Raw genomic sequence first — 57,490 nt, forward strand, 5'->3', positions numbered from 1 at the left:
ATCTGCGCCATGCCCTATCCCCAATGCGATTACCTAGACTGTAAAAAAATGCCAATACCGTTGTGTACACGAGCCGCAGTGTTAGGATAGCGGTCGAGTAGTTGTCCTCCTAGATAAAGACTGGTTGAACTACCACCGTCTAAGTTGAGGGCATTGACACAGCCTAAACGCTGCATTAATTGGGCGTGTTCTGCCAAAGTGGGGCCGGGGCCACCGGCGCGATTATGTACAGCAGCAAGCATTAAATTACCGTTGGCTGTGGTGCAGATAGCACTACGACTAGCTTTTTGAGCGATGAAGGCTTTACTAAATTTTTCAGCTTCACCATCCAGCACAATTTGATTATTTTGCAGTAGTAGAGGCCCAGCACCAACGATGTGGGGATAACGGTTAAACTCAGCAGGTGTAGTTTTACTGATGACACGGACAGTAGAACCTACAGATAATTGAGATGCTGTATTGGTGGCAGTACCACGTAAAGTTAATAAATATCCATCTTTGGGAATAGGAAGGTTAGTTTGACCGGCTTTACCACCTGCTAATTGATTGGTGATTTGGTTGTTTTGGACAAACAGAACAATTTCATTGTCTGTCAGGGGTGTATAGGTTTCCCCCCACACCGGGGTATAACGGGCAATACCGCTTTGGACATAGCCACTGTTGAGAAACAAAATTGGTAGTTGCTGGTTATTGGCAGTAATTAAAGTTTCTTGTAAACTGAGACGACCAAAGTAAAATTGTCCCGAATCATTCCAGGCGATCGCACCCCGGTTGAGAATGGGACTAGATAACCACTCACCATTCCGACGCACTGCACCCAAAGGTAATCGATTATTCCGGTTAAAATAACCGGCATTAATGGCTGCTACAGCTAAATATCTTTGAGCCGTTTGAATTATCGGGGCTGTCCCTACCATCGTTCCTGTATTCGCCACCATCGGTTTTAAGGTTAGCCCCACAGTCCGGGGATTGACTTCTAACCAAACCACAGGAAAACGGTCTTCACCTAAATTCACTAATTGTTGTCGCCAACGTAAACCTCTAGCCCAGGTAATATCTCTTGTATTCAAAGCATCAGGTTTTAGATCAATCACTAGGCGATGAGGATTAGCTGTAGTGCTAATTTGAGGAGATAAATTCAAAGGAACGCTGAGACTAATCAAAGTTTGATTATTCACCACCTCCACTTTTTGAATTAATGGCTCAGACTCTTGCGTTGGTACTTCTGTTTGTTTTAATAAGTTTGGTAATAATACAGGTGAGGGCGTATATCGCTGAATTAAACTGGCATCAGCAACAGCATCTAAGACAATTGTCCATTCTCTGTTAACTGGCGCAGATTTGTTAGGACTGGGGGTGTTTGGATCATCCAGTAAAGTTTTAATTGGTAATCCTTGTCTGACTTGCCAAGGTGTAGGACGGTCTAAATCCAAAACAATGCGATTTGTCGCTACCCCAGGTGCTTGACTCTGTGGAATAATATTTCTGACTTGCGCCGTTGGTGTGGTAATTACTAATGTGTTACCTTGGGCTTGCATCTGCCACCCCACGGTTTGGGCTAAGTTTGTCACGTCTAAATAGCGGTATCCTGCCAATAGAGCCGTAGTCAACACCAATGATTGAGTATGGGCAGAAAACCACTGTATTGGTTGTCTGGCTGGGTTATTGCTACTTAAAAGGTCTACTCCGATAACTTGTCTGAGAACACCATCACTAATGTAGGTTTTGGCTTGATTTGTTCCGGCAAATTGCTGTAACCACGTTCCTGGGAAAGTGCGACCATTCAGGGAAATTTGCCTACCAGAAGCTATGTTCTGCCTTGAGGTAGATGTGGCAGATTGTGCAATCAACTCTGAAGCTGCATGAGCCTGGGTTGGTGGTGTTTGGGCGGTAGTGGCACTAATGGCAGACAAACACAGTGATATTACCAAGATTGGCGATGCAGTGATTGGCAATAAGCGATCATTGAATTGTTGGGCAATTGCACTCAAGTATTGTTGCTGACAACTATTTAGTATGTTTACCATAGTTTATATAGGTAGTATTGCAATCTCTGACCTAAACTCACAGATTAACTAATTGTGGGGAAATCTTAAAAAATCACGATTCAATTTTTGCAAAAATGTGATATTGTGTATATTGGCTCTTTATCTCTTGATAGCCACAACCAATAGACCGGCGGCTAAAATCACTGTGACTAAATACTTTAACTAGCAATAGTAATCACCAAACTATTAACAGTAGTATTGGTTGTAGAATCTGAATTCAGATATTACATCGTGGATGTAAAGTATTTTCTGTCGCTACTGATAGTCATTAGCTAAACAGTAGTCACAACAGTGGCGTTAGTTGATTAGCGAAAATCTCAACCCTAACAAACAAGAATTAGGAAATGTCAAATGGGCATATAGTGTAATACGCTGATTTTGCGATGAAATCAGGATTAATGAGTTTGGAATACTGTGAAGCATTAATCTGGTTTTTTGTTCCTCGTCACCAGATAATGTAGCCTGAGCAAAAAATATATTTAATCTGTAACAAAGAAATTGAGAAGGTACACAGATTCACGATATAAATAAAAGGCTGTCAGGCAAAGGTATTTTGTCAAACAACAGGATAAATACATAAGCAATAACGTAAACATTTTAACGAGGGCGATTTTGAACGCCGAAGTTAAAATTTTTTTTCCCTAAATTTTGGCGATTTGTGTATCTACATAGGACGAAATTGCAAAAATTTGCTCACAAATTCAGTGGCGAAAGTGACTCAGGATCTCAGGAACAGGCTATGACTGATAAATCGATGAATCAAAACCCAGAAATCACAGCGAAAATGAACTCAAGAGATACCTACCAGGGGCAAAGGTGGTTAGTAGAGGAACGAGATGCCTGTGGTGTAGGTTTTATTGCTCATCGTCAAAATCATCCCAGCCATGAAATTGTGGCAAAAGCTTTAGCTGCTTTGACTTGTTTAGAACACCGAGGCGGTTGCAGTGCAGACCAAGACTCTGGTGATGGTGCGGGGATTTTGACTGCAATTCCTTGGGAGTTATTACAGCAAGAATCTACCTTTAGACAGATAGACTTTTCATCCACTAGCAATATAGCAGTCGGGATGCTCTTTTTGCCACAAGACCCTGAAGTTGCAAAAACAGCTAAAGCAATTGTTGAGCAAGTAGCCACTGAAGAAAAATTAACGGTACTGGGCTGGCGAGTAGTACCAGTAAAACCAGACACTCTGGGGGTACAAGCACGAGAAAATCAACCCCAAATCGAGCAGGTTTTATTAGCATCTGATAAAACTGGTGATGACTTAGAAAGGGAACTGTATATTACCCGTCGCCGCATAGTTAAAGCTGCGAAAAATATCTCTGAGGAATTTTACATCTGTTCCCTATCCAGCCGCACAATTGTCTATAAAGGCATGGTGCGTTCCGCAGTTTTGGGTGAATTTTATCAAGATTTACAAAATTCGGCGTATAAGAGTGCGTTTGCTGTCTATCATCGCCGCTTTAGTACGAATACCATGCCGAAATGGCCTTTAGCGCAACCAATGCGACTGTTAGGACATAACGGCGAAATTAACACCTTGTTGGGTAACATTAATTGGATGATGGCCAGAGAAGCGAGCCTTAATCATCCAATTTGGGAAAATCGCCTGGAAGAACTCAAGCCTGTTGTCAATATTAACAGTAGTGACTCTGCCAGCTTGGATAACGTGCTGGAGTTATTAGTGCGTTCTGGCAGAACCCCAGAAGAAGCATTGATGATGATGGTACCGGAGGCTTACCAAAATCAACCGTCATTGCGTCAATATCCCGAAATTGTCGATTTTTACGAATATTACAGTGGTCTACAAGAAGCATGGGACGGCCCAGCACTGTTAGTATTTAGTGATGGTAAAAAAGTCGGCGCAACCTTAGACCGCAACGGCTTAAGACCGGCTCGTTACCTGATTACCAAAGATGACTATATTGTGGTCGCTTCCGAGGCTGGTGTAGTGAATATCCCAGAAGCCGATATTATCGAGAAAGGTAGACTCGGCCCTGGGCAAATGATTGCTGTGGATTTAGTCAACCATGAGGTACTGAAGAACTGGGAGATTAAACAGCGTATTGCCAAGCAGCACCCTTACGGCGCATGGTTAAAACAGTATCGTCAAGATTTGCAACAATTGCTTGACAGCCCAGCAGCTAATATTAACGGTAATGGTAATGGTCATCGAGTAGCAGAGAACGAAACACAGCCAACCAATACCATTGACAAACAAAGCTTATTGCGTCAGCAACTAGCTTTTGGTTACACCACCGAAGATGTAGACATGGTGATTCAACCAATGGCTAGCAACGGTGCAGAACCAACGTTCTGCATGGGGGATGATATTCCTTTGGCGGTGCTGTCTGACAAACCCCACTTGTTGTATGACTATTTCAAACAACGGTTTGCTCAAGTCACTAACCCCGCAATTGACCCCCTGCGGGAAAAATTGGTGATGTCGTTAAAAGTGGAGTTGGGTGAGCGAGGTAACTTATTAGAACCCAAGGCAGAATACGCGAAAAGGCTAAAACTAGATTCGCCAGTATTGACAGAATCAGAATTAGATGCTATTAAGCTGTCAGGATTGGGTACGGCGGAATTATCAACGCTGTTTGCGATCGCCAACGGCCCAGAAGGGTTACAAAAAGCAGTTGCAGCCCTACAACAACAAGCGGCTGAGTCAGTCCGCGCAGGGGCAAAGATTTTAATTTTAAGCGATAGAACCAACGGCGGCATCAGCAGCGAATACAGCTATATTCCGCCTTTGTTAGCGGTGGGTGCGGTGCATCATTACCTGATTAGTCAGGGTTTGCGGATGAAAACATCCCTGGTTGTGGATACCGCCCAGTGCTGGAGTACCCATCACTTTGCTTGTTTGTTAGGCTATGGGGCGGGTGCTGTGTGTCCTTACATGGCTTTGGAAACCGTGCGCGATTGGTGGTTTGAGCCGAAAACCCAAAGCTTTATGGAACGGGGTAAAATTAAAACCCTCACCTTAGAGGAAGCTATAGCTAACTATCGCAAAGCTGTAAATTCGGGTCTGTTGAAAATTCTCTCCAAGATGGGAATTTCCCTGCTGCCTAGCTATCAAGCGGCGCAAATCTTTGAAGCAATTGGTATTGGTGGGGATTTATTACAACTGGGTTTCCGGGGGACAGCTTCCCGCATTGGTGGGTTGAGTGTCAGCGACTTAGCCCAAGAAATTTTAACCTTCCATAGTAAGGCATTCCCAGAACTGACGATTAAGAAGTTAGAAAACTTAGGGTTCTACAACTACCGTCCTGGTGGTGAGTACCACATGAACAGCCCAGAATTGGCGAAAGCACTACATAAAGCTGTTGATGGCAAGAAATACGACCACTACGAAGTTTACAAGCAGTATCTTCAAGGTAGACCCGCAACGGCGTTACGGGACTTGCTAGATTTACAAAGCGATCGCCCATCAATTCCCGTAGAAGAAGTAGAGTCAGTAAGTGATATTGTCAAACGCTTCTGTACTGGGGGGATGTCCTTGGGTGCATTGTCACGGGAAGCCCATGAAGTATTGGCGATCGCCATGAACCGTTTAGGTGGTAAATCTAACTCTGGGGAAGGTGGCGAAGATCCAGTTCGTTATAAAGTCCTCAATGATGTGGATGAGTCGGGACACTCCCCCACCCTTCCCCACCTGGGCGGTTTGCGGAATGGTGATACAGCTTCCAGTGCAATTAAACAAGTTGCATCAGGACGGTTTGGTGTCACACCTGGATATTTAGCCAGTGCCAAACAAATCGAAATCAAAATTGCCCAAGGTGCAAAACCAGGGGAAGGCGGACAACTACCAGGGGCGAAGGTAAGTCCTTACATTGCGATGTTAAGACGTTCCAAACCTGGTGTTACCTTGATTTCTCCCCCACCACACCATGACATCTACTCGATTGAAGACTTGGCACAGTTAATTTTTGACTTGCATCAAATTAACCCCAAAGCCCAAGTATCAGTCAAGTTAGTGGCAGAAGTGGGAATTGGCACAATTGCTGCTGGTGTAGCTAAAGCCAATGCGGATATTATCCAAATTTCTGGCCATGATGGTGGTACAGGTGCATCACCACTGTCATCAATTAAACACGCTGGTTCACCTTGGGAATTGGGTTTAACCGAAGTGCATCGTGTGCTGATGGAAAATGGCTTGCGCGATCGCGTGATTTTGCGTGTAGATGGCGGTCTCAAGAGTGGTTGGGATGTAGTCATCGGTGCATTGATGGGTGCAGAAGAATTCGGCTTCGGTTCTATCGCCATGATTGCTGAAGGTTGTATCATGGCGAGAATTTGCCACACTAACAACTGTCCCGTCGGTGTTGCTTCCCAAAAAGAAGAACTACGCAAGCGGTTTACAGGTATCCCCGAACACGTGGTTAACTTCTTCTACTTCATTGCGGAAGAAGTGCGGAGTCTGCTAGCAAAACTCGGCTATCGTTCTTTGTCGGAAATTGTTGGGCGTGGTGATATCCTGCAAGCCAGACAAGACGCACGCATCACCAAAACCCAAACAATTAACCTGGATTGCTTACTGCAACTACCAGATACAAAAACTAACCGTAGCTGGTTGTTGCATGAAGAAGTGCATAGCAACGGGCCAGTTGTAGATGATCAACTGCTGGCTGACGCAGAAATTCAAGCCGCTATTCGTAATCAATCAACTGTGGCTAAGAGTTTAGCTATAGTCAATACTGATAGAACAGTGGGCGCGAGATTAGCGGGTGCGATCGCATCTCAATACGGTGATAGTGGTTTTGAAGGACAAATTAACCTCAACTTTACAGGTAGTGTAGGTCAAAGCTTTGGAGCTTTTAACCTGCCTGGTATCATTCTCACCCTAGAAGGAGAAGCCAACGACTACGTAGGAAAAGGGATGCACGGTGGAGAAATTATTATTAAACCACCAGCAGATGCTAAATTTGACCCATCACAAAACGTTATAGTTGGTAACACTTGCCTTTACGGTGCTACAGGTGGGGTGTTATTTGTCAATGGTTTAGGCGGAGAACGCTTTGCGGTGCGAAACTCTAAAGGTGTCGCCGTGATTGAAGGTACTGGGGATCACTGCTGTGAGTACATGACTGGTGGCACAATTGTCGTACTGGGTAAAGTAGGACGCAACGTAGCGGCGGGGATGACTGGTGGACTAGCTTACTTCTTAGATGAAGATGGCTCTTTACCTGAGTTAGTGAACCGTGAAATTGTGAAAATCCAACGGGTAATTACACCAGCCGGAGAGAAACAGTTACACGATTTAATCACAGCCCATGCAGAACGTACTGGTTCAGCCAAAGCTAAACACATCTTGCAAAATTGGCAAGATTACTTACCTCAGTTCTGGCAATTAGTACCACCTTCTGAAGCTGAAAGTCCAGAGACAAATCCCCAAGCTGTACTAGAAAAACATCTGAGTTCAGTTTAGTGATTAGTCAATAGTCTTTTCAAGCCTCTCTCCTTTTAGGGGAGAGGTTTAGAGAGGAGTTTTTCAATTCGTTATAGATCCCCGACTTCTTTAAGAAGTCGGGGATCTGAGTATTATGTTTTTTAAGTTGAGCTACTTAATTGTTCAATCGGATGATTACTTTTTATTAGCAATTAACTTTTGGTGTTGCTCTTGCATTTCTAAAAGTTCTGGAACAGTGACAAAGCTATAACCTTGACTGCGAAATTTAGCAATGATTTCTGGTAATGCTTGTACAGTTTGGGAGCGATTACCACCACCATCATGTAAGAGTACGATCCCGCCAGATTTTGCTTGTCTGAAGACATTGTTGACTAACCTTGGTACACCTGGACGGGAATAGTCAATTGAGTCAGATGACCACATAATAATGCCGTATTTTTTATTTCTAGCATGAGCCACCAACCCATTGTGCATCATACCTCCGGGTGGCCGAAACAAATTTGTTTTCACACCAGCAACGCTGTAAATTATGTTGCTTGTATTCTCAATTTCGTAAGCAGCTACCTTGGGATTCATGAAATGATACCAATGATGCCATGTATGGTTGCCAATGACGTGACCTTCTGCAACTACTCGCTTAAGTATATCTGGAAAGTTTTTAACATTGCGTCCAACGACGAAAAAGGTAGCTTTAACATTATTTTCTTTAAGAATATCTAATACTTGTGCTGTAGTTTCAGGCCAAGGGCCATCATCAAAAGTCAGCGCAATCACTTTTTTATCTGCGCCCAGTTGTGCTGATTTAATGGTTGCACCTTGAAAGCGTGGCGGTAAAGCATAAGATAAACCTTTAACTTGTGCTTCTTGCTGCCAACTGTTGAGCATTGTGGTTTTTAATCCTTCAATGCGCTTCTGCGTACCTCCTTGCGCTGCATTAGCAACATTAGAAACATTTATACTTTGTCTACTCTGAGCATCTGAAGTATTTGGTTTGATTAACATCATTAAACCAACACTCAAACTAGCACTTAAAGCAAACAGCACAACTAATATTCCTTGAGGCCACACCCACGACTTATTATTTTCCACTTCATAGCTCCTTTGAGTTAAGTTTTATTAGTCACTGTTTGATGATGATATTCCCAAGATGGAACATTGGATAATTTATATACCTAGGCAATTTCGGTTAATCCTGAAATTAGGCCGACTGATTTACAGAAATTAATTAGAAAATTTGAGTTCATAGGTGTTATAGATTGAACTTTCAGCTAGAGGATAGTAATTGTGGATGCTTAACCACAGCAAAGCCACTAGGGTAGGCTAAAAGCCCTCTCCCACTTTCTTCAGAAAGTTAGTTTGGCGAAGCCTTTACAGTCAATTAATTAGCAGTAAAACCTGCTATGTATCTGGGTATGAGACTTAATTTTTGTGCTGAACTCACCAGTCAACTGCTTTATTTCTATAGCATTTATAGAAAACAACAGTATGGAATATTAACTATACTGATCCAAATCAGATAATATTCTAGTTTTTACCTTTGATATCTAGCTATCAGGACATCACAATAATGTGATTCACTGTAGCATTAAAACTAATATTTTGTGTAACTCTTGCTCAGATAAATTAACCTCATCTATGATGGGAGTTGCTACAAAAAATGTTCCATACAATTATTGATTGCGGTAGTTTGTCTACCAGAAGTGGCAGAAAACTGTCAATTTTCAACTTGAACATACATATTCTAATGCTGACTCCCATTGTTACCTTGGAAAGAAAAAATTAAATTTTGAGCCGCTAAATACCAGCCTTTGCCTAATATCCAGCACATAGACGACACTCTGCTCAGGATAGTTTCTCATGAACAAGTGTCTGTGATTAGTTAAGTCATATACTCTTTCAATCCTGAGCATAAAACTATGTTATGAAAGGCTGAATTTCGCTTGTCACCATAGTACCGCTACGTGGTAGTTAAAACTTACAATACTGATAGTATGTGATTGGGCGGTTTAACTATTGGCACTTTTAGCTTTATTCTCGCCGTGCTGTACTAGATATTTCCGAGATGAATTAACCACAGCTTAACACTTGATATTGATGAAGTCTCAAATCAATGTAGGCTATTATATTATTAATATGAAAATTTAATATATGTGTTTACAGTATTTTTACGGAAATTAACTATAAACTTAAATTTTTGGGTATGTGCATTGAATGATTCCACAATTAACAGATTCAATTTGAACTTTTGTATTATCTATTACTTTAAATTTATAAGTAATTACTGCTATCAGGTATGTAAGTATAAAAACATTTCAATAAAATTCGTATTTCTTCAATATCAGAATCAGTTCAGTGGTTGAGCGATCGCTCAAGTTGAGTCTCAAGTCTCAGTTAAGCAAATCACACGCAATATGTAAGAGATAATTTTAGCACCAGTTGGCACAGTTAAGTTTATTTTCGCCAAACGACTAATATCACTCCCACCACAATCAAACCTAAACCTATTAAACGGGTGGGATAAATAGGTTCTTTCAAAATGAAGTAACCTATTAACACAGAAAAAACATAACCTATTGAGATAGATGGCCCGGCAACGCTCAGATTAACTCTAGTTAACAGCAAAATATAGGCTATAGCACCTAAAGCATAACAGCTTAATCCGATTAATAATTCAGGGGTAGTTATAATACTCAGAATGTGAGTAATAGCATTTTCTATATGAACTTTGCCTAATTTCAACGCTCCTATTTTTAAAAAAAACTGTCCGGCTACACTAATCAGCACTGATATTAACAATAAACTAAATTCTTGTGGAGTCACAAAATTACCTTTTTGATTTAATAAAAAGACTAAGTTTTCAGGAAATTAAATTTTCAACCTCTGACGAAATATTATTTTGGCGATACTTCTGAAACTTTCATCAAACCGCCAGTTTCTTTTAAAGTGTAGATAGGGCGACCTTTGACTTCTTCATAAATCCGTCCAATATACTCACCTAAAATACCAATAGAAATTAGCTGTACCGAACCCATAAAAAACATTGCAACTGTAATTAAAGTAAAGCCTATCAATGGCGAAGATGGGTCAAGCAATCGCCAATATAAAACTAATATTATCATTAACAAGGCGATACCTGCTGATAGTAAACCTAGATAAGTTGAGATTTTTAAAGGTATCGTAGAAAAAGCAATTATGCCATCCACAGCTAAAGCCCAAGACTTGCCAAAAGTGTACTTAACTTTGCCAGCAAAGCGAGGTTCTCGTTCAAAAGTAATCGCAGTTTGACGGAAACCTACCCAAGCCCGTAAGCCACGAATATAACGATTCCGTTCCGGCATAGTGTTGAGGATATCTACTACTTGCCTATCCATTGCACAGAAGTCTCCTGTGTCAGCAGGTATATCCACATTAGCCATCAGCCGCAGAAATCGATAAAAAATATAGGCAGTTAAGCGTTTTAGCCAACTTTCCTTTTTGCGAGATAAACGTTGAGCATATACTACTTGATAGCCTTGTTGCCACTTAGCAATCATCTTTAAAATTAACTCTGGAGGATCTTGCAAATCAGCATCCATCACGATGACGCATTTACCTTGCACAAAATTCAAGCCGGCTGTGACGGCAATTTGATGTCCAAAATTGCGAGCCAAACTTAAATAACGTACCCGACTATCATGATGGTGTAGTTCGCGGATGGCATTTAAAGAGCGATCGCTACTACCATCATCAATCAAAATTAATTCTACTTCGCCATCTAACTGTGCCATAACATGAGTCAAACGGCGATACATTTCAGTAATATTTTCTGCTTCGTTATAAATGGGTATTACTAAAGAGTAAATTGGCTGCTCCACAGGGTTTGTCTATATAAATGTAAAATTGATATAAATTGTTATATTTTCAAATTAACTGCACAATTAAAAATAATTTCCTGATGTGCAAATGAATAAAAAAAATTATATAGCGTTTCTTGTGTTATTGAGTAAGTCTTGTTAATGCCAATTTATTTAAATTTTCACACTATGCGTCTAGTCAAAGACAGAGAATGGATACTGAGCTTATTAGGGTTGTCTTTACTACTATGGCTGATATGTTTGGGCAACTCTCCTTTAAGAGATTGGGACGAAGGTACTATTGCACAAGTGGCGCGTGATATTTGGCGTTCCCCACTTGGCTCAATGCGTTGGCTGTATCCTACTTTAGCTGGTGAACCTTATCATAACAAGCCACCTTTAATACACTTATTAATTGCTGGGACTTACTCACTTGCTGGTGTTAATGAATTGACAACACGTTTACCTAGTGCGATATTAACAGCTTTGGGTGTACCTTTACTGTTCTTGGTAGGAAGATTATCTTTTAACAGCAGTTTACCAGCCTTATTTGCGGCGTTAGTTTATTTAACCATGTTGCCTGTAGTGCGTCACGGCAGACTAGCAATGTTGGATGGTTCGCTGATGACTTTTTTCTTAGTGGTGCTTTGGTGTTTACTGAAAGCGCGTCATCACCAACCCTATGCTTTGGGTGTGGGGTTTGGCTTGGGTTTAATTGCTCTGACTAAGGGAATGATAGTTTTATTGTTGGGGGGAATTGCTGGTTTATTCGTCTTAGTAAATAGACAATTGAATTTATTGAGAAATCCCTATTTATGGGTGGGGATGTGTTTAGGAAATGCTCCGGCGATCGCTTGGTATGTGGCACAATGGTTACATTATGGCGACAGCTTTTTACAAATCAATTTACAATCACAAACTTTTAACCGTTTGATAGAACCTGTTGAGGGTAATAGCGGCGCACCTTGGTACTATTTAATCGAAATCTTGAAATATGGTTTTCCCTGGCTGTTATTTTTGCCAGGGGGGTTATATCTAGCGTGGAAAAAACGACAGACTACTTGGGGTTGCTTGGTGCTTGTCGGGACAATTATATATTTAGTGACTATTTCCGTGATGAAAACCAAGTTACCTTGGTATGTGATGCCTATATATCCATTTTTAGCCTTAGCCATTGGTGCTAAACTAGCGGATATTTGGCAGCATGGTTATTTTCAACCGAGAATTTTGACAGGATTCTTTATAGTTTTTGCGATTGCAGGTTTAGGAGGAGGCGTTTACTTTGCTACGAGTGATCCCCAGCCTGTGCTAATTGCCATGAGTATGGTTTTAGCTGTGAGTATGGGGATTGTAGCATGGTTAGTTAACAAGCGCGATCGCCGTTTTATTCCTGTGTTATTTTCTGGGATGTATGTAGTTTTAATTTTACTAATGAGTTCCCAATCTTGGATTTGGGAATTAAACGAAAACTTCCCAGTCAAACCCGTAGCGGAATTAATCCGCGCCCATGTTTCACCAGGAACTAAAGTTTATAGTTCTATTGCTTATAGTCGTCCTAGTTTAGATTTTTATGGCGATTGCCAAGTTATACCTGCTGATATCACAGCTTTAGAAACAATGTGGTTAAATAAATCTTATCTACTGTTAGATTCTACATCATTACAACAATTAAATCTTCCGATTAATCAATCTTTAGGAGAGGCAGAAGGCTTGATATTAATCCATCAATAAATAAGAATATATTGGTGATACCGTTTCTTCATATAGCTTGCGTGGCGTAGCCATAGATGCACTTTATTCTGTAATGTAGAGACTAGCCATGCTTAGTCTCTACATTATTTATTTTATGCAACTTCATAGATAATTGGTATTAGTTTTTGAGATTTATTTTCTCACAAATAGATATACATCATCACGCTGATATTGCAAATTAAAAGCTTGATGATTTTCCAACTTATTAACCAGGTTAGCTACAAACTCTTGATTATTTGATAAACCAGGGTTGCGAATACTCAGCAATATATAACTAAACTTGTCTAACTCCACGTTAGGAACAGCCGGATTTATTAACTCAATGATTTTTCTCTGGCTTAAATGAGTAGCAATTTCATCTGTAGTTAAAACGCTACCTGATGTTTGTACGAGATTGATAGCTGAGTGTGTAGCTTGCCAAGTATCTAACGATTGTAAATATTTACCTCCAAAATAGGTAAACTTTGCTAGACACAAAAATGTCACCAATGACCATAATATAATTGCTCTTTTAGTTTTGAGAAATACCCGATCTGCTGCTAAATTATTAATTACAGTTAACAATAAAAAAGGTAAAATTGGTAAAGAATATTGATGTAATAAGTCTTTTTGTAGTTGATAGTCTGAGAGTAAGTTGATGGCTAAACAGGGTATAGCACTTACTAAAGGAGTCATTCCTTGGGGTGAAATTCCCCAGGCTACAGGTGCAAATAGTAGCAATAAGTAGCCTATATTGTCTAATGAGAACAGATTTTTTAAAACAATTCCTGGTTGTAAAATTATATTTTTAGTTATTTCGGTGAGGGAGTTTCCTAAATAGCTGAATCGTGAAGCATAACGTTCTATAGTTGCGGCTTCACCACCGATTACAGGAATTATCCATTTATTAGCAATAATATACCAAGCAATACCACTAATAAGAGCGATCGCACCACATAAGCGTCGTTTTTCAAAAACAAGTAACCACACCCCCAAAGCAGCAACCGTCAGGGATAATATCGCCTTGCATCCCAACACGAGGAAGATACAGCCACAAAACCACCAAAGATTACCACTACGAGCCATCAACACTGCTGTTAAGAATGCAGGTAAAGCAATGACTTCTGGATGAAAATCAAACAAATTAACATTAAAGACTAAGGGATATAACAGATATACTACCGCCACAGCGATCGCTTGACTCTGTTTAAGTCCAGCTTGCATAGCTAAATACCATGTTGGCAAAGCACCTATAGCTAAAGCTATGGCTTGTATAGCTAATAGCCAATAAACACTAGGGTAGATTTTATATAAAATAGCTAGAGGATACCATATCCATGCTGCATGGTCTGCCAAAATATGGTAATTCGTAAAGGAAGAAATAGGCGGCTGTCCTTGACTAATTAAATAAGTTCCTTGATCAAATATTCCTAAATCAAAAGCAGTAGAATAAAACAGTATATGTCGTAAACTACTACAGACAAATAAAATCAAAGCACTCACCCCAATCATCCAATTGATCACATTGGGGTGATTAAGTTTTTTTGTCATATTATTTTTCACTAATTTGTTTATTCTGATTTTCTAATTGATTTTATACATACAATCGTGTATTTTCTCAATTATCTTTCATGACTTGGCAAAGTTTTTTGTGCCACCAATAAAATAGAGACACCAAACGGTAAACCAAAGCGACCCATCAAATAACGTTCACTGGCAAATAAAAATGTTAAAAATTGGTTTATAGGTTTAGTAGGTAATTTTAAGTCACTGCTAGCATCCTCAGAACTTTCCAGACGTAACCAATTCCGCAATAAACGCACAGTTGCCACAACAGGAAACAAAAAGATATTAAAGTAGCTACTGTAATGTACACTGTAGCCAGCTAACTTGACGATGTGTTTTAAACTCCTCAAAATATAGCGACGTTTATGATGATTTATTTCGTCGTGGCGACTCCATAAAAACTGATATGCGGGGACTGTAATTAATAACAAACCCCCTGGTTTTAACCTGGCATATAATGCTTTTAGTGTTGCTAAATCATCATCAATGTGTTCTAAAACATCGAGAATTACAATCAAATCATAATCATCGGTGAAAGGAATTTTATCAGGTAGGCTACCTAATTTTACTTGTGTGACTTGTCTCTGATTAGCAATTTGACAAGCCATTGTATCTAATTCCATAGCAGAAATTTGACCGTGACGGGATAGCATAACTAAATTGCCACCTGTGCCACAACCTGCTTCTAGAATATGAGAGTTTTGTGCTAAATTTAGTTGCCGAATAATTTTATCTACAATTAGACGACGACCGACAAACCACCAATGACTATCTTCTACTTTTGCAAACTGTAGGTATAACTCTTTGTCCATTTCTAACCTACCCATTGTTCTTGAGCAAATCCTACAGCTAGCCTAGTCATTAATATCACAAATACACCAAAGGTGAAATATCCTAAACGCGGATAGCGAGACAATAATACACCTATGGCTACATTCAAAGGTACGATACCATAGGCAAGGCGACTTAAAGATATTGTTCCGCCAGAAGCTAACAACAAACCAATCCCGCACAAGCCATAAAAGAAAGTTACTGGTGTGAGTTTTGCTCGAACATACCATAATACATAACCGCCAGCCAAGACCATAAAAGCATTGAGCAGGTGATTAATCAAGTGTTCTTCTATTAACAGCAACAACAATAAAACTAAAGTGTAAAATCCGTAGACTATCTTTGCTGAGTGCATATATTTACGGAAGTGCCATAAACAAAAGCCTCCGCCCACAATTATCGTAAATATTAAAGGATGCCAAGGGTCGTTAATCAAGTCAGATGAGTTACGCAACCAACCAAATTGCCAGTTTTTTGCACCTACAACAATTTGCATCAGCATATTTAACCAACCTTGCCAATCAAACCCCAAAGAAGGCCGCCAACCTCGCTGTGCAGCAATAAAAGCTAAAGGGTGATGAAAACGAATAAGACAATACAAACTAAATAGTAATACGCCAGTGGCAGTTGCTAAACTGGCAATGTAAGCAATTGGCGGTTTGCGTTCCTTCCAAGTTGCAATGATTAATGCTGGAATTAACGCCAAACCTGTGGGGCGTGTAGCTGTCGCCAACGCACCCCAAAGTGACATCCAGCCATACTGTTGTTGATCAAAAGCCCGTAATGTGGCTGTACTCAAAAATAAATATAATCCTTCGGTGTAAATTACTCCTGTAAACATTGAACTGGGATACCAACAAAGGACAGCAGTACCCCACTGCGCTACTCTCACGCCATAGCATTTTTTTAGCCATAAGTATAAACAGTAAAGTGCTGCTAAAAATGTCAAGTTGTTGATTAACAAACCTGCAACTTCAAAGGATAAACCCAACTTCATCAATACCCTGATACTGAAGGGAAACAGGGGAAAGAAGGCGAGATTGTGTTGTTTTCCATCATTGACGAATTGATAACCAGTGGTAGCGATCGCCCGATAATGGCTACCATCCCAAGCATCAAACATTCCCCAACCCCAACTAGATAAAATGTTTGTGGGTGATGATGGTAAATGGGGCGCAACTAACAAAATACTTATCCATATTAAAATCCGGCTCAAAGACCACATCATTACCGGAAAGAGAAAATCATTATTCCATACAGCTTTTGTCATCAATATTTGCACTTTGTCCATAGGCTCTAGTCGTTTGAAAAATTCCCTCATGTATTGTTTGTTATTGCCGATGCTGTTGGTATTTAACAGTGTTATTTTGTACTAATGTCTATCACATTTTTCAGAGCAAACTAAACATTAACATAACTATGTTTTTTTGGTAAAATTGACATCAAGCATTGAGTATTCAAATATTTTAACCAGTATCCTAAACATTTTTTGGGTACACACAAGTATTCAAATACACAAAAAATTACATAAAAATAGGAAATAACCCCAGCTAGATGATGAATAAGTATGAGTCAGAATTTCTAGGTATAAGCGATTTCTAGCTGATATTGGTATATTTATTGTGGCGATCGCTGTTCTGAATGAGTCCGAAGCAATTTATAGTGAGAGTTATCTGTCAATAATTAAGCAATTGTGAAAGCTATAACTCTTATTGGTTCGACCGGCTCAATCGGTACTCAGACTTTAGATATTGTCACTCAGTACCCAGATCAGTTTCGGATTGTGGGATTGGCGGCTGGTAGCAATGTAGAAATGTTAGCTGCTCAAATTCGCCAATTTCGACCCAGCATCGCCGCCATTTCTGCCGTAGAAAAACTGCCAGCACTCCAAGAAGCTATCAAAGACCTTGATCCCCAGCCTATTTTACTAGGTGGTGAAGCAGGAGTCATCGAAGTAGCTCGCTATGGTGATGCGGAAACAGTTGTTACAGGCATCGTAGGTTGTGCTGGGTTACTCCCAACCATCGCCGCCATTGAAGCAGGTAAAGATATTGCTTTAGCCAACAAAGAAACTCTGATTGCTGGTGGCCCCGTAGTTCTACCGTTAATCGAAAAACACGGCGTAAAATTATTACCTGCTGACTCTGAACATTCAGCAATTTTTCAATGTCTGCAAGGTGTCCCAAAAGGCGGTTTGAGGCGGATTCTACTGACTGCTTCTGGGGGTGCTTTTCGGGATTGGGATGTAGCTAGATTAGCAGAGGTGACAGTTGCCGATGCTCTCAAACATCCTAACTGGTCGATGGGGCGGAAAATCACCGTAGACTCTGCAACTTTGATGAATAAGGGTCTAGAAGTAATTGAAGCACATTTCTTGTTTGGGTTAGATTACCAAGATATCGATATTGTCATCCATCCCCAAAGCATTATCCACTCGCTGATTGAACTGCAAGATACTTCTGTACTGGCGCAACTAGGTTGGCCGGATATGCGCTTACCGTTATTGTATGCTTTATCTTGGCCAGAGCGCATCTACACCGACTGGGAACGCCTAGATTTAGTCAAAGCTGGTAATCTTACCTTCCGTGAACCAGATCATCAAAAGTATCCTTGTATGCGGTTGGCTTATGCTGCTGGTAAAGCTGGCGGTTCGATGCCGGCGGTGTTGAATGCGGCTAATGAGCAAGCGGTGGCTTTATTCCTCGATGAGAAAATCAAATTTTTAGATATTCCTCGGTGTATTGAATGGGTGTGCGATCGCCATCAAAATGATAACTGTGCCAATCCTTCCTTAGATGATATTTTGGCAGCAGATCAATGGGCAAGACAAGAAGCGATCGCCGCTACTAAAAAGTTAAATACTGACTCGCGTGTAATTTCTGCACGCAGTTAGTACCCACAGACAAAAAACAGAGGTTTTCATCCCCATAAAATCAGCTTTTTTGTCTATTTATCACCCCGTTGTATTAGAAAGAACAACTACATAATGAGGATGGTGAATTAAACACACCACCCTCAGCACTCTTACATATTTCTTTATTGATAATTTTTCTATATATCTACGGAGAAATAAAAAACTTTTTAGTAATTTTGTCTAAAAAAATTGTGTTTTATCAGGAATAAACAGCCGATTGATTGTATACTCTAAAAGCAATAATTACTTAAAATTGTCCACCAAGTCAATAACATTTATTGTTAATAATAACACAACTTGCGAGGATTTTTTAAGTAATTTTGCGAAAAATAAAATTACAATTTACACGTAAATGCCCTTAACAAAAGGGAAAATTTCAGGAATTTATCTTTATGATTCCTACCTTAATTTTAGCTTGGATAGTCTTCATCATAGTTTGGAAGATATTAAAAGCAACTGTCACCAATGCCTTAACGATTGCGGCAATACTCATTTTATTAAATATTGGTTTTGGTATTACACCGCAAGATATTTGGCAACAAATTATGCAATTGCTTCAAACTGCCTCGCAGATTACAACTGGCAAGTAAATATTAAGTAGCTGACATCTGGCATTACCCTCAATCACCGTGGGGCGATGCACAGCCCCCCTAACCATATCTTTGATTTAGTTATTGTGCAAATTAGAAACCTTTGCTAAAGCATCTTTCACACTAGGTGGTAACTGACGCATAATTTTACCTCTTTCCCGGTCTAATGCCACTAATGTCACTTTGGCAGTCACAAATAATTGCTGTCCATCGGTGGAGACAATAGCATAATCCCAATTGATGCGGACACCCGTAACCTCATTCATCCGGGTTTTCAGCACGGCGGACATACCCAACTGAAGGGAGCGATGATAGCGCACAGAAAGTTCTACAACAGGCAAGTCACAGCCTAAAGCCACCAAATCAGCAAACTCGATACCGATAGAGCGTAAACATTCTACCCGTGCTTCTTCCATCCAAGTCAGATAAGTACCATGCCAGACAATACCCGCATAGTCAGTGTGATGGGGATGTACTTTGATAGGATATGTAAACCAAGTATCAAATTCATTAATAGAGGGAAGTTCAATGGCATTAGTTGGAGGTAATTGTGCTTGGTTGGATTTTTCTTCAGACATATTCAAGTTTGTTAGTAAGTATCAGGCAATTGGTTTGTAGTAAGGACTTTAGTCCTGATTTTGAGGACTAAAGTCCTCACTACGAACTTAAAATAATATGCTAGTTGCGTCAGTCTTGACATTATAAAATAGTATAAACAAAAACCTGTAGAAACCTAAAATATCAAGTTTCTCCAGGTTTTAATAATTTGGTGACGACTATTTACTAAGACTCTGACTCTGGGGAAGATTCGGATTTTTCTGGCTTGAGTAAGGGGAAAGCAATCACATCACGGATACTGGCAGCATCAGTTAATAACATGACTAACCGATCAATACCAATACCTAAACCGCCAGTGGGCGGCATACCATATTCTAAAGCAGCCAGAAAATCTTCATCTACACCTTGAGCCTCTAAGTCACCCGCAGCTTTGCGGGCTGCTTGTGCTTCTAGGCGTTCTCGTTGGTCGATAGGATCAGTTAATTCTGAGAAACTGTTGGCAGTTTCCCGCCCAACGATAAATAACTCAAATCTTTCCACCAAGCTAGGCTGAGAACGGTGAGGTTTAGCTAGAGGCGAAATTTCTACAGGATAGTCAATCACAAAGGTAGGCTGAATTAAGTTAGCTTCTACCTTTTGTTCAAAGGCTTCATTTAACAGTTTGCCAATGGAAGGTACATCTTCTATACCTGTTAATCCGGCATTTTTACTAGCTGCCTTGGCTTCTTCCAAGGTTTGGAAAGAATTGAAATCTAAGCCAGTAGCTTCTTTAACTAAATCGTGCATTGTCACCCGTCGCCAAGGTGGTGTTAAATCTACAGTTTCGCCTTGGTAGGTAATTTGCAGCGTGCCGAGGACTTCTTGCGCCACAGTGGTAATAATACCTTCTGTGAGTGCCATCATATCGTTGTAGTCGGCGTAGGCTTGGTAAATTTCAATGGATGTAAATTCCGGGTTGTGTCGAGTCGAAATTCCCTCATTACGGAAAATTCGCCCCAATTCAAACACCTTTTCAAAACCACCGACAATTAACCGTTTGAGATGGAGTTCTGTAGCAATTCGCAAATACAACTCCATTTCCAGGGTGTTGTGGTAGGTGATGAACGGACGCGCATCAGCACCCCCAGCTTCACTTTGTAAAACTGGCGTTTCAATTTCTAAAAAATCACGTTGTTCCAAATAGCGACGAATTCCCGCCGTAATTTGGGCGCGACGGCGAAAAGTTTGCCGGACTTCAGGGTTAACAATCAAGTCCACGTAGCGTTGACGGTATCGCTTGGCAACATCCGTCAACCCATGCCACTTGTCGGGTAGGGGCAGAAGGGATTTAGTGAGGATGGTGTATTGTTTGACGTAAACCGATAACTCGCCCTTTTCAGTCCGTTTGACAGTACCTGTGACTCCCAGGATGTCCCCTACATCTGTGAGTTGTTTGAGATGATTAAAGGCATCGGCATCAACCTCTGCCATGTTTTCCTGAATGCGATTTTTCTCCAAATACAGTTGAATTGTGCCTGTTTCATCCTGCAAGGTGAAAAAAGCCAATTTACCGAAAACGCGACGCGCCATAATGCGCCCAGCAATGGCGACTTCTAAATCAACTTCTTCGCCACTGGGTAAATCGGCAAATTTTTCTTGCAATTGGGCTGCATGATGGGTAGATTCCCAACGATAGGCGTAGGGGTTAGTCCCTAGCTGCTTGAGTTGTTCTACTTTCTCCAGCCTAGCGGCACGGATATCTTCTTCCGACATGGTAACGAACTAAATAGGGCAAGATTAATTATAAATGTTGCTAAATGGGTATGGGGCATGGGGTATTAGTCATTAGTCATTGGTCATTGGTCATTAGTCATTAGTCATTAGTCATTAGTTTTTCTCCCCCTGCTCCCCCTGCTCCCCCTGCTCCCCCTGCTTCCTCATCTCCTCCCAGTCCCTTCCAGTCCCTAGTCCCCTATCCTCAGTCCCATAATAATTAAGTCTCTTTCCACACCGTCTAAGTTTGCGACTTGGGGTAAATGTCCCCATTTTTCAAACCCGAAGGATTGAAATAATTTTAAACTGGGTTGATTGTGAGCAAAAATAAAACCCAACAAGGTTTTTAAACCTAAGTTGGGGCTTTCGTGAACAGCTGTGGCTAATAGTTGTTTTCCTAAGCCTCGCTGATGGAAGGCTGGGGCGATATAAATACTAATTTCGGCGGTGGCGTGATAGGCTGGTCGTCCGTAAAATGATTGGAAACTCAGCCACCCTGCTATCACTCCCTGTTGTTCGATTACCCACAGGGGACGTTTATTAGCCACTCGTCCCTGAAACCAAGCACGGCGACTTTCTACAGACACAGGTTCTAAATCAGCAGTGGCGAGGCGGGTAGGAATTGCAGCATTATATATTGCTACTATTGCTGACAAATCAGTTTCATTCGCATGACGGATGGTCATTGCTGCCGTTTTGCAGAAAATTTGGTGGAAATATTCACAAATAATACATTGTTCACAGTCATAATTCTATGTCTCCTACAGTAATTATCACGGGTGCTTCTCAAGGTATTGGCAAGGCCACAGCATTGTTATTCGCTCAACAAGGTTATGATGTGGTTTTAGCCGCACGTCAGCCAGAACGTTTAGAGGTTGTGGCGGCTGAGGTGCGAAATTTGGGACGACAAGCTTTAGCTATCCCTACGGATGTTAGCCAAGTGGAACAGGTAAACCACCTGATAGAGAAAGCTTTAGATGTTTATAGTCATATCGATGTATTGGTAAATAATGCAGGGATTTGCATGACAGGGCCAATCGAAAATACTTCTTTGAGTGATTGGCAGCAGATAATGAATGTTAATTTTTGGGCTTATTTATACACAATTCAAGCAATACTACCCCACTTTTTGCAGCGAGGTACTGGGACAATTGTCAATGTGGGGTCTTTTGGTGGCAAAATGCCGTTACCTAATATGACTGCTTATTGTACAAGTAAGTATGCTGTTACAGGTTTAACTGAGACTTTACGCCTGGAATTACAACCAAAAGGTATTCATGTTTGTGCAGTACAACCGAGTGTTACTAACAGCGATTTTATGGAGCGATCGCAATTTCGCGGTAAGGATGAACAAGAAGCTCAAAAGTATCGCCAGCAGATGAATGATATCTTAAATACTGCTGTAGCTAGTCAACCTGAAGATGTAGCTCAAGCCATTTGGGATGTCGTCAAACATCACAAAGATGAAATAGTCGTTGGTTCTGGTGCAGTGACTACTACTGTCTATCGATTATTTCCTAGTCTCATGCAGTGGATAATGCAGAAGACCAGTTAAATTGCTTGGTGAATCCATGAGTCTATAGTCGCAACATATAACTATAGACTAATCAATAATTGCTCAGTTTCTCTGTCTAAAGTTTTAAGTTTTTGTCAGAGATTTTTGTTATTTAGCACAATATTTTCAACTCTGCTTTACAGCTAGAGGCAGAGTTGTCAAGCATTATCTCTTACTAACATAGAAGTTGTAATAAATCTTTATTTATGATAATTTTCTATGTCTATAGATAATGATAATATAAAAGCCAAGAATAACGACAATAATCCTGTACAATTTGAAATTTATCAGTTTATTAATAAATTCAGGACAGGTATTTGGTTTTTTGGGATACCGTCTTGGATTTTTGGCATCACTGACAGAAGTATGGCGGCGTTTGCTGATGGATATTTATCAGCAACAGAAATATTGCAGATTTTTACAACCTCTCTCTTTTTCCTGATTTGGCTATATTTAAAACCTGAAGATAATTTGGATGAAAATACTGATATAAGTCCATATCAAGGCTATTTCTGCTTTACTCAGACTAATAATTTTGAGCTAAAAAAAAGGCACATGATTAGCCAGGAGTATATTTTACCTTTTCCTTATCTCTGCCAAATTTATCATCTTTTAAACCTGAAACATTTAGAAACTGTTCATAGTTTTAGTTTAAATAATTTGAAAGTTTTGAATGTTAGTGAATTCCAACCTACCAATATAGGTGGAATCATCAAGTTTCAAACGTTGATAGATGAGCCGGCTAATCCTTTGCGAATGTGGAGACGACCTATAGTTGAGGTGGATTTAATCTTACATACTCCATATACTATTGAATTGAGTATTCCAGTCTACAATAATAAAAGAATAAGAGTAATATTTTGCGCTGTACCATTAACTGAGAAAGAACATCAATTCTTTATAGAAATTTATAGTGATTTGGAATGGCCTAAACCAATCTTGCAAATTTTATTACATCTTGCTTCTTGTTTAACTCTCTGGGAAGATTTACCTTATCTGAGAAATTTAGCGGAAATTGATATTGAACGTTTATTGAAAGGTAGTAGGTCTTCTAAGCAAGCAAATATGTTACTTTTTAATAGATTTGTGGAACTATATGGTTCAAATAGAGAGAAAATGAAATTAATTGCGGGGAGTAAATGATTTGGAACAGGCAAAGTCAAAAATCAAAAAATTCTTGAAATTGTATTCTCGCGCTTTTCAGCCAGGCGGTGAGAGGTCAACAAATCGGCTCAATCAGCCTTGAACCAACGATGACCAACAGCTAAATAAGCTTTTACCTCTAAAGGGCAACCGGGTTGATAAACTAGCTTAAGATGATTGATGGTGCGCCAGAACACACTAAAGCTACCAGGGCTGATCAATGAGTCTAAGTATTGTAAATTAACAGGCCAAAGTTCTGGCTGATCTTTTTTTTGAATTAACCCAGGCCATTGTAGAAGGGCATCTCGCTTTTGAGGCGTGCAGCATTTCATTGCTACGGCAAGGTTAAGGAATTCACTCCAGCGAGGTTCTTTTTTGGGCTGTTGGTTTAAATAACATTCCAGTCCGATTCTAGAGCCTATTTGCTCTTCAATATCAAAGCACAAAACTATGCGATCGCTTAGAGGTTGAATGAGGGTGATCATCTCCGTCAAATCAGCCGGCACTGGTTCACCTTGAATTTTAGCTAAATAAGTGGGAATCATCTGTGGGGATAAACCATCAACATTGATCCGCAATGGTTTTCCGGGACGCGATCGCATTGCCCCAATTTGACTTATTCCTACCCCATCAGGTAAGGCATTGACACACCGCCCAACTAAAGCCTTGCGCTGCTGATCAAGGGGACAATTTTGCAACAATGATATTAATTTTACTAACTTTAAGTTAGCCTCAATGTTCTTATCTTGAAACTCCTCTCCCCGCAAACTAAAAAACCAACAAGCTACCGTTAACCCATCTGTTAATCCATCAAGATCAAATTCGAGCCACATATCCTTAACTGTCTGATACACAAAAGAATTAACAGTTGTCCAATCTTGACAGAAACTTTCAAGCTGTTGCCAAAATGGATAAGATATCAGTGGTTCAGGAATAAGAAATTTCATAGGTTGTAAGCCTACTGATACATCTACTCTTGGTTGCTCTGCTGCCAGTCGGCATTCTAAAAGCATTGGCGACAGAGGTGGCAAAATTTCAGTCAGATGTTTTATGGCAGTTAATTGTTGTTGGGAAACGAGTACATCTGAGAGATAAGGAACCACTAAGCGTAAATAATTTTCCAATGAGTAATTCATCGTCTTCTTACCGAAATTTTAGTCATCAACCATCAAACTTCTACCCATTTTATAATTAGGGTTGCCTGAACAAGTCTTTTCGTGGAGATAGGTAAGAGGCAAGGTTTAACTGCTAAGAACAAATTTTTCGATAGTCATTTGATTGTTTGTCATTCCTGTAATGCCATTCAGTTTATTCCTGTTTGCCTAGCATAAAAATATTGGACAAAATCTCTCGCTGATGAATATTTTTGAGATAATCAACATGGTTTGGCAAACAGGTTTTCAAATGTTGAGCATAATTTTTTAATTGAGCGAATAACTGTAGAGATAAAGTTGGCTGATATGTGGCTATTGGCAAAGCTTTCTCAGGTAAATATCCCATCCCTGCCAAAATACATACATAAGAATAATCTCCAAACAATGGCTGAGAGACTGCGGAAAAATTGTGACTAGGCCAGATGTATCGCCATTGTTCCAATCGCTGCTGCAATGAATCGGGAATCTTCAGGTTATATTTATTAGCTTGCCAAAATGGAGTGTCTTCTCTTTGAGTTAAGCAATAATGAAGGACAATGAAATCGCGGATATCTTCATACAAATCCTGCATTGTCTGATTGTAATTGTCCCTAAGTATGGGATCAAATTTCCGGTCGGGAAAATTCTTGAGTAAATGATACAATCCCGCTTCAATCAAATATAACCCTGTCGATTCCAAGGGTTCGATAAATCCACTACTTAAGCCAATGCTGACACAATTTTTTACCCAGGTATTGCGAGTTTTACCTACCCTAATTTGTAGATGTCGGGCGGGAGTAGTGTATTCTTGTAAGTGCTGTCTTAACTCCATTTCGGCCTGTTCAGGAGAAATAAAAGCACTGGAATAAACATAACCGTTGCCGCTTCTCTCTACAAGTGGCGTATTCCATGCCCATCCTGAACTTAAAGCCGTTGAGGTGGTGTAAGGATTGATGCCGCCCCGCTTTTCGTTATACTTGTCTCCACTTTCATAGAATACTGGTATAGCCACGGCGCGATCGCACAATAAGCAATCATTATCAGAAATAAACGGTTCTTGCAGTGCTTGATTAATCAGTCTGCCGCTAAATCCCGAACAATCAATAAATAAATCTCCGGCAACTCCACCATGATTTTCTGTGACTAAATGCCGAATAAATCCATGTTCATCGAAAGCAACATCTAAGACGTTATCGACAATTTGTCTAATGCCTTCTGACTTTCCCTTCTCCTTCAAATAAGTAGCTAACAACCCAGCATCTAAATGATAACCATAGTCGCTGAGTTGGGTGTGAGGATTCTGATTGTTTACAGACTTAGGTGATTTTTGAGACTCAGACAACTCAACTGCTGCAAAGCAGCTAGCATCAAAAGCTGCTGAATTACCCTGGAATTTACTTTGCAGCCAATAGTGAAAAATAGGAATAGATAAACCTGTAGTGCGAATTATATCACTTAACGGATGCCAATACACATCTTTTCCCGGCAAACCCGACCAATTCACAAATTTAATCGCATTTTTAAAGGTGGCATTACATTTAACCATCCATTCACTTTCGTTAATTCCTAATAATTTTAACGTGCCAGGAAAGGTGTGAATTGTGGCTTCACCAACACCAATAATGCCAATATCACTAGACTCTATTAAGGTAATTTGACAAGGGCTGCCTTTACCACCGTTCAGGATTTGATTTAAATATGTGGCGGATAACCAACCGGCTGAACCGCCACCCAGAATAACTATGTTTGTAATTTGTTGAGGATTTTCTAATGTCATATTTGCTGAAATTTATGATTATTTTCTTATCTGCCGATATTAAAAGCCACGCAAATTCTGTCTTCTGAAGATTTATTTGGATGAACGTAATGATTGATGTAAGAAGGAAATAAAAGAAGTAGGTCTTTTCTCGGCGAATAGAAATAGCGATCGCTAGTATAAATACTGCTTTGGTGAATTAATTCATGTGGCATAGTCAAGCCCTGTTCTGATACTGGATTCAGAAAAGCAATTTCTCCTGAATCCTGATCGGCTTGCAAATAATAAACACCGCTAAAAAAAGCATTAGGATGATTGTGGACTACATTATAGCCTCCTGTAGGGTTAACATTAACCCAGGCTTTTTTGACAAAGAATTTCTGTCTATCTGCAACCTCAATTTGATAATCTTTGCAGACAACTTCACTAAATGCCTGCACAATCACATCAAAAAATTCTTTAAATAACGGATGATGATGAATATCATCTTTACTTTGAAACGCATCCCTAGTGCTGCGATATTCCTGATAAATCCCCTGTTCTCGATAAAGCTGATGACTTTCGTGAATGAGTTCGGCAATATAACTCTCTGATAAATTTAATTTAAATCCATATATCGGGGTAAAAAACAAACGATTTTGAAATTTATGTTCAAACACTATATTTATCGTCCCCTGTGATTGTGGAAAAAGCAGTCCAGGCCAATCAGCCTGGACGCAAACTTGTAATTTTCAACTCATTGCCAGCTAGCAACTACAGACTGGAATATTTCGCTTCACCAGGGGTTGAGCATCAGAAACATAATCTTGATACGCCTTAGCTACGTTGTCACGGAAACGATTGCCAAAACCATCACAATAGTTACTATGAAAATTACCAGTGTGATTCATCGCCAATACTGCACACCCACCACCACAGTAAAGGGCGTAACGACATTTACGACAAGTAGGGTTAGTGACAACTGTACGATTCCGCCAAGTTTGATTCAATTCCTCATTTAAAACTACTTCATTGTTTTCAGTGATATGACCAATGCGGATTTTTTTATCCCCAGTTTTCTCCCAACAAGCATAGATATCACCAAAGGGGTCAAAAACATACATTTTTTTATGTGCTTGACAAAAACTGGCTTTAAAAGGAGGCAAAGATTTTTTCTTTTGTGATGGATCTTTATATTGTTCAAATATTTGTCTAATTGTATCAGGCAAGGCATCATCAGGAGGCAAAATAACTTCCATCTTTGGATATTCACGACGCATTTCTTGTAAAGCTTTCTGCAAATGCCAGGAATTAAAAGTTGTTTTTACATCTGTGTTTTCATTAGAGGCATGGATGGGAGCCGTATAGGTAGCAAATTTTTCGTAGTGATGCCAACCACGCGCCATAATTTCATCAGCTAACTGAGGCAACTGTTGGATATTGTTGCGGTCAATATTCATCCGCACACTTACCTGCACCCCTAAGTCCAATGCCATTGTGATGTTATCAGCAATTTTGTTAAAAGAACCACTGCCATCAGCATAGATGCGGCGTTTATCGTGTTCCAGTGCTGGCCCATCCAGGGTAATCTGCACTGATGAAATTTTATCAGGGCCTAGCAAATCTTTATAAGCGTGTAACTCAGTTCCATTACTAATCACATCGAAATGTGCCTGACCCAGAGATAATGCCTTATTTATAATGTATTCAATAATCGAGTGATTTTCTGCTAGCAACGGTTCTCCACCAAAGAAGGTGATACCACGAGGAATATCTGCATCTACTGGTACACCATGACCTGCCTCAATTTGGGGCATGGCTGCAAAAATTCTATCGGCTATCTCCGGCTGCATAATTTGCAACAAGTGTTTGAATGCGGGGTTAGTCCGCATATGATCTTGAAAACAATAAGCACACCGCAGATTGCAGCTGTAGGTGGGCATAATAATGTAAACTGGCATCAACAGACTTTCAATCTGATGCAGTTTCGTCGCCATCTTGACGAAAAATGTTTCTTCTTCTTCCACCGTCATTTCCGTCAAGTAACCCCGCCGTTTGAGTGACTCTATCGTTGCTGGAGAAGGTGCAACAACATCTGACTCGATAGGAGGTTCAGAAACCCATTCTCCGTAGAGAGGTTTGGGACGTTCCTTAGCTTCAGTTGAACGTAAATAAGTAGCTATTGGTCGCTTAACTTTATCAAAAGCACCTGAGTAGCCGTGTACAAGCAGGACTTCCTCTGGGTTGTTAGGTAAATCTACGTAGATTGTATAACTACTTGTCCGCAGCATATTATCTTTTCCTCATTCAATAAAGCTATGGAACTCTGGTTTTATTTATGAGTTGCTGACTGGTGACTGGTGACTGTTGACTGTTGACTGTTAACTGTTAACAGCCAACAATGACAATCGAATATTTTTTTACTTAAAAGTCCCTTAGTCAATTTCTATCAGCAGGGAAAACAATGGGAGAGTCCGATTTTGCAAGGATATGTCGATGTCGAGAACCGACTCAACGATGTTCTTGCCATTTTGGGATGCTCCCCCCCTGCTAAAATGATATTGAAATGCCAAAGATGATGTACAGATGTGTTGGGTTAGTCCTCAAACAACACATTAACCTTCATCTTTTACCATTGAGAGCAACTTGAACCACGGCTATTGCCGTAATAAAATCCACCAGCAACGGCTTCGAGAGCTTCTTCGGAAATTTCACCCTCTTCTCCTACAGTTGTCGATAAGCTCTCTAGTTCGCCATCTGTATTGACACCTAATCCCCGCGCTTCTAATTCGCGCTGAAATTCTTCAGCAGTAAAATTTAGTCCTTGTTGTTTGCCTAACTCTACAGTTAGATTAAATGCTGCTTCAGCACTGGAACTACTACTTTCTATTTGATTTCTCAATGCTTCATTTTGCTGGAGAGCATTGATCATTTCTTTTGCATTTTCTGCGGACATATCTTTTAAATCTCCTGAATACAAATTCTCAATCGACTGTTTTTCAGTCTTGTTAAATCCTATCAAGATGATAATTATTTGTGTTTCTGGAAAATTCAGGTCTTAGTTATGAAAAGTTCAGGAGTTTATCCTATGCACACCTAAAACTGCAAATTCCGTAAATAGTTCATAAAAAGTAACACTAAAAAAATATGTTACTTTTTGTAAAAAAATTACGGAAACTCGTGATTATTTGATATGTCTCAGAACTTAGAGGATGTTTGAAAACTTTTTCGTGTGGTATCCAACACTTGTAGATCCCCTATTATCCACGCCACTGGCTTTATGCCGGGAAACCCGTCCACCCTACAAAAATTATCATTAACTTACATCTTGCACCAGTTGCTTTATTGCGATTACAGGGCGGCGATGCACTCCTAAAAATTCGCTCAAACCCTAATTTTTACGTTGTGTGCAGTGCATCGCCCTACGGTTATTGAGAATGATGCAAGATATCAGTTAAGGAACTCTTGCAAGATGTGTGTTTACTTGAGTTGACAAATTAGCTCTTAAAAATATCTTGATTGACAGCAATTAAGCAGTCTGACGCACCATACAAGACACATTTAATGTGACAGGTAAATTTAGTCCTATTTATTTAAAAAAATCATTTTATCTGTTGCCGAAAATAAATAGCAAAGTTTTAATGAATAGACCAAATTTTGCTTTAATCGAAAGTTGTTTATGATAATTGACTTTTAAAGTTACTCGATTAGAATACAGGATAAAGTCCATGAGTGAATCATTTAAATTATTTGCAATTAACTGCTCTACAATACTGGCTGGAATTGAGAGCTTGACAAAGTAGTTATTAGAGATATCTGCTAGTTGTGAGTTATTCAAAAAAATTTTTTGATGTGGGAAATCGATTATGTAGGTCATATTGTGTTCATTGCCAATTACTTCCAGAACAATAACTTGATTAATAAATAAATCTGGTACGGTCGAAGTCAAAAGTTGTTGGAGATAATTGGCAATTATTTCTTTGTTTTCTTCAGAGTCTCCAAAGTTAAATTTTGGGATATTTTCCTCTTGGACATATTTACTAATGTTGTGCAAATATTCCTGAAGGTTTTCTCCCCAAAAGTTTTTATTATGCGCTGATTTCACCTGTTCTAACTCTAAATCAATAATATCTCCTGGTTGTAATATGAAATATTTGGTTTGCGGTAAATGAGCTAAAATATTACTGATAAAAATAGTTGGGGTCATTCTCTGATAGCCATTGAAATGTAACTGATCTGGTTGACAATAGCTCAATGTCATGGAATAAGGAATGATTGTCTGTGGTTTGAGAATTCTGAGCAGTTCAACTTGGTATTTTAAAAATTCTTCTTCATCATCTGCTACTTGTTTGCTCATATCTTCTGGCAACCCATATAGTAAAGTTGGTTGATGATTGGCAAAAGTAGTATAAAGAAGAAACGCATAGTCAATGTGAAATCTATCTGCAATTTTAGATAATGTTCTTGGCGTTAATTTACAGTCATTCTGATGGAGAATGACTTGATCTTGTATTTTGACCAATAAAATAGTATCGACTGGATCATCCCAGTAACTGGTAACTTCTACTGTGTCATTGAGTTGGAGGGTTTCTCCATTCTGTAAAAGAATAATTTTGTTATAACCTATATCTCGGTATCTTTTTTCTAAATCAGGTCTTTTTGCAGGTAAAAGAACAGTGTCTATCTGATTTTTGAGTTGTTTAATAGTTTCAGGATGGCTATGATCTACATGAATATGTGAACTATAGACATAGTTTAAATTACCAAACATCTCCGGGGTAAGTTTTCGGGGTGGGAAGTGAAATAAATTTGTGGCGAAAAATGGTTCGAGGAAGTAACAAGGATCAGTCAGCAGGGAAAATTCCTCTGTTCTCAATAACAAAGAAGCATGAGTAATATATTCAATATTCATTGTGGTTACCTAGGTATGTTGATCAGGGAATAAATATTTTATAGCGGCGATCGCGCCAGGAAAGTTATGTAAAGTTCAGGTTTTCACTCGGAAAAGTTCAGGTAATTAATTTCGAGCTTGGTAATTTTGGCAATTTCAACTAATATTATTGGTAATAAATCAAACTAAATAGCAATGAGAAAGCATAACTTTTCGATTATTTAATTTGCCCATGAATAAATCTCCCTCAGTAGCAGTATTCTTAGGCCCATCTTTGCCCAGACAGCAAGCCCGTCAAATTCTTGATGCTGACTACTATCCTCCAGCGAGTAAGGGCGATATTTACCGTATTATGGCTTCAGGTGTCAAAACAATCATTCTGATTGATGGGATTTTTCACGGTAAACCTTCGATTTGGCATCGTGAACTGATTCATGCCATTGAAGAAGGGATTCAGGTATTTGGTGCATCTAGCATGGGAGCTTTGAGAGCAGCAGAGTTAGAACCGTTTGGTATGGTTGGTCACGGTCAAGTTTTTGCATGGTATCGTGATGGTCTACTGGAAAGTGATGACGAAGTAGCTCTGTTACACGGCACAGAAGAATCTGGGTTCGTTTCCATGTCAGAGCCTTTAGTTAATATTCGCTATACATTACTTCAAGCAGTAGAAGCCAACTATTTAACGGCTGAACAAGCACGCTATTTAATTGATGAGGTTAAACAGCTTTATTATCCACAGCGTTCTTACCAGCAGATGCTTCAGAGTCAAGTAATTCAAGACTTGCCATCAGAGAATGCAACCAGACTCAAGCATTACTTACTCCACCACAAGATTAACATCAAACAAATTGATGCTATGGGAGTCTTGAAACTATACGCCAGCCTCAGTCAAGAGCAAATACCAAAACCAAAGGGACGCTTTTGTTCTCCCTCTATAGATTTACAGTTCCAGCGATTAAAGATGACTGGATTTGTGACTGCTAGCGGACTGAGAGTAGGGAAAGATATATTACAACTTCTCAAACAAGATGTCGAACTGCAAGGGAGGATGCGATCGCAACTAGCAAAACGCTGCTTCTTGCTCAGATGGGCTAGACAAAATCAGATATCTTTTCCCATAGCACAGTGGCAAAGCTATCTCAGACAATGGCAACAAAAATATAACATTGTCAACGAGGCTGAATGGTTACAATCCAATGGTTTAACTTCTGTAACCTACCAAGAAATACTGGCAGAGTATTTTTTAGTTGATTGGATTGTTCAGCAAGGCCCAGACTATTTCGGTATTAAGTGGAACTATCAAACAGCCTTGTCAGCAGAATTACGCTTCACTGGTAATGTAGGATCACAAGTGAATATGTGGCCAGAGTTATCACAGCGTCGTTTGATTGTGGAATGGGCAGAACAAAATGGTGTAGTGTGTCCAGAGACAGAACTAAACAGTTATCTGGAAAAATGGCCACAACTGAATAACTTGATAGATCAAGAGCAACATCAAGCTTGGCTGGTAGAAAAAGCAATGGAAGCCTGGATTGTTGACAAAGAACCCCAATATTTTGGTATTTCTTGGTCTTTTCCACAAGCATTGTTTCAAGAATTGCAAATTACCGGAAAAGCTGCACAAATACTGGTAGTCAATAGTCATTAGTCAACCAACATGAATTTGTCTCCTCTGCTTTCTGCTTTGTGCCTAGAGAAATTTGTGAAAATTTGATATGAATAGCCTGAACAAAAATTATACTTATGGGACACATCGTTTAATTCCCCCAGCACAAACTTTAGCCAATATTCAACCTCACTTGCTAGCGATGGGAATTACCCGTTGTGCTGATGTCACAGGATTAGATCGGCTAGGTATTCCAGTCTACTGTGCCATTCGACCTACAAGACCTTGGTTACAAGTCAGTAATGGTAAAGGAATTTCCCATGAGGCGGCTAAGGTTTCGGCGTTGATGGAAGCGATTGAAGTTTTCCACGCCGAAACCCCAGATGAGCGGTTGCGGCGTGACAGTCTCAAATCATTGCAGTCGAGTGGAAAAGAGGTGATAGCACCTCATATTCTGCCAGGATACTATGATTGTGCCTATTTTCATCCTGATTTTATCCTCGATTGGGTACCAGGACAAAACCTCATGACTAACGCAGAGGTCTGGCTACCAGCGAGTGCAGTTTATGATTGTTCTTCTCGTTATTCTCCGCATCTGTATGCGATTGGAACTAATGGGCTAGCCAGTGGAAATCATATTTTAGAAGGGACAATTCATGGACTTTACGAAGTGATCGAACGAGATGCGATCGCTCACCTTGTGGTTCAAGGACGCTTAAATCTTCAAACCAGATGTAAATTTATTGCTCTCCAGACAATAGATGATCCTGGCTTACAAACTTTATTAGAACGCATCAATGCTGCTGAGTTCAAGCTTGTTCTCATCTGGGTAGAAAGCTGTATTGCTATTAACACATTTTGGGCTATTCTGCTTGACCAAAATCCTTATAACCCTGCGCTCATAGTCAATGTCGGCTATGGAACACATCTTAGTCCGAGTATTGCTGCCACACGAGCTATTACTGAAGCCGCCCAGTCACGACTCACATTTATCCACGGCGCAAGAGATGATCTCAACGCCGAGCAGATTTTTGAACGAACTAACACCCATCGTCAACTCTACAATTATTTTGATCGCATTACCAGTACCACACCCTGGCAAAAATTAACTAACTTGGCTCAACATGATTTATCGGCAGACTATAACTATGTTTTGCAGTCTCTCGGCAACAATGGCTACAAAAATGTTTATCGTGTCGATTTGACGCGAAAACCGTTTCATATTCCCGTTGTTAAAGTTTTTGTCCCTGGATTAATCATGAATCATTCCCTGTTTTAGCCGATACAAGCAACCTAACTAAGAGCCTGTTTCTTGAGAAAATCTCAAGGCAATTAGGAGCGATCGCATTAAAAAATATCATGGTGTAAAGATGTATCAAAGGAGATAAAATCAATAATAATTAGCGGCATAAAAGTTTTATTTAACCAGAAAAATTATTCCTTATTTACCAATAAAAATTAAAAGCAATAACTCATGAATTACGATTACGATCTGATAATTGTCGGTGGAGGGCCGGCTGGTTCAACAATGGCTTTGTCAGCAGCCAAGCAGGGACTTAAAGTGTTACTTGTAGACCAAGCAAAATTTCCTCGCGACAAAATCTGTGGTGATGCTTTGACCGTAATGTGTTTAAAAATTTTGCAGGAGTTTAATCTGATAGATAAATTACTACAAGAACCTCACGCTTGTGCCAATAATATGATTTTTTATTCAGAAAGCGAGCGATTAATTCCTCCAAGTATGAGTAAAACCAAAGACATTTCTACATCAAAACGCTGGATTTTTGATAATGTTTTATTCCAAGCAGCAAAAGCTTGTACTGAAACAAAAGAGGGGTTTAAAGTTGAAAACTTGCTGATGAAAGAAGATTATGTATTTGGCATTCAGGGAACATCTGAGGATGGGAGAAAACAGGAATATACGGCTAAAGTAGTGGCTGGTGCAGATGGCTGTAGCTCAGTAGTAGCGAGAAAATTAGGGTTACATCAATCTTTAAGACAGGATGGAGCAGTAGCGACTCGTGCCTACTATCGTCACCTTGATGTTTCTGGAAATGAATTAGAATTGTATTATCTTCCAGAATGTAGACCTGGTTATTTTTGGATTTTCCCTGTAGACCAAGAAACTGTCAATGTCGGAGTCATATTATTTGAACAAGACTTTAAAAATACAGGTGTTTTTCCATCAGAGATTCATCGGCATTTAATCCAATCTCCATTATTAAAAGCAAGATTTCTAGCAGCCGAACCAGTGGGAAATATTCAATGTTGGTATTTACCTTTAGCAAAGACAACAAGAACCATACATGGTAATGGTTTTATTCTAGCAGGTGATGCTGCTGGTCTAATTGATCCGTTAATAGGGCATGGAATTGATCGAGCCATGATGTCAGGGAAAATAGCAGGGGAACTGTTAGGTTCGATTTGCCGAGGCCAAGATTACAGTGCTACAGCATTACAGCCTTATGCTGATGCTGTCTGGAAATATTTTGGTTTCATATCGCAATTTGCTGTGAATTTTCGTCCTCGTCTTCAGCACGAACCATTACAGCCAATCAATTCCTTGTTATACAAAGGTATGGGAAAATTGATTTCACTTGACTGTTGAAAAAAAGGAACTGAGCCGCCTAAATTGATTTATTAACCCTTATGGGTAGCTAAGTAAACCTTAAATTGTAGTGGACTGACACAGCTAATTTAGTGCATTAGGAAACTCTTGTGGGATGGTAATCTTGACCGTCCCTTGCAGGCAAGATGCCTGCACCACAAGAAATCTTGAATTATATTTGTGCATCATTTTAGTCGTGTCACGCTAGTAGGGTGCGTTAGCTGAGAGTACGGCACCGGATTTATTGGTGCGTTACGGCTAATTCCTACTCTCTCAAACGCGAAAATCCTTTCATAGCCGTAACACACCCTACTTCATATTTACTTGATAAATAGCCTCTAAGTGCGTGCTAGTAAGGGTGCAGCAGCTAGGAGGGTTTGAGTGTATGGGTGTTGGGGATGGGCGAAAATTTGTTTAGTTGCGCCAAGTTCAACAATTTTACCACCGTGCATAACAGCAATGCGATCGCACAAAAATCTGGCTAACCACAAGTCATGAGTAATAAACAAGTAGGTTAACTCAAATTCTGCCTTTAATTGCAACATCAAATCCAATACTTGCGACTGTACACTCGCATCTAACATACTCACGGGTTCATCACAGATTACCAGTTTTGGACGAGTGATTAAAGCGCGGGCGATCGCAACTCTTTGTTGTTGTCCCCCAGACAAGTCGGATGGATAACGCTGATAATATAATTCTGCTGGTGTTAACCCGACTTTCTCCAACATCCACAACACCTGTTCTTTAGCTGTACCTGCATCAGCTAAATTGTGAATTAATAAAGGATCAGCTATACTTTGTCCCACTGTCATCGCTGGGTTGAGACAAGCATGGGGATCTTGAAACACCATCTGAATTTGTCGCCGACAAGCTCTAACTTCCTGACGGGACAACTTAGTTAAATCTTTGCCTAAGAACTCTACTTTACCAGATGTCGGACGAATTAATTGTAAAATTGTCCGCGACAGCGTACTTTTACCACATCCTGATTCACCAACTAAACCCAGAATTTCCCCTGGATATAATTCTAGGTTAATTCCATCTACAGCTTTGATGGTTTGACTTTCCGCCTTAAACAGTCGTTCTATAAAGTTAGGTTCGATGGTGTAATACTGCTTCAGTTCTGCCACACTGAGGATAGGGGACTGGGGACTGGGGACTGGGGACTGGGGACTGGGGAGTGAGGACGGAGAAACATCTTCATTTTCTACTTCATCGACAGCTTGAATATGTAACGCTGCTTGCAGTAGCGATCGCGTATATTCATGTTGAGGGTTTCTAAACACTGCGTCAGTAGAACCCATCTCTACCATTTTACCCTGATACATTACCCCAATGCGATCGCAATACTCCGCCACCATTGCCAAATCGTGAGAAATTAACAGCAACGCCATATTTTCCTCACTACACAGCCGCGTTAATTCTTGTAAAATTTGAGCAGAAACGGTAACATCTAAGCTAGTAGTCGGTTCATCAGCCACGATTAACTTCGGACTCAGAAGTAAAGCTAAAGCGATCGCCACCCGTTGACGCATGCCACCGCTAAACTCATGCGGGTACTGATTCCACCGACTCGCCGGAATCTTCACCTTATCTAAAGTAGCGAGTGCTTTTTCCTTAGCTTCCTTCGCTGATAACTCTGGTAAATGCGCTTGCAGAGTTTCAATGCAGTGATTACCAATCGTCATCAAAGGATCAAGGCGAGTCATCGGATCTTGGAAAATTAATGCTACAGCTTCCCCCCGAAACTTCCGCAATTGATTTGGTGTCAAATCAAATACAGCCTGTCCTTGAAACATCACCCGCCCCTCTACCCGACTAGAAGCGGGTAAAAGACGCATTGCCGCCCGTCCCAAAGTAGACTTACCACAACCGGACTCACCAACCAAACCCATTCTTTCACCAGGTTGTAAGGTAAAAGATACATCATCAACCGCCCACCGTGGTTCTTCCCCGCCACGCTGAGGATAGGCGACGCGCAAATTTTCGAGACAAAATAACTCATTACCCATAGTTTTGTTATCAACCCAGAGCCACCACCTGGGATAATTTTAAATTTAAGCTAGTCTATCAAATTCCTTAAACCTCCCGTTCAAAGATATTCAGCAAATGCTTTGCGTACCTCTTTACCTTCTCTGCGAGACGCTACGCGAATGCGCCCCTCTGCGTTTAAAAAAATCCGACTAAAAACAAGTCCCCAGTCCCCAGTACCCAGTCCCCAGTTTATTCCGGTGTCTGCTGTTGCAGTATAGCGTGACAATATTGAATTAAAATAGAGAGGCGATCGCTAATAGTTTTCAGCCTTGCTTGTGAAGTTGCACTTTGTCGCGCCCCTTGCAAAAACATCACATCAACTTCTAGCAGACGCAACTGTTTACTAATTTCCGTCTGGTAAGATTGCTCTCGTGAGTTTGCATCTGTCGCTAAAGGCAGAATTTCCTGACTAAACACTTGTTGCAAAGACATTACACCTTGTTTCAGTTCAGGCGTACTAACTTGAGAATTGCTGACATCTGTACGCAATTGTTCAAGTAAATTTACGAGTGCTTGATATTTATCAGAAATTAAAGACATTCACTGCTATTTAAGATACTATTAATCTCAAGAAAAATTCCTGACACACTAATCTATCTTAGGCTCTTATTGGCAATTTCAGCCTCAAACTTTGCTTTGAGGCTGTGTTTGCAATCTAGATTATTTACTAATTATGATTCTGAAAATCGATGATGGATGAGTACCATAGGCTTATGGGACATCATCCTAATCCTACCTTTACCCCCACACCCTACAGCATCACCGCCAACCGATGCTGTTAACTGCATCTATTTCTCACCTATCCACAGATCACCTACCGTATTGTATGAGTAGTCTAGCTATAACTTCCCCAACTGAGCTTTCCCTTCCAGATTGGTTGAATAAATGTTTACGCGACACATCAGCCAAGTCTCACGCAGCAGAAGATGACCGAAGGTATCGCGATAACGCTTTAATTTGTCGGGCTTTTGAATTTGCTTACCAACTGCATAAAGATCAATATCGCAAGTCAGGAGAACTATATATTAGTCATCCGATTGCAGTAGCGGAATTGCTACACGACTTAGGAGGTAGTCCCGCTATGATAGCAGCTGGATTTCTTCATGATGTAGTGGAAGATACAGAAGTCACAATTGAAGAGATAGAAGAAAGATTTGGCGCAGAAGTGCGTCAGTTAGTCGAAGGTGTCACGAAGCTTTCTAAAATCAATTTCAAAAGCAAAACGGAAAGCCAAGCGGAAAACTTCCGGCGGATGTTTTTAGCAATGGCGCAAGATATCCGGGTAATTGTGGTGAAGTTAGCAGACCGTTTGCATAATATGCGAACTCTGCAATATATGTCAGAAGCCAGTCGTCGCCGTTCCGCCCAGGAAACTAGAGATATATTTGCACCTTTAGCCAATCGTCTGGGGATTTGGCGGATTAAGTGGGAATTAGAAGATTTAGCATTTAAGTATTTAGAACCAGAGGCGTTTCGTCAAATTCAGCAGCACGTATCAGAAAAACGCACAGCTAGAGAAGAAAAGTTAGTGAAAGCGACAGCAATGTTGCGAGAACGTTTACAACAATCAGGAATTCGCTGTTTAGATATTAGCGGTCGTCCCAAGCATCTATATAGTATTTATCAAAAGATGCAGCGACAGCAAAAAGAATTTCATGAAATTTACGATTTAGCTGCACTCAGAATTATTGTGGAAACCAATGAGGAGTGTTATCGGGCTTTAGCAATTGTACATGATGCTTTTCGCCCTATTCCTGGCAGATTTAAAGATTATATCGGCTTGCCGAAACCTAACCGTTACCAGTCGTTGCATACTGGAGTTATTGGCTTAACTGGTCGTCCTTTAGAGGTGCAAATTCGGACGCTGGAAATGCACCGGGTTGCAGAGTACGGTATTGCAGCCCATTGGAAGTATAAAGAAACAGGTGGTTCTCATAGCCAACTAACAGCCAGCGATGAGAAGTTTACTTGGTTACGCCAGCTGTTAGAATGGCAAAGTGACATGAAGGATGCTCAAGAGTATCTTGATAATGTCAAAGATAATTTATTTGAAGATGATGTTTATGTCTTCACTCCCAAGGGGGATGTTGTACCGTTAAGTCCTGCTTCAACAACTATAGATTTTGCCTATCGCATCCATACAGAAGTCGGAAACCACTGTGCAGGGGCGCGGGTGAATGGTCGGATGGTTCCTTTATCCACACGTCTCCATAATGGTGATATTGTAGATATTATTACCCAAAAGAATAGTCATCCTAGCTTAGATTGGCTGAATTTCGCCAGGACTTCGACAGCGAAGTATCGGATTAAACAATGGTATAAGCGATCGCGGCGGGAAGAAAATGTAGCGCGGGGACGGGAGTTATTAGAAAAGGAACTAGGTAAAACCGGGTTTGACAATTTGCTGAAGTCAGATGCGATGCACACCGTCGCCGAAAAATGTAATTATCACAGTACAGAAGATTTACTGGCTGGTTTGGGTTACGGTGAGGTGACTTTAAATCTGGTGTTAAATCGTTGGCGAGAAGTGATCAAAGCGCAACAACCAGCCGCAGAAGTCATTCCCATCATTCCCAAAGAGTCATCCACAGCGAAAACTTCGATGATCAGTTCCCGTTCGACTGACTCGCCGATTGTCGGGGTAGAAGGTTTAATGTATTATCTTGCCGGATGTTGTACACCGATACCGGGGGAATCAATTATTGGTGTGGTGACAAGAGGACGGGGAATTTCGATTCATCGCCAAGGGTGTCATAATTTGGATGCAGTGGAATGCGATCGCCTAGTTCCTGTGAGTTGGAACCCAGCCGCAGAAAACAGTGGTCGTCCCCATACTTACCCTGTGAATATTCAGATTGAAGCTTTAGACAGAGTGGGGGTATTGAAAGATATTTTATCACGGTTAAGTGACCAAGGTATTAACGTCCGCCATGCTCAAGTCAAGACTACCAGTGGTCAACCGGCGTTAATGGACTTAGGAATTGAAATCCGCGATCGCTCCCAACTAGAACAATTATTCACCCAAATCAAAAAGATGAGCGACATCCTCAATATCCGCCGTGTTGGTCAAGCCGAGGAATAATTGACTAATTTTGTAGAAGTTGTTCTTAGGCTACAGCCTGAGAACAATTTAAATGGGGATTAATTACTCAATTGCTGCACTCTGCACAGTTGAAGATGTAGATTAAATTTAAGTTAGGCTAACAACTAAATTAGCAGAAATTAAACACAGTAAAAATTATGTTGAAATCAATATTTATTTTAATTTACGCAGGTAAGTAGCAAGTTATAGAATCCATATAATTAAGGAATTTAATGTTTATATTCAATGATTCTAGGGATACCTGCGGTAAGCTAGGCTAATATACTCCGTGTAGGTTAAATAGATAAAAGCAGTCTGTGTATATTAGATTTATAGGAAAAAATCAAAGTGAAAATCTTATGTCTAACTATCAAGAAATATTACAGCAAGTTCAAAGCTTAACTCCTGAAGAACAAATTCGTTTAATTGAAGACTTATCAAGTTTAATTAGACAACGGGTGACGATGACACCTAAACCCAAGCGTAGCATTTTAGAATTACGTGGACTGGGTAAAGAAATCTGGAATGGTGTTGATGCTCAAGAATATGTTAATCAGGAACGTGATTCATGGAATGGCTAGTTCAGTTACAGAATCAAGTTGTGGGATTGGATACTGCACCACTGATTTATTTTATTGAAGAAAATCCTAATTATTTGGATGTTATAGATGCTTTCTTTGAAGCAATGTTTCGGGGTGATTTTAGTGTTGTTACCTCAGTTTTGACTATTACGGAAGTGTTAGTCTATCCCTTGCGGCAAGGAAACACAAGATTAGCTCAACAATATCGTGATATTTTGTTTAACTCCCAAGGGTTGACGACTATCGAAGTTTTTCCAGATATCGCCGAAACTGCTGCACAATTAAGAGCAAATTACAATTTAAGAACCCCAGATGCTATTCAGATGGCTACTGCTATTCGTGGAGGTGCATCATTTTTTTTGACGAATGATGCGCGTTTACCATCATTACCGGGGTTATCAGTGTTAGTGTTAGAGCAATTGATAGTGTAATGGCTAGCAGTATTATCAAGGAAGAAAACTATGAAAGCAGAATATGATTTTTCACAAGCTGAACAAGGTAAGTTTTACCATCCTGATGCAACGTTTCATTATCCGATTTCCCTTGAACCAGATGTTGATAATTTTTTCAAGAAAGTTGCTCAAGAGAAAAATATTGATGTGTAAATTTTAGTGAATGAATGGTTGAGAAATAATATTAAATTAATTGAAAGTATTCAGGAAAAGCAATAAAAGCAATTACACTCTACAACACCCCCAACCAGCGATACCTACGGTAAGCTACGCGATCGCACTCCACAACACACCCAACAGCGATCGCTGATATTATGATTGCACAGTAGGCGATACCTTTGGTAAGCTACGCCAACGCCTGACCAAATAAATTACCAAATCTTTGCTAATTCCAATACAAAACCCTTTAAAATGTCTTCGCCTGATATGGTTGGAGGAGATTCCAAAACCTCAACCTCTTTTCCTTGTCGATAAATCTCAACTTGACGATATTTACGATTAATTAACAAACCTAAACTTACACCATTATCTAAATATTCCCTCATCTTTTCTTGTGCAGCCTTCAAACTATCACTAGGTGAAAGTAACTCAATTACAAAATCAGGACAAACAGGAGGGAACTTTTCCTTTTGTTCATCTGTTAAAGTATTCCATCTTTGTAACTTTATCCAAGCAGCATCAGGAGAACGGTCTGCACCATTAGGCAACTTAAAGCAAGTTGAAGAATCAAAAGCGATGCCAGTACCATCAGCATCAGTCCAATTCATTAATTGTTGAGTAATTCTCGCATTTTTATTCCCTGTTTCTCCCCCCGTAGGCGGCATAATAATTAATTCTCCAGTTGCGCTGCGTTCAAATTTTAAGTCCCGATTTGCTTGACATAGATTAAAAAATTGCTCATCTGTCAGTTCCAATACTGGTTTAAGATTGACTGTGAAAGTATTCATAGTGATATTCCAGATTGAATATTAAAGCAGCAATTTTAACTACCTTACATACTATTCTATATTCCATTACCCCGTGAGCAATGAGCGATCGCACTCCACACTCCCAAAAGCGATACCTACGGTAAGCTACCCCTAACGCACTTCCCCATTCTAAAATCCAAAAGCTAGAGCATCAAGCATATATTTACTTTTTTCCCGTCCTACTTCTAGATAAATTTCTAGCAGTTCCTCATAAGCAGTTTCTCCCCCTAAAATATTCCAAAAGTCATTTCCCATAACTACAGCCTCATCAAAAGGTAAATAATTTTTTGCATATGTCCATTTATAATGAGCTTTGGTTGCACCATAAGGATTATAGGGCATTGCATAATAGGCTTTTATTTGGGGACGGTTTGCACCGCACAGTACATGAAATCTAAGTAGACGTTGTAAAACTTCTAAACATTGCCCTTTGTTTGGTTTAGGAGCTTTAATCTCAAATAAGAATTCTGTGCGATCTTTCGCCAGAATATAAAGATCAGCGCGAACTATCTTTGTTTCTAAATCATCAGTACGTCTTGCATTAAGGACTGCTGTTATCATCTCCTCGAAAGTTGGCTTTTTTTGTTTTTTCTCAGCAGCAGATTCGTAATTTTGTTTTTGAAGTTCAGCTTCTGCAAAAGCAGCATTACTGACTTCCGCTTTAATATCATAACCTCGACGTACATCTTGATGATGTTCTAAAGCAATTAAGCGAGCGCATTCTTCAAGAGAATTTCCCAATCTGGTACTCAAGCCACGCTCAAATTGATTGATACGTATTAATTCTGGTGGTATAAGAGCGGCTTGAAATGGCTTTAGTTCTCCATTAGATGAATATCTTGATAGATACTCTAATGCGCTAGTAGGCTTTAAAATTGTACGTCCTTTATATTCATCTATTAGACCATGAATAAATCCTTCTAAATAACCTTTAATGGCTATACGAGTATTTAAACTAATAGCTACCATAGTTAAAATTAAACCTATATAATTATTTTTAACAAAGCTTTTGCTAAATGATAGACTACAGGAACTGAGACAGCATTACCAAATTGATGCTTGGCTGTAGTTTCATTATCTGCAATTTTAAAACTTTCGGGAAATCCTTGTAATCTTGCATAATCTTGTGCAGTTAAAAGTTTATATTTATTTTTTAGATAAATTTCTTGAATAAATTTTTGCTTATATATTTCTGGTTTTTCACATTCTATAGATATAGTAGCTACATAATCTTTTGTGCCAGTAGCGGTTAAAGTTCCAATAGCATCAGCATGAGGTAAATATATTTTAGAAATTCCGTTAATACCTGAAGAAATTTTAGAATTTACAAATTCATACCCCTTATCCTCAACAAGACGTAGAATATTTTTATCTACTAAGCTATTGACTTCTTCAAGTTTTAAACTAGGAATCAAAGGTTGTAATACTTCAAATTTTAAAGGATTACCATCTTTAGGTCCATAAACTTTTTTTCTTCTATTTCTCAAGATTGTTTGACAAATGAGCTTTTCTTTAGGACTTGTTTCTATTAATTCCCAAGAATGAATAGTAGTATGTCCATTTCTGATATCAGCAAAAGTAAAAAAATCATTCAATTCATCGATTTTTTGAAATCTCCCTCTAGAAGCCGGAATTTTACCATCAGGATATAAAATTTCTGGTGGAAATTTCTTTTTCGGATAATTACTACATTGAACCCCCGGAATTACATCACAAAGTTTTATCTTTTTATTTAGTGATTGAGGAAAAGTATAACCCCAGCAGTTATCAAGGTCATTTCTAATACCAACAATAAATATCCTATCTCTATCTTGGGGTAAACCAAAGTCATAGGAATTTATCACCTGATATTTAATTACATAGCCAGATGCTGTCAGATGATTAATTATATACTCTAGACTGGCTTTGTTTCTTGGTTCAGCTAAACCTTTAACATTCTCAAATATAAATGCTTTTGGTTGGCTATTTTTTACTAATCGAAAAACATCTAACCATAATTTACCCCTTGGATCTTCTAATCCTTGTAATTTTCCTGCTATAGACCAAGGTTGGCAGGGAACACCACCAACTATCACATCTATTTCAAAAGGCAAATGATTTAAATTAGTAATATCTCCTAAATATATTTCATGATTATTCGTATCTTTAATAAAATTTTTTTGATAAATTTTAATAGCTTCTTTATCAATTTCTGAATATCCTAAACAAATTCCTCCTAATTCTTCCAGAGGAATTCTAAACCCTCCTATACCAGAAAATAAGTCTACAAATGTAAATTTTGATTGGACAACTATGGTATTAACTGGTTCAAACAATTGAAACAATTCTAACTGTTGAGCATAAACACCTGTTTCTATTTTTTTGCTTTTGAGCATAACCGATTCAGAAATAAGACAGCAAATTAAGGCAGGCATAATACCTGCCCTAAAATAACTATTCTATACCCTCAATTCGGTCTTCAACTTCTTGGTACAACTCGCGGAGGCGGTCTAAATTCTCCTCGCTAGTTTCCCAATAACCGCGACCATTCACTTCCAACAAAGTGGAAACCATCTTGCGGAAAGAATGGGGGTTGAGGTTCATCAACCGTTTTTGCATTTCTTCATCTTTGATGAAGGTTTCGTTCGCATCCTCATAAATCCAGTTGTCCACAGCACCAGCTGTTGCACTCCAACCCATTGTATTCACCAACCGCTTGGAGAGTTCGCGCACACCTTCGTAACCGTGAGACAGCATCCCCTCATACCACTTGGGATTTAACAATTTGGTACGGGCATCTAAGCGCACTGTTTCTGATAATGTGCGGACTTGGGCGTTAGCTGTGGTGGTGTCGGCTATGTAAGATGCTGGTGTCTTACCATCTCCACGCAGAGTTGACACAAGCTTGGTGGGGTCTGAGTCGAAGTAGTGGGATACGTCGGTCAAGCTGATCTCGGAAGAATCCAGGTTTTGGAAAGTCGCATCAGCAGTTTTCAGGGTGCTTTCAAAAATCTGGCGGGATTGTTCCATCATACCGGGGTTATCGGCACTGAAAGCAAAGGACTTACGGGTGAGGTACATTTCTTGTAACTCAGCTTCGCTTTCCCAGGTGCTGTTTTCTACCGCCAAGTTGATGTTAGAGGAGTAAGAACCAGAAGCATTCGAGAAAACACGGGTGGCTGCTTGTCTGAGGTTAATTCCCAATTCCTCAGCTTGTTGCATGGCGTGTTTGCGGACAAAATTCATTTCTGTGGGTTCATCCGCTTCCGCAGCCATCTTCACAGCTTGGTCTAGTAGGTTCATCTGGTTGATGAACAAGTCGCGGAATACACCAGAACAGTTGATTACAACGTCAATTCTGGGTCTTCCTAATTCTTCTAAGGGAATTAACTCCAACTTGTTCACCCGTCCCAAAGCATCGGGAACCGGACGCACACCCACCATCCACATGATTTGTGCTAGTGATTCGCCGTAGGTTTTGATGTTATCTGTTCCCCAGAGAACACAGGCGATGGTTTCGGGCCAATTACCGTTGTTTTCGGCTTTGTTCCGTGCCAAAAGTCTATCTACAACGATTTTAGCTGATTGTACTGCCGCAGATGTAGGAATGGCTTGGGGGTCGAGGGCGTGAATGTTTTTACCTGTGGGCAGTACATCCGGGTTACGGATGGGGTCGCCACCAGGGCCGGGTAGAATGTATTCGCCTTCTAAACCTTTGAGTAATGCACCGAGTTCGTTGTCTGCACAAACTTGTTGTAAACAGAATTCTAAATACTCAAACAGAGGTTTCAACGCTGAAGCATCAACTTTGGGATAACCTGCTTGAAGCAGTGCTTCTACCCAAGGTTCTTTTTTGCCCATGTTGAAGAAATTCAACTTGGAAACTAAAGAAACCCGTCCTTCCGCGTCGGTTTGTTCTTGTACCAAGGCGCGAACAGCAGCGCGAGTTGCTAGGGTGATGTCTTGCAGCAGCTGGACATCTTCTAATACGCCTCGATCGCTGTTTTGGTAAATTTCGTCAATGTCGCGCCCTACGCTGTTGGCAATAATGCGGGGTAAGCTTTGAATTTCTTCTTCTTGACGGTCTAAGCTGGCAATGTTTACCAGAGTTGCGATCGCTTCCTCTGCACTTGGGGGTTTACCAATGACGTGCAAACCACAAGGCAATAACCGAGATTCAATTTCCATCAACTTGCGGTAGACGCTGCCGACAATATTATCCCGTTCTTCTGGGGTCATATCTTTGGCATCAATTTCTGGCAAGTCGATGTCTTTATCTAGGTTCACCATCCGGCATTTATCCATGATGGTGTTGACAATGGGGATACCGCGACCGCTATCTTTTAAGGTTTGGTAAGAACCGATTAACTCGCTGAGTTCTTTCAAACCTTTGTATAAACCTGCGTTTTCTGCGGGTGGTGTGAGGTAAGAAATTGTCTCGGCGTAACTGCGGCGTTTGGCAATTGTCGCTTCGCTGGGGTTGTTGGCGGCGTAGTAGTACAGGTTGGGAATTGTGCCGATTAAGTTATCGGGGTAACATTCGCCTGACATCCCCATTTGCTTACCGGGCATGAATTCCAAAGAGCCATGAGTACCAAAGTGTAGTACCGCATCAGCACCCCAAATTCTTTCTAGGTAGGTGTAGTAAGCTGCAAAGCCGTGATGAGGGCTGGCGGAACGGGAGAACAACAACCGCATGGGGTCGCCTTCATAACCAAAGGTGGGCTGAACACCAATGAAGACGTTACCGAATTGCTTACCGTAAACTAAGAGGTTTTGTCCGTCGCTGTTGAGGTGTCCTGGTGGTGGCCCCCAGTTTTCTTCTAGGCGTTGGGAATAAGGTGTGAGTGCTTCGTATTCTGGCACTGACATCTTATAAGCAATGTTGAGTTCGGGGCTAGCGTACTGTGCCTGTGCGTCGTGGATGACTTGTTCCATCAACTCTTTCGCGTTTTCTGGTAAGTCTTGCACGTCGTAGCCGTTGTTTCTCAATGCTTTCAAGACTTCGTAGATAGAACCGAAGACATCTAGGTAAGCGGCTGTACCTACGTTGCCTTTATCGGGGGGGAAGCTGAAAACGGTGATGGCAACTTTTTTGTTAAGTTTGGGTTTGCGGCGGAGGTTAGCCCATTTTAAGGCACGTTGCGCTACGGCTTCGATGCGGTCTTGTAGGGCGATCGCTTTCCCGGTTGCCCCATCTCTACCCGATAATATAATCGGTTCAATCGCTCCATCTAATTCGGGTATGGCAATTTGCAATGCTACCTGAATCGGATGTAAGCCTAAATCGCTATCTAACCACTCTTCGGTAGTCTGGAATACTAAAGGCAAGGCCACCATATAAGGACGGTTGAGGCGTTTGAGTGCATCAATTGCCTTGGGATGGTCTTGTCTAGCGGGGCCGCCTACTAGGGCAAAACCTGTTAAAGATATTACCGCATCAACTAAGGGTGCTTTGGTAGTTGGTTCGTAGAAGTAAGCATCCACAGGCTTGGAGAAATCCAAACCACCTGCAAATACTGGTACTACTCTCGCACCGAGGGCTTCCAATTCTTGCACCATCGCTACGTAATGGGCATCATCCCCGGTAACTAGGTGAGTGCGTTGTAAGACTAACCCAACACAGGGGGCTAAGGGGTCTTTTAAATCACTGGAGATGTCTTTGCGGGCTGTGTACCAGTTGAGATATTCTCTAACATCCTCAAACATGGTAGTTGACAAAGGATGCCAAATACCCATGTCGGGGTACACAACTGGTGCTTGATATGCCAGCGATGTAATATTTTGTTTTTCTACTTTATCTAATACGTATTTATCAGCGAGCATCAGCAAGAAGTTTTCCAGGTTTTCTGGTGAACCTCCCAGCCAATACTGGAAGCTCAACATAAAATTGCGAGCATCTTGGGCTTTTTCCACGGGTAAAAACTTCAGCACCTGCGGTAAAGTCCGCAACAGCTTCAGCATCCCATCTTGGAAACCAGCCCCGGATTTTTCCTTGCGTTTCCGCATGAATTGGGCGATCGCACTCTTCGATTGTCCCAACTGTGCCAAGGAAAAGCTGCCCATTTTGTTCAGGCGCATCACCTCTGGCATGGAGGGAAATACAACAGCCACATCCAGGCGATCGCGATATGGTTCAACTGCTGTAACTACTTTCTGTGCTAAGTCTTCGATGAAAATCAATGAGGCAATAAAAACATTGGCACTCTCCATATCCCGCTTAAACTCTTCATAGTTTTCCGGGTCTCTGAGTTCCTCAATTAAATACCCACTGATTTCAATTGCCAGATTAGGATTGTTTGAGTTAATCGCGCGAACCGCTTGCGACAGTGCGCTCTGGTACTGGGACTCAAGCACGACATAGACCACCTTAATTAAATTACGTCCGCCTAGGTTATCAGGCGCAATGTGTCTAATGGTGGACTTGACGTGGGTGAACATGCTTCCTCGGCTCCTTTGATGCGTGTTCTCTAGTGAATTTGCTTGGCGACTTTTTGCCGCAAAACATTAGTTCTTATGTTCGGCAATATGTGATTTTTATCAGAAAAACCCTACCAAATGGGCATTTTAACGGCTATCTGACACAAATCGATATAAAAATCGCAAAATTTATTAACAAACATTAACTAATAATAAGAGCAAATGCTCACTATTTGTAACAAAAAATTAACATTTATGAGTAGCGTTTGGGTAGTAGGCAGTAGAGTAGACAATGGATCAGAGGGGCAGGGGCGCAGGGGAGTAGGGGGAGAAAAACTAATGACCAATGACCAATGACTAAATTCGACATCCTGATTCTTTCCAATGGCCCTGGTGAGCTGACAACCTGGGTGCGTCCAGTAGTTAAGGCTTTGCGGCAAAAACTCGGTAATAACCGTGACGAGGTGAGGATTTCCGTAGTGTTATCACCTTGTCCTCATGCCAGTGGCAAAGAAGCAGCGATCGCCCTTTCTTTCCCAGAAGTAGACCGAGTACAATCAGCAGAGCATTTTTGGCAATTTTTGCTATGGGGCAGAACTGCGGAAAATTGGGAATGGAGTCATCAAGGTGTAGTTGTTTTCTTAGGTGGCGACCAAATTTTTCCGGTAATCATCGGCAAAAAGCTGGGATATCGCACAGTAGTTTACGCCGAGTGGGAAGCCCGATGGCATAATTTAATTGACCGCTTCGCAGTCATGAAACCAGCAGTTGCGGCTAAAGTCTCCCCCAAATACGCCGACAAATTTACCGTCGTGGGCGACTTAATGCTAGAAGCCCAATCCCCAATCCCCAATCCCCAATCCCCAATCCCCAATCCCCAATCCCCAATCATCGGCATTTTACCCGGTTCAAAACCAGCAAAATTAGCCCAAGGAGTGCCGCTAACTTTAGCCATTGCCGAACACATCCACGGAAAAATACCAGACACTAAGTTTGTGATTCCCGTCGCCCCAACTTTGGATTTACAAACTCTAGCCAGTTTTGCCGATTCCCAAAAAAACCCGTTTCTCGAAACATTTAAATTTTCTGGTGCTTCCTTAGTTGTCTCAGCACAAAGTCATCAATACCCGCTACTGAGAACAGCTAAAGGATTAAATGTAGAGCTACACCAAGAAAATCCTGCCTATAACTTATTATCGCATTGTTCTATCTGCTTAACTACCGTCGGAGCGAACACCGCCGAGTTAGGTGCTTTGGGTGTGCCAATGATTGTGTTGCTACCCACTCAACAACTTGATGCGATGCGTTCTTGGGATGGTTTACCAGGGTTACTCGCTAATTTACCAGGGGTAGGTTCTACCTTTGCCAAAATCATTAATTGGCTGTTTCTCAGACGCAAAGGTTTATTAGCATGGCCAAATATCTGGGCAAAAGCAGAGATAGTTCCAGAACTTGTCGGAAAACTCGAAGCTGAAACAGTCGGAGAAATGGTTTTAGACTTTTTGGCTCATCCAGAGAAATTAGAAGAAATACGAACTAACCTAAGAAACGCCAGAGGCGAAAGCGGCGCAGCCGAGAAAATGGCGCAAATTGTCACTGAGGAAATTGGTAAGTAGGGAGTAGGGGAGCAGGGGAGATTTTTCCCAAAAATTCTTTAATTTTGAATTTTGCGAAAAGTTCTGTAGGCGGGTTTCCCGCCGTAGGAAACTTTTCAAGACGAATTTTGAATTTTGAATTGGTATGACTAATGACTAATTAATCAGACTGCCCATCTCTACGCCCTAGTTCATAAATACCGCAACCCATACAGGCAAGTATACCTGTACTAATTGCCCAACTGCGTCCTAAACTGATTTCAACTCCCCAGTTACATAATGCCCCAATTACCAAAAACGGCACTATACTAAACAGTGAGGCGTAAAAGGCGTTTTGCGATTCTCTGGCTTTGCGCGTTTTTTCAAATTCTGACTGGCTAGTATACAGCGATCGCTCGGCAAAGTTAAACCATCGGTTGAGTTGTTCGATTACCCATTCACTCACCGGGAAGAAACCTAAGTATAACGCCAAAGACCACAAACTCGCTCCGGCGATCGCCACAGTATCTAATTCAAAACGGAAAGGTAATATTTCAGTCAGCATAGCTTGGTTGCGTCCTGCACAGGGTCAACTTGACTCATCATCGAGCTTCAATTAACCTATTCCGTCATTTTACGCCTAAAACATCACAAGATTTTAATTACTTAACAACTATCCCGTTAGGCAGCTTATCTTAATTCTATATAATTTATCTAAATATAATTATACATAATCATACGTGTCACTGCGGTATCATCAATCATCAACCCTGACCATCTTTTACAGCAGTTTCCTAAGTTATGAGGTACAAGGTTAACAGGCAGGATGCCTGTTCCACAAGGGTTTTATGATTTCAGTTTGTACCTCACTAAGATGAAATATGCTGTATATTATGTCTGCCAGTTTTTTTGTTATCTAAAATACATTTTTTCTCTAAATTAAGTATATACGTAAAACAGTATCTATCCTGAAAACTGATACATTGATGGAATAGCTTAGTAGTTAGAGGCAAAGTATACTATAAACACCTCTGCGAAACTCTACTTGAGAATGTAGAGACGTTGTATGCAACTTCTCTACAAGTTCCCAGCATTCCCTTATACGCAAGGTCTGGGGGTGATATTTTTTAAATGTTAATTATAGCAATAGATTTGATAGGTAATTCTAATGATACCAAGCATTTGAAATATGCTACTTTTACCAAGATTCGGCTAAAAAAAATCAATTTGACAGTGTAAACCCTTATGTCGTAAGCTAATTTCTTGAAAATCTCAATATTTCTACTGAAATCTTTGTAATGCCAAGATTGGCAAATAGTGATAAAACACAATTTTTCACTAATAAATTTGAATTTTGGTTATAGATTTACTTTGGTATTTGTGAAATTTTCAACAAGTAAGAATTGATTATATTTAATTGGCTTGAGGAATAAAAATAATGAATAAGCAGCAACAAAAAAAAGTTTTTTCTGGAGTCAAACTATTAATTTTATGTTTAAGTATTTTTAGTTGTATAACTGTATTACCGCAAATAGAAACTGTTAGAGCCAGAGAAACAAGGTCAAATAAAACAGCAACAAGTAGCGGTTGGTTAGCTGCTTCTTTTCCAGTAGAGAATTTTCAAGCTTATACATCAGCCTTTGGGTATCGTCGTTCTGCAACTGGTGGTAATAATTGGGAATTTCACAATGGTTTAGATATTGCTGCACCACAAGGTAGTTACATTCGTAATTGGTGGGGTGGTACTGTAACTAAAGTGAGCGATCGCGGAGCTTGTGGTACTCACATAGTGATAAAATCAGGCAAATGGGAACACACCTATTGTCATTTAGAAGGTTATGTAGAAACCGCCAATGGTAGGCGGTTTATGATTGATCGCGCTGGGGGAATTCAAATATGGGAAGGTCAAACAATTCCCACCGGAGCGAGAATTGGTAGAATTGGGATGACTGGACGCACAACAGGCCCTCACCTGCATTGGATCATGAAGTATGCAAATAACTATGTCGATCCCGCAATGGTGTTAAAAGAAATGTTTAGCCAACAGCAAATAGCTAGAGGTAATGCCAGGTACAGAAATCAGCAGTCGCAAGTCATCATCCAAGACTCACAACGTATTCTTGATGCTGGTTATTAGGACTGGAAGGGATTGGAAGGGACTAGGTAAAAGTTTTTCACCCCTACACCCCTACACCCAACTCCCTACTCCCTGTGTTTCCTAGGATTGAGATACGGCTACCTTTTCATCAATTAATGGTGTATTATTCTCGGCGATGATTTTGCGGAATTCTTCACCATCAATGGTTTCTTTTTCTACCAACAAATCTACAAGTCGCTCTAATAATAGGCGATTTTCTTGCAACAATTCTTTGGCTTTTTGGTAGCAAGTATTGACAATCTCTCGGATTTGTGCATCAATTTTTCCGGCTATTTCCTCAGAATAGTCTGATTTATTCATCCAGTCGCGTCCTAAAAACACCTCTCCACCCTGATTTTCTAAGGAGACTGGCCCTAATTCAGACATACCAAATCTTGTCACCATCTGCCGCGCCATTGATGTCACTTTTTGCAAGTCATCCCCTGCACCTGTGGTAACTTCCGGTTGACCAAAAACAATTTCTTCAGCTGCACGACCTCCCAAAGTAGCTGTAATTCTAGCTTTGATTTGGGAACGGGAAATTAAACCTTGTTCTTCGTTGGGGGTGAACCAAGTTAAACCTTGTGCTTGTCCCCTGGGGATGAGGGTGACTTTCTGTACTGGGTCATGGTCTTTTAATAACGTCCCTATTAAGGCGTGTCCAACTTCATGATAAGCAATCAAGCGTTTGCTTTTGCTGTCTACTAGGGGTGTCCCTTCCATCCCAGCGACTACTCGATCTACAGCATCATCAATTTCTAAAATAGTGATGGCTTCTTTGCGTCTGCGAGCTGTGAGAATTGCGGCTTCATTGAGGAGGTTGGCTAAATCTGCACCTGTGAATCCTGGTGTGCGACGAGCGATCGCATCTAAAGATACACTAGGATCAATCTTTTTATTGCGAGCATGAACTTGCAAAATTTCCAGTCGTCCCTTCAAATCAGGTGCATCCACTATCACCTGTCTGTCAAAACGACCGGGACGCAACAACGCCGCATCTAAGACATCGGGACGGTTAGTAGCCGCAATAATAATAATCCCTGTGTTACCTTCAAAACCATCCATTTCGGTGAGTAACTGGTTGAGGGTTTGCTCTCTCTCGTCGTTACCACCACCGATACCAGCACCTCTTTGTCTACCTACCGCATCGATTTCATCAATAAAGATTAAGCAAGGTGCATTGTCTTTAGCTTTTTTAAATAAATCACGGACGCGGGAAGCACCCACACCCACGAACATTTCTACAAACTCCGAACCGGAGATACTAAAGAACGGTACACCAGCTTCACCAGCGATCGCTTTTGCTAGTAAAGTTTTACCAGTACCCGGAGGCCCGATCAACAGCACACCTTTGGGAATACGTGCGCCCACAGCCGTAAATCTTTCTGGCTGTTTTAAAAAAGTCACAACTTCTTGTAATTCTTCTTTCGCTTCTTCAATACCTGCAACGTCGTCAAACTTTACCCCTGTTTTGGCTTCCATTTGAAAACGCGCTCTCGATTTACCAAAGTTCATAGCTTGGCTGGAAGCATTGGTAGAACGGCGCAAAAACAACAGCATTAAAGCCACTAAGGGCAAAATCCACATCAAGTTAATTAGTAGTCCAACTGCTGCTCTACTATTGGCAGAAGAAACTTCCCCAAAATCTACATTGTTTTCTTTGAGTTGATTAATTAACTCTGGGTTTTGCGCTAACAGCCTCACCTGTATCGGTGGTGTATCTGGCTTCTGCCCTTTTAAATAAACTTTTGCTATCTGTTCAGTTTCGTCTAATTCTACTCTTTTAACCTGTTCTTGATTAATTTTTTGGATTAACTGCCCATAAGTTAGCGAGTCGCGCTCTGCTTTTTGAGCCAAGGCGGGATTACCCCCCAAAATACTCGGCAACATCATCAAACTGGCTGCAACTGCGCTAGTCCAAGCCACACGCTTTGGTGATTGCTGTTTCATCAATGCCTGTTTACCAAAATTTTTCATAACAATTACCCTTTATCTGCTGCCATAGCCGAGCATTTGATTTACCCTACTCTTTTAGCAAAAATTGCCATAACTCGTAGTCACTGCTATCTAATCTAGTCTAACTCCCACTCTCCAAGTCAAAAGATAGATAGCAATATTTAAAAGCAAGGATTCTTTTATTGTGTAACTTTTCATCGTGACTTTTACACTTTTTCTTCCCAATATTCCATCCTCAGTAGTTTGACTGTGGTGACATCAATCGTTAACATAGTAAACATAATCGTAATGACTTCGTTTTTTAGATTTTCTTAACTATAGGTAGATTATGGTGAAAATTGTGGGTATTGGGGGTAGTTTAAGAACCAACTCTTACACCCAGTTAGCTTTGCAGATAGCAGCACAACGCCTAGAAGCTATAGGTGCAGAGGTAGAGATTTTAGACTTAAGACAGCTAAACTTACCATTTTGCAATGGTGATAAAGAGTATCCAGAATATCCCGATGTGCAGCGATTGCGTGATACTGTGAGTAATGCTGATGGATTAATTTTGGCGACACCTGAATATCATGGCGGTGTTAGCGGTGTCTTGAAAAATGCCCTTGATTTAATGAGCTTTGAACAACTGTCAGGGAAAGTTACCGGATTAATTAGTGTACTCGGTGGTCAATCTAATAGCAATGCCTTAAATGATTTGCGTTTGATTGTGCGTTGGGTGCATGGTTGGGTAATTCCAGAGCAAATTGCTATCGGACAAGCTTATGGTGCGTTCAGTCCCGAAGGCAAAATTTTAGATGAAAAACTTTCCCAAAGATTTGATCAATTCGCCCAGAGTTTGGTGGAAAATACTCGCAAGCTGCGAGGAGTAGATTAGACACTGGAGCATGGGAAACATGATGTTTTGTAGTAAGGACTTCAGTCCTGAGAAAATAAGGACTAAAGTCCTTACTACAAACCGGTGTTTAATGATGGTGGTGATGATGGTGGTGATGAATCTCTATATGTGGATTTACTGTTAATCCTTGCTCATTTTGTAACTCAGCAATTTGAGAATTTGCCCACTCTGCCGCCATCGCTAAAAACTCTGGATGGTCGTTAACGCAAGGCATTTGTACATAATCCACATCAGGATAATTTTTTTCTAAAGCGTGTATTATGTGGTGTACATCTAGTAAAGTTTCATGGTTTTCTGTGGCAAAACCAATAGGCATAAAGATGATTGCTTTTGCACCCAATTGAATCAGGTTATTAGCGGCTTGTGTTGCATTGGGTTGCGTCCATTCAATTAGGGGTGTGTCGTGGTTGAGCCAACCTACGGAAATGAGAGGATAACGGTTAATTAACTCCTCCCGCACCAACTCATATAATGCTTGACTTTCCGTAATTCCAGAAGTGAAACCTTTGGCTTTGTGAGGACAACCGTGATTCATTAACACGATACCAATTTGAGAAGGTAAATATGCTGCTGTTAAATCAGCGTTAATTTTCTCCTCAACCAGACGCGCCATTAAATGAATATATTCCGGCTGATTATAGAAAGATGGGATGTAACGTAGTCCTTTTAACCAATGGTTTTCACCTTCAGTTATCTCAGCTAGAGCTTTGTTGACTTGCTCAATCGCAATTCCACTGGTAAAGATAGAATCAACCACCAGTAGAGGATAAATTAGGATTTTATCAAAGCCTTGGTTTTTGATTTCTGCTAAAACTTGGTTTGGTAAAAAAGGAGCGCAGAAGTTAAAAGCTTTGAAGACTTGAACGTTACTACCCCACTTAGCCTGTAGTTGTTGTTCAATTCCAGCCCGTTGTTTTTCAAAGATGGCATTATGAGGGGAGATAAAATCATGATGTTGGTGTCCCCATTCGTGGCGGTCAAATAATGCCAATAATTTTGCTAAAGGTGGATATATCCAGGTAGGAACGGGTGCAAATTTGGCTGTGAGTAGATTTAGAGCCTGTTCGTTATAGTTGGCAAAATCTTCGTAGCTTTCGACTTCACCATAACCCATGAGCAACACCGCTACTCGGTTTTGAGTTGGTAAATGCTCCTGGGTGTTTTGTAATTTTTCCGGTGTGGCAACCACAATGAGTTCCTCAATGTAAACCAGAATAGAAGACAAAATCAACAGCTAGTACATAGCTGGGGTTTTGCCTAATTAGTTATTTATTATCCCATCCCCCCCGATGGGATAACCACCAAATTGACAATAATATATCAAAAGACACATATTAGTGTTATTACTTCATACTGGTGTTAAAAAAGTTTAAGTAGTGAAGACTGGAGAGTGAGGGAGCAGAGGAGCAGGGGGAGTAGGGGAAGCAGGGGAGGCAGGAGATTTTTTGCCCAGAATTCTTTAATTTTGAATTTTGCGAAAAGTTCTGTAGGCGGGTTTCCCGCCG

Annotated in this window: 41 protein-coding genes; 16 read left to right on the forward strand and 25 right to left on the reverse strand. The window is 40.4% G+C overall.

Translation table 11 applies throughout. From position 1 onward, the window contains the following. Nucleotides 1-29: 29 nt before the first annotated feature. On the reverse strand, nt 30-2,027 hold the full coding sequence (locus A3775_RS07590; RefSeq protein ID WP_156481576.1) for a phosphodiester glycosidase family protein: 1,998 nt from the start codon (nt 2,025-2,027) through the stop codon (nt 30-32). 760 nt (nt 2,028-2,787) lie between these two features. Here A3775_RS07590 and A3775_RS07595 point away from each other — a divergent pair. Further along, on the forward strand, nt 2,788-7,476 hold the full coding sequence (locus tag A3775_RS07595) for a glutamate synthase-related protein (protein WP_066377876.1): 4,689 nt from the start codon (nt 2,788-2,790) through the stop codon (nt 7,474-7,476). 156 nt (nt 7,477-7,632) lie between these two features. Here A3775_RS07595 and A3775_RS07600 read toward each other — a convergent pair whose 3' ends face one another. The 3 genes from A3775_RS07600 to A3775_RS07610 all read right to left on the reverse strand — a co-directional run bounded on the left by A3775_RS07600 (nt 7,633) and on the right by A3775_RS07610 (nt 11,312). Next, the gene (locus tag A3775_RS07600; protein ID WP_066377874.1) at nt 7,633-8,547 is read right to left on the reverse strand and encodes a polysaccharide deacetylase family protein; all 915 of its coding nucleotides are present in this window, start codon (nt 8,545-8,547) and stop codon (nt 7,633-7,635) included. Between the two features lie 1,362 nt (nt 8,548-9,909). Beyond that, nucleotides 9,910-10,278 (reverse strand): EamA family transporter, encoded by a 369-nt coding sequence (locus tag A3775_RS07605; protein WP_066377872.1) that lies wholly within the window; start codon nt 10,276-10,278, stop codon nt 9,910-9,912. A gap of 71 nt (nt 10,279-10,349) precedes the next feature. After that, nucleotides 10,350-11,312, reverse strand: coding sequence for a glycosyltransferase family 2 protein (locus tag A3775_RS07610; RefSeq protein ID WP_066377870.1), 963 nt, complete (start codon nt 11,310-11,312; stop codon nt 10,350-10,352). Nucleotides 11,313-11,480: 168 nt separating this feature from the next. On the opposite strand from A3775_RS07610, the gene A3775_RS07615 reads away from it, so the two are divergent. Beyond that, nucleotides 11,481-13,022, forward strand: coding sequence for a glycosyltransferase family 39 protein (locus tag A3775_RS07615; protein ID WP_066424553.1), 1,542 nt, complete (start codon nt 11,481-11,483; stop codon nt 13,020-13,022). A gap of 153 nt (nt 13,023-13,175) precedes the next feature. On the opposite strand, the gene A3775_RS07620 is transcribed toward A3775_RS07615, so the two are convergent. The 3 genes from A3775_RS07620 to A3775_RS07630 all read right to left on the reverse strand — a co-directional run bounded on the left by A3775_RS07620 (nt 13,176) and on the right by A3775_RS07630 (nt 16,710). Then, complete coding sequence (locus A3775_RS07620; RefSeq protein ID WP_066424406.1) at nt 13,176-14,573, reverse strand: DUF2079 domain-containing protein; 1,398 nt, start codon at nt 14,571-14,573, stop codon at nt 13,176-13,178. A gap of 71 nt (nt 14,574-14,644) precedes the next feature. Next, nucleotides 14,645-15,400, reverse strand: a complete 756-nt coding sequence (locus tag A3775_RS07625; protein WP_066424555.1) for a bifunctional 2-polyprenyl-6-hydroxyphenol methylase/3-demethylubiquinol 3-O-methyltransferase UbiG — start codon at nt 15,398-15,400, stop codon at nt 14,645-14,647. Nucleotides 15,401-15,402: 2 nt separating this feature from the next. After that, entirely contained in the window at nt 15,403-16,710 is a 1,308-nt protein-coding gene (locus A3775_RS07630) for a mannosyltransferase family protein (RefSeq protein WP_066424409.1), read from the reverse strand. Nucleotides 16,711-17,112: 402 nt separating this feature from the next. Here A3775_RS07630 and dxr point away from each other — a divergent pair, with 402 nt between their 5' ends. Together dxr and A3775_RS07640 are read left to right on the forward strand one after the other, a co-directional pair. Continuing rightward, a complete protein-coding gene (dxr, locus tag A3775_RS07635; RefSeq protein ID WP_066377866.1) occupies nt 17,113-18,312 on the forward strand; it encodes a 1-deoxy-D-xylulose-5-phosphate reductoisomerase in 1,200 nt (399 codons plus the stop codon). Nucleotides 18,313-18,725: 413 nt separating this feature from the next. After that, nucleotides 18,726-18,923, forward strand: coding sequence for a hypothetical protein (locus A3775_RS07640; protein WP_066424411.1), 198 nt, complete (start codon nt 18,726-18,728; stop codon nt 18,921-18,923). 77 nt (nt 18,924-19,000) lie between these two features. Here the strand turns inward: A3775_RS07640 and A3775_RS07645 are convergent, their stop codons facing one another. The 3 genes from A3775_RS07645 to A3775_RS07655 form a co-directional block, all read right to left on the reverse strand. Further along, nucleotides 19,001-19,501 (reverse strand): thioesterase family protein, encoded by a 501-nt coding sequence (locus A3775_RS07645; RefSeq protein ID WP_066377858.1) that lies wholly within the window; start codon nt 19,499-19,501, stop codon nt 19,001-19,003. Nucleotides 19,502-19,706: 205 nt separating this feature from the next. Next, complete coding sequence (lysS, locus tag A3775_RS07650) at nt 19,707-21,233, reverse strand: lysine--tRNA ligase (RefSeq protein ID WP_066377856.1); 1,527 nt, start codon at nt 21,231-21,233, stop codon at nt 19,707-19,709. A 191-nt stretch (nt 21,234-21,424) separates the two neighbouring features. Then, nucleotides 21,425-21,919, reverse strand: coding sequence for a GNAT family N-acetyltransferase (locus A3775_RS07655; protein WP_066377804.1), 495 nt, complete (start codon nt 21,917-21,919; stop codon nt 21,425-21,427). Nucleotides 21,920-21,987: 68 nt separating this feature from the next. Here A3775_RS07655 and A3775_RS07660 point away from each other — a divergent pair, with 68 nt between their 5' ends. Beyond that, entirely contained in the window at nt 21,988-22,788 is an 801-nt protein-coding gene (locus A3775_RS07660; RefSeq protein ID WP_066424413.1) for an SDR family oxidoreductase, read from the forward strand. A 219-nt stretch (nt 22,789-23,007) separates the two neighbouring features. Then, nucleotides 23,008-23,931, forward strand: coding sequence for a hypothetical protein (locus A3775_RS07665; RefSeq protein ID WP_066424414.1), 924 nt, complete (start codon nt 23,008-23,010; stop codon nt 23,929-23,931). Nucleotides 23,932-24,020: 89 nt separating this feature from the next. Here the strand turns inward: A3775_RS07665 and A3775_RS07670 are convergent, their stop codons facing one another. From A3775_RS07670 to A3775_RS07695, 6 genes are all read right to left on the reverse strand, one after another. Continuing rightward, entirely contained in the window at nt 24,021-25,067 is a 1,047-nt protein-coding gene (locus A3775_RS07670; protein ID WP_066424416.1) for a hypothetical protein, read from the reverse strand. 172 nt (nt 25,068-25,239) lie between these two features. Continuing rightward, nucleotides 25,240-26,841, reverse strand: coding sequence for a tryptophan halogenase family protein (locus tag A3775_RS07675; protein WP_066377809.1), 1,602 nt, complete (start codon nt 26,839-26,841; stop codon nt 25,240-25,242). A 26-nt stretch (nt 26,842-26,867) separates the two neighbouring features. Next, complete coding sequence (locus tag A3775_RS07680; RefSeq protein ID WP_066377811.1) at nt 26,868-27,479, reverse strand: TIGR02466 family protein; 612 nt, start codon at nt 27,477-27,479, stop codon at nt 26,868-26,870. Between the two features lie 87 nt (nt 27,480-27,566). After that, the gene (locus A3775_RS07685) at nt 27,567-29,090 is read right to left on the reverse strand and encodes a radical SAM/SPASM domain-containing protein (RefSeq protein WP_066424418.1); all 1,524 of its coding nucleotides are present in this window, start codon (nt 29,088-29,090) and stop codon (nt 27,567-27,569) included. A 338-nt stretch (nt 29,091-29,428) separates the two neighbouring features. Continuing rightward, complete coding sequence (locus tag A3775_RS07690) at nt 29,429-29,755, reverse strand: Nif11 family protein (RefSeq protein ID WP_066377815.1); 327 nt, start codon at nt 29,753-29,755, stop codon at nt 29,429-29,431. Between the two features lie 651 nt (nt 29,756-30,406). Further along, nucleotides 30,407-31,711: an MBL fold metallo-hydrolase gene (locus A3775_RS07695; RefSeq protein ID WP_066377816.1), complete on the reverse strand. Its 1,305-nt coding sequence runs from the start codon at nt 31,709-31,711 to the stop codon at nt 30,407-30,409. Between the two features lie 211 nt (nt 31,712-31,922). Between A3775_RS07695 and A3775_RS07700 the strand changes: the two genes are divergently transcribed. The 3 genes from A3775_RS07700 to A3775_RS07710 all read left to right on the forward strand — a co-directional run bounded on the left by A3775_RS07700 (nt 31,923) and on the right by A3775_RS07710 (nt 35,904). Beyond that, entirely contained in the window at nt 31,923-33,338 is a 1,416-nt protein-coding gene (locus A3775_RS07700; RefSeq protein ID WP_066424419.1) for a TfuA-like protein, read from the forward strand. Between the two features lie 67 nt (nt 33,339-33,405). After that, nucleotides 33,406-34,575 (forward strand): YcaO-like family protein, encoded by a 1,170-nt coding sequence (locus A3775_RS07705; RefSeq protein WP_066377818.1) that lies wholly within the window; start codon nt 33,406-33,408, stop codon nt 34,573-34,575. A 195-nt stretch (nt 34,576-34,770) separates the two neighbouring features. Then, complete coding sequence (locus tag A3775_RS07710; RefSeq protein ID WP_066424420.1) at nt 34,771-35,904, forward strand: NAD(P)/FAD-dependent oxidoreductase; 1,134 nt, start codon at nt 34,771-34,773, stop codon at nt 35,902-35,904. Between the two features lie 338 nt (nt 35,905-36,242). Here A3775_RS07710 and A3775_RS07715 read toward each other — a convergent pair whose 3' ends face one another. Beyond that, nucleotides 36,243-37,919: an ABC transporter ATP-binding protein gene (locus A3775_RS07715; RefSeq protein ID WP_066377821.1), complete on the reverse strand. Its 1,677-nt coding sequence runs from the start codon at nt 37,917-37,919 to the stop codon at nt 36,243-36,245. 211 nt (nt 37,920-38,130) lie between these two features. After that, complete coding sequence (gene patD / locus A3775_RS07720; RefSeq protein WP_066377822.1) at nt 38,131-38,481, reverse strand: heterocyst frequency control protein PatD; 351 nt, start codon at nt 38,479-38,481, stop codon at nt 38,131-38,133. A gap of 286 nt (nt 38,482-38,767) precedes the next feature. Here patD and A3775_RS07725 point away from each other — a divergent pair, with 286 nt between their 5' ends. The 4 genes from A3775_RS07725 to A3775_RS24600 all read left to right on the forward strand — a co-directional run bounded on the left by A3775_RS07725 (nt 38,768) and on the right by A3775_RS24600 (nt 42,209). Beyond that, on the forward strand, nt 38,768-41,023 hold the full coding sequence (locus A3775_RS07725; RefSeq protein WP_066377823.1) for a bifunctional (p)ppGpp synthetase/guanosine-3',5'-bis(diphosphate) 3'-pyrophosphohydrolase: 2,256 nt from the start codon (nt 38,768-38,770) through the stop codon (nt 41,021-41,023). A gap of 359 nt (nt 41,024-41,382) precedes the next feature. Continuing rightward, nucleotides 41,383-41,604, forward strand: coding sequence for a hypothetical protein (locus tag A3775_RS07730; RefSeq protein ID WP_066377824.1), 222 nt, complete (start codon nt 41,383-41,385; stop codon nt 41,602-41,604). Continuing rightward, nucleotides 41,592-42,035 carry a PIN domain-containing protein gene (locus A3775_RS07735; RefSeq protein WP_066424421.1) on the forward strand — a complete coding sequence of 148 codons (444 nt, stop codon included), beginning with the start codon at nt 41,592-41,594 and terminating at the stop codon, nt 42,033-42,035. Before A3775_RS07730 ends, A3775_RS07735 begins: the two co-directional genes overlap by 13 nt. A gap of 30 nt (nt 42,036-42,065) precedes the next feature. Continuing rightward, nucleotides 42,066-42,209: a hypothetical protein gene (locus tag A3775_RS24600; protein WP_197480107.1), complete on the forward strand. Its 144-nt coding sequence runs from the start codon at nt 42,066-42,068 to the stop codon at nt 42,207-42,209. Nucleotides 42,210-42,427: 218 nt separating this feature from the next. Here A3775_RS24600 and A3775_RS07740 read toward each other — a convergent pair whose 3' ends face one another. From A3775_RS07740 to A3775_RS07755, 4 genes are all read right to left on the reverse strand, one after another. Continuing rightward, nucleotides 42,428-43,003: a Uma2 family endonuclease gene (locus A3775_RS07740; protein ID WP_066424423.1), complete on the reverse strand. Its 576-nt coding sequence runs from the start codon at nt 43,001-43,003 to the stop codon at nt 42,428-42,430. A 150-nt stretch (nt 43,004-43,153) separates the two neighbouring features. Further along, entirely contained in the window at nt 43,154-43,993 is an 840-nt protein-coding gene (locus tag A3775_RS23470) for a TdeIII family type II restriction endonuclease (protein WP_082803695.1), read from the reverse strand. A 14-nt stretch (nt 43,994-44,007) separates the two neighbouring features. After that, a complete protein-coding gene (locus A3775_RS07750; RefSeq protein ID WP_231866963.1) occupies nt 44,008-45,438 on the reverse strand; it encodes a DNA cytosine methyltransferase in 1,431 nt (476 codons plus the stop codon). A 19-nt stretch (nt 45,439-45,457) separates the two neighbouring features. Beyond that, a complete protein-coding gene (locus A3775_RS07755; protein ID WP_066424425.1) occupies nt 45,458-49,444 on the reverse strand; it encodes a magnesium chelatase subunit H in 3,987 nt (1,328 codons plus the stop codon). Nucleotides 49,445-49,776: 332 nt separating this feature from the next. Between A3775_RS07755 and A3775_RS07760 the strand changes: the two genes are divergently transcribed. After that, nucleotides 49,777-51,039, forward strand: a complete 1,263-nt coding sequence (locus A3775_RS07760) for a lipid-A-disaccharide synthase (protein ID WP_066424427.1) — start codon at nt 49,777-49,779, stop codon at nt 51,037-51,039. A 139-nt stretch (nt 51,040-51,178) separates the two neighbouring features. Here A3775_RS07760 and A3775_RS07765 read toward each other — a convergent pair whose 3' ends face one another. Further along, complete coding sequence (locus A3775_RS07765) at nt 51,179-51,562, reverse strand: hypothetical protein (protein WP_066377839.1); 384 nt, start codon at nt 51,560-51,562, stop codon at nt 51,179-51,181. An 873-nt stretch (nt 51,563-52,435) separates the two neighbouring features. Between A3775_RS07765 and A3775_RS07770 the strand changes: the two genes are divergently transcribed. Beyond that, nucleotides 52,436-53,134: a M23 family metallopeptidase gene (locus tag A3775_RS07770; RefSeq protein WP_066424428.1), complete on the forward strand. Its 699-nt coding sequence runs from the start codon at nt 52,436-52,438 to the stop codon at nt 53,132-53,134. An 81-nt stretch (nt 53,135-53,215) separates the two neighbouring features. On the opposite strand, the gene ftsH is transcribed toward A3775_RS07770, so the two are convergent. Then, a complete protein-coding gene (gene ftsH, locus A3775_RS07775) occupies nt 53,216-55,111 on the reverse strand; it encodes an ATP-dependent zinc metalloprotease FtsH (RefSeq protein ID WP_066377842.1) in 1,896 nt (631 codons plus the stop codon). Between the two features lie 307 nt (nt 55,112-55,418). Between ftsH and A3775_RS07780 the strand changes: the two genes are divergently transcribed. Beyond that, the gene (locus A3775_RS07780) at nt 55,419-55,964 is read left to right on the forward strand and encodes an NADPH-dependent FMN reductase (protein ID WP_066377847.1); all 546 of its coding nucleotides are present in this window, start codon (nt 55,419-55,421) and stop codon (nt 55,962-55,964) included. 88 nt (nt 55,965-56,052) lie between these two features. Here A3775_RS07780 and A3775_RS07785 read toward each other — a convergent pair whose 3' ends face one another. Next, a complete protein-coding gene (locus A3775_RS07785; protein WP_066377850.1) occupies nt 56,053-57,174 on the reverse strand; it encodes a ferrochelatase in 1,122 nt (373 codons plus the stop codon). Between the last annotated feature and the right edge of the window lie 316 nt (nt 57,175-57,490).

Source organism: Anabaena sp. 4-3, from assembly GCF_001597745.1.
In the GTDB taxonomy this organism is placed as follows: domain Bacteria; phylum Cyanobacteriota; class Cyanobacteriia; order Cyanobacteriales; family Nostocaceae; genus Trichormus.

What these genes read in the sequence shown, in the direction of transcription:
- A3775_RS07750 (WP_231866963.1), bottom strand. Translation starts at nt 45,438, where the DNA reads ATGCCTGCCTTAATTTGCTGTCTTATTTCTGAATCGGTTATGCTCAAA.
- A3775_RS07595 (WP_066377876.1), top strand. Translation starts at nt 2,788, where the DNA reads ATGACTGATAAATCGATGAATCAAAACCCAGAAATCACAGCGAAAATG.
- A3775_RS07760 (WP_066424427.1), top strand. Translation starts at nt 49,777, where the DNA reads ATGACTAAATTCGACATCCTGATTCTTTCCAATGGCCCTGGTGAGCTG.
- A3775_RS07725 (WP_066377823.1), top strand. Translation starts at nt 38,768, where the DNA reads ATGAGTAGTCTAGCTATAACTTCCCCAACTGAGCTTTCCCTTCCAGAT.
- A3775_RS07590 (WP_156481576.1), bottom strand. Translation starts at nt 2,027, where the DNA reads ATGGTAAACATACTAAATAGTTGTCAGCAACAATACTTGAGTGCAATT.
- A3775_RS07630 (WP_066424409.1), bottom strand. Translation starts at nt 16,710, where the DNA reads ATGGACAAAGTGCAAATATTGATGACAAAAGCTGTATGGAATAATGAT.
- A3775_RS07660 (WP_066424413.1), top strand. Translation starts at nt 21,988, where the DNA reads ATGTCTCCTACAGTAATTATCACGGGTGCTTCTCAAGGTATTGGCAAG.
- A3775_RS07735 (WP_066424421.1), top strand. Translation starts at nt 41,592, where the DNA reads ATGGAATGGCTAGTTCAGTTACAGAATCAAGTTGTGGGATTGGATACT.
- A3775_RS07645 (WP_066377858.1), bottom strand. Translation starts at nt 19,501, where the DNA reads ATGTCTGAAGAAAAATCCAACCAAGCACAATTACCTCCAACTAATGCC.
- A3775_RS07625 (WP_066424555.1), bottom strand. Translation starts at nt 15,400, where the DNA reads ATGGACAAAGAGTTATACCTACAGTTTGCAAAAGTAGAAGATAGTCAT.
- A3775_RS23470 (WP_082803695.1), bottom strand. Translation starts at nt 43,993, where the DNA reads ATGGTAGCTATTAGTTTAAATACTCGTATAGCCATTAAAGGTTATTTA.
- A3775_RS07770 (WP_066424428.1), top strand. Translation starts at nt 52,436, where the DNA reads ATGAATAAGCAGCAACAAAAAAAAGTTTTTTCTGGAGTCAAACTATTA.
- A3775_RS07675 (WP_066377809.1), bottom strand. Translation starts at nt 26,841, where the DNA reads ATGACATTAGAAAATCCTCAACAAATTACAAACATAGTTATTCTGGGT.
- A3775_RS07695 (WP_066377816.1), bottom strand. Translation starts at nt 31,711, where the DNA reads ATGAATATTGAATATATTACTCATGCTTCTTTGTTATTGAGAACAGAG.
- A3775_RS07685 (WP_066424418.1), bottom strand. Translation starts at nt 29,090, where the DNA reads ATGCTGCGGACAAGTAGTTATACAATCTACGTAGATTTACCTAACAAC.
- A3775_RS07615 (WP_066424553.1), top strand. Translation starts at nt 11,481, where the DNA reads ATGCGTCTAGTCAAAGACAGAGAATGGATACTGAGCTTATTAGGGTTG.
- A3775_RS07670 (WP_066424416.1), bottom strand. Translation starts at nt 25,067, where the DNA reads ATGAATTACTCATTGGAAAATTATTTACGCTTAGTGGTTCCTTATCTC.
- A3775_RS07780 (WP_066377847.1), top strand. Translation starts at nt 55,419, where the DNA reads ATGGTGAAAATTGTGGGTATTGGGGGTAGTTTAAGAACCAACTCTTAC.
- A3775_RS07755 (WP_066424425.1), bottom strand. Translation starts at nt 49,444, where the DNA reads ATGTTCACCCACGTCAAGTCCACCATTAGACACATTGCGCCTGATAAC.
- A3775_RS07715 (WP_066377821.1), bottom strand. Translation starts at nt 37,919, where the DNA reads ATGGGTAATGAGTTATTTTGTCTCGAAAATTTGCGCGTCGCCTATCCT.
- A3775_RS07765 (WP_066377839.1), bottom strand. Translation starts at nt 51,562, where the DNA reads ATGCTGACTGAAATATTACCTTTCCGTTTTGAATTAGATACTGTGGCG.
- A3775_RS07730 (WP_066377824.1), top strand. Translation starts at nt 41,383, where the DNA reads ATGTCTAACTATCAAGAAATATTACAGCAAGTTCAAAGCTTAACTCCT.
- A3775_RS07620 (WP_066424406.1), bottom strand. Translation starts at nt 14,573, where the DNA reads ATGACAAAAAAACTTAATCACCCCAATGTGATCAATTGGATGATTGGG.
- A3775_RS07740 (WP_066424423.1), bottom strand. Translation starts at nt 43,003, where the DNA reads ATGAATACTTTCACAGTCAATCTTAAACCAGTATTGGAACTGACAGAT.
- A3775_RS07640 (WP_066424411.1), top strand. Translation starts at nt 18,726, where the DNA reads ATGATTCCTACCTTAATTTTAGCTTGGATAGTCTTCATCATAGTTTGG.
- A3775_RS07665 (WP_066424414.1), top strand. Translation starts at nt 23,008, where the DNA reads ATGTCTATAGATAATGATAATATAAAAGCCAAGAATAACGACAATAAT.
- patD (WP_066377822.1), bottom strand. Translation starts at nt 38,481, where the DNA reads ATGTCTTTAATTTCTGATAAATATCAAGCACTCGTAAATTTACTTGAA.
- A3775_RS07710 (WP_066424420.1), top strand. Translation starts at nt 34,771, where the DNA reads ATGAATTACGATTACGATCTGATAATTGTCGGTGGAGGGCCGGCTGGT.
- A3775_RS07655 (WP_066377804.1), bottom strand. Translation starts at nt 21,919, where the DNA reads ATGACCATCCGTCATGCGAATGAAACTGATTTGTCAGCAATAGTAGCA.
- A3775_RS07690 (WP_066377815.1), bottom strand. Translation starts at nt 29,755, where the DNA reads ATGTCCGCAGAAAATGCAAAAGAAATGATCAATGCTCTCCAGCAAAAT.
- A3775_RS24600 (WP_197480107.1), top strand. Translation starts at nt 42,066, where the DNA reads ATGAAAGCAGAATATGATTTTTCACAAGCTGAACAAGGTAAGTTTTAC.
- lysS (WP_066377856.1), bottom strand. Translation starts at nt 21,233, where the DNA reads ATGTCGGAAGAAGATATCCGTGCCGCTAGGCTGGAGAAAGTAGAACAA.
- A3775_RS07705 (WP_066377818.1), top strand. Translation starts at nt 33,406, where the DNA reads ATGAATAGCCTGAACAAAAATTATACTTATGGGACACATCGTTTAATT.
- ftsH (WP_066377842.1), bottom strand. Translation starts at nt 55,111, where the DNA reads ATGAAAAATTTTGGTAAACAGGCATTGATGAAACAGCAATCACCAAAG.
- A3775_RS07700 (WP_066424419.1), top strand. Translation starts at nt 31,923, where the DNA reads ATGAATAAATCTCCCTCAGTAGCAGTATTCTTAGGCCCATCTTTGCCC.